The 55,351-nt window shown below is 50.6% G+C and carries 68 protein-coding genes, 1 tRNA gene and 1 riboswitch (2 of these 70 only partly in view); of the genes, 10 read left to right on the forward strand and 59 right to left on the reverse strand.

The window, feature by feature from the left end:
- The 4 genes from ACRRNK_RS15290 to ACRRNK_RS15305 all read right to left on the reverse strand — a co-directional run.
- Positions 1–694, reverse strand: the 5' portion of a protein-coding gene (locus ACRRNK_RS15290; RefSeq protein WP_433943577.1) for a carbohydrate kinase family protein. 254 nt of this gene lie to the left of the window's left edge; only the first 694 of its 948 coding nucleotides appear in the window; it begins with the start codon at positions 692–694; its stop codon lies beyond the left edge, outside the window.
- Between the two features lie 13 nt (positions 695–707).
- Positions 708–2,177: a glycoside hydrolase family 32 protein gene (locus ACRRNK_RS15295; protein WP_433946910.1), complete on the reverse strand. Its 1,470-nt coding sequence runs from the start codon at positions 2,175–2,177 to the stop codon at positions 708–710.
- A gap of 228 nt (positions 2,178–2,405) precedes the next feature.
- Entirely contained in the window at positions 2,406–3,383 is a 978-nt protein-coding gene (locus tag ACRRNK_RS15300; RefSeq protein ID WP_433943578.1) for a LacI family DNA-binding transcriptional regulator, read from the reverse strand.
- Between the two features lie 261 nt (positions 3,384–3,644).
- Positions 3,645–4,415 (reverse strand): prolipoprotein diacylglyceryl transferase, encoded by a 771-nt coding sequence (locus ACRRNK_RS15305; RefSeq protein ID WP_433943579.1) that lies wholly within the window; start codon positions 4,413–4,415, stop codon positions 3,645–3,647.
- A gap of 372 nt (positions 4,416–4,787) precedes the next feature.
- Positions 4,788–4,873, forward strand: a riboswitch (cyclic di-GMP riboswitch).
- A 163-nt stretch (positions 4,874–5,036) separates the two neighbouring features.
- On the opposite strand from ACRRNK_RS15305, the gene ACRRNK_RS15310 reads away from it, so the two are divergent.
- The 3 genes from ACRRNK_RS15310 to ACRRNK_RS15320 are packed head-to-tail and all read left to right on the forward strand — an operon-like array spanning position 5,037 to position 9,089.
- A complete protein-coding gene (locus tag ACRRNK_RS15310) occupies positions 5,037–6,764 on the forward strand; it encodes a methyl-accepting chemotaxis protein (RefSeq protein ID WP_433943580.1) in 1,728 nt (575 codons plus the stop codon).
- 19 nt (positions 6,765–6,783) lie between these two features.
- Entirely contained in the window at positions 6,784–7,536 is a 753-nt protein-coding gene (locus ACRRNK_RS15315) for an SDR family NAD(P)-dependent oxidoreductase (protein WP_433943581.1), read from the forward strand.
- A 41-nt stretch (positions 7,537–7,577) separates the two neighbouring features.
- Complete coding sequence (locus ACRRNK_RS15320) at positions 7,578–9,089, forward strand: sodium:solute symporter family protein (protein ID WP_433943582.1); 1,512 nt, start codon at positions 7,578–7,580, stop codon at positions 9,087–9,089.
- Between the two features lie 339 nt (positions 9,090–9,428).
- Here ACRRNK_RS15320 and ACRRNK_RS15325 read toward each other — a convergent pair whose 3' ends face one another.
- Entirely contained in the window at positions 9,429–12,215 is a 2,787-nt protein-coding gene (locus ACRRNK_RS15325; protein ID WP_433943583.1) for an adenosylcobalamin-dependent ribonucleoside-diphosphate reductase, read from the reverse strand.
- 336 nt (positions 12,216–12,551) lie between these two features.
- Between ACRRNK_RS15325 and ACRRNK_RS15330 the strand changes: the two genes are divergently transcribed.
- From ACRRNK_RS15330 to ACRRNK_RS15340, 3 genes are all read left to right on the forward strand, one after another.
- Positions 12,552–14,300 carry a DEAD/DEAH box helicase gene (locus tag ACRRNK_RS15330; protein ID WP_433943584.1) on the forward strand — a complete coding sequence of 583 codons (1,749 nt, stop codon included), beginning with the start codon at positions 12,552–12,554 and terminating at the stop codon, positions 14,298–14,300.
- Between the two features lie 7 nt (positions 14,301–14,307).
- Positions 14,308–15,336 carry a YqhG family protein gene (locus tag ACRRNK_RS15335; protein ID WP_433943585.1) on the forward strand — a complete coding sequence of 343 codons (1,029 nt, stop codon included), beginning with the start codon at positions 14,308–14,310 and terminating at the stop codon, positions 15,334–15,336.
- Between the two features lie 160 nt (positions 15,337–15,496).
- A complete protein-coding gene (locus ACRRNK_RS15340) occupies positions 15,497–16,447 on the forward strand; it encodes a hypothetical protein (protein WP_433943586.1) in 951 nt (316 codons plus the stop codon).
- Between the two features lie 91 nt (positions 16,448–16,538).
- Here the strand turns inward: ACRRNK_RS15340 and ACRRNK_RS15345 are convergent, their stop codons facing one another.
- Complete coding sequence (locus ACRRNK_RS15345) at positions 16,539–16,760, reverse strand: YqzE family protein (RefSeq protein WP_433943587.1); 222 nt, start codon at positions 16,758–16,760, stop codon at positions 16,539–16,541.
- Between the two features lie 169 nt (positions 16,761–16,929).
- Between ACRRNK_RS15345 and ACRRNK_RS15350 the strand changes: the two genes are divergently transcribed.
- Positions 16,930–17,625, forward strand: a complete 696-nt coding sequence (locus ACRRNK_RS15350; protein ID WP_433943588.1) for an N-acetylmuramoyl-L-alanine amidase family protein — start codon at positions 16,930–16,932, stop codon at positions 17,623–17,625.
- On the opposite strand, the gene ACRRNK_RS15355 is transcribed toward ACRRNK_RS15350, so the two are convergent.
- Both ACRRNK_RS15355 and ACRRNK_RS15360 read right to left on the reverse strand, forming a co-directional pair.
- Positions 17,612–18,502, reverse strand: a complete 891-nt coding sequence (locus ACRRNK_RS15355; RefSeq protein ID WP_433943589.1) for a divergent polysaccharide deacetylase family protein — start codon at positions 18,500–18,502, stop codon at positions 17,612–17,614. The two genes, ACRRNK_RS15350 and ACRRNK_RS15355, sit on opposite strands and share 14 nt — an antisense overlap.
- Before the next feature lie 187 nt (positions 18,503–18,689).
- A tRNA-Leu gene (locus tag ACRRNK_RS15360) sits at positions 18,690–18,774 on the reverse strand.
- A gap of 332 nt (positions 18,775–19,106) precedes the next feature.
- Between ACRRNK_RS15360 and ACRRNK_RS15365 the strand changes: the two genes are divergently transcribed.
- On the forward strand, positions 19,107–19,508 hold the full coding sequence (locus ACRRNK_RS15365; protein ID WP_433943590.1) for a hypothetical protein: 402 nt from the start codon (positions 19,107–19,109) through the stop codon (positions 19,506–19,508).
- A 34-nt stretch (positions 19,509–19,542) separates the two neighbouring features.
- Here ACRRNK_RS15365 and ACRRNK_RS15370 read toward each other — a convergent pair whose 3' ends face one another.
- The 36 genes from ACRRNK_RS15370 to ACRRNK_RS15545 all read right to left on the reverse strand — a co-directional run bounded on the left by ACRRNK_RS15370 (position 19,543) and on the right by ACRRNK_RS15545 (position 44,631).
- A complete protein-coding gene (locus ACRRNK_RS15370; protein WP_433943591.1) occupies positions 19,543–20,064 on the reverse strand; it encodes a DUF4352 domain-containing protein in 522 nt (173 codons plus the stop codon).
- A 126-nt stretch (positions 20,065–20,190) separates the two neighbouring features.
- The gene (locus tag ACRRNK_RS15375) at positions 20,191–20,343 is read right to left on the reverse strand and encodes a hypothetical protein (protein ID WP_433943592.1); all 153 of its coding nucleotides are present in this window, start codon (positions 20,341–20,343) and stop codon (positions 20,191–20,193) included.
- Positions 20,344–20,394: 51 nt separating this feature from the next.
- Positions 20,395–21,162, reverse strand: a complete 768-nt coding sequence (locus tag ACRRNK_RS15380) for a M15 family metallopeptidase (protein WP_433943593.1) — start codon at positions 21,160–21,162, stop codon at positions 20,395–20,397.
- Positions 21,163–21,573, reverse strand: a complete 411-nt coding sequence (locus ACRRNK_RS15385; RefSeq protein WP_433943594.1) for a hypothetical protein — start codon at positions 21,571–21,573, stop codon at positions 21,163–21,165. It abuts the gene before it with no gap.
- A 64-nt stretch (positions 21,574–21,637) separates the two neighbouring features.
- Positions 21,638–21,775 (reverse strand): hypothetical protein, encoded by a 138-nt coding sequence (locus ACRRNK_RS15390; protein ID WP_433943595.1) that lies wholly within the window; start codon positions 21,773–21,775, stop codon positions 21,638–21,640.
- Between the two features lie 3 nt (positions 21,776–21,778).
- Entirely contained in the window at positions 21,779–22,045 is a 267-nt protein-coding gene (locus tag ACRRNK_RS15395; RefSeq protein ID WP_433943596.1) for a hypothetical protein, read from the reverse strand.
- A 21-nt stretch (positions 22,046–22,066) separates the two neighbouring features.
- Positions 22,067–23,161, reverse strand: a complete 1,095-nt coding sequence (locus ACRRNK_RS15400; RefSeq protein ID WP_433943597.1) for a phage tail protein — start codon at positions 23,159–23,161, stop codon at positions 22,067–22,069.
- Positions 23,162–23,233: 72 nt separating this feature from the next.
- The gene (locus ACRRNK_RS15405; protein WP_433943598.1) at positions 23,234–23,806 is read right to left on the reverse strand and encodes a putative phage tail protein; all 573 of its coding nucleotides are present in this window, start codon (positions 23,804–23,806) and stop codon (positions 23,234–23,236) included.
- On the reverse strand, positions 23,803–24,885 hold the full coding sequence (locus tag ACRRNK_RS15410; RefSeq protein WP_433943599.1) for a baseplate J/gp47 family protein: 1,083 nt from the start codon (positions 24,883–24,885) through the stop codon (positions 23,803–23,805). The genes ACRRNK_RS15405 and ACRRNK_RS15410 overlap by 4 nt, the downstream gene beginning before the upstream one ends.
- Entirely contained in the window at positions 24,885–25,301 is a 417-nt protein-coding gene (locus tag ACRRNK_RS15415) for a DUF2634 domain-containing protein (RefSeq protein ID WP_433943600.1), read from the reverse strand. Before ACRRNK_RS15415 ends, ACRRNK_RS15410 begins: the two co-directional genes overlap by 1 nt.
- Positions 25,302–25,643, reverse strand: coding sequence for a DUF2577 domain-containing protein (locus tag ACRRNK_RS15420; protein ID WP_433943601.1), 342 nt, complete (start codon positions 25,641–25,643; stop codon positions 25,302–25,304).
- Positions 25,644–25,655: 12 nt separating this feature from the next.
- A complete protein-coding gene (locus ACRRNK_RS15425; protein WP_433943602.1) occupies positions 25,656–26,765 on the reverse strand; it encodes an XkdQ/YqbQ family protein in 1,110 nt (369 codons plus the stop codon).
- Positions 26,765–27,451, reverse strand: coding sequence for a LysM peptidoglycan-binding domain-containing protein (locus tag ACRRNK_RS15430; RefSeq protein ID WP_433943603.1), 687 nt, complete (start codon positions 27,449–27,451; stop codon positions 26,765–26,767). Before ACRRNK_RS15430 ends, ACRRNK_RS15425 begins: the two co-directional genes overlap by 1 nt.
- 10 nt (positions 27,452–27,461) lie before the next feature.
- Positions 27,462–29,531 carry a phage tail tape measure protein gene (locus ACRRNK_RS15435; protein WP_433943604.1) on the reverse strand — a complete coding sequence of 690 codons (2,070 nt, stop codon included), beginning with the start codon at positions 29,529–29,531 and terminating at the stop codon, positions 27,462–27,464.
- Positions 29,532–29,716: 185 nt separating this feature from the next.
- Positions 29,717–30,100, reverse strand: a complete 384-nt coding sequence (locus ACRRNK_RS15440; protein WP_433943605.1) for a phage tail assembly chaperone — start codon at positions 30,098–30,100, stop codon at positions 29,717–29,719.
- 69 nt (positions 30,101–30,169) lie between these two features.
- Entirely contained in the window at positions 30,170–30,640 is a 471-nt protein-coding gene (locus tag ACRRNK_RS15445; protein ID WP_433943606.1) for a phage tail tube protein, read from the reverse strand.
- Positions 30,641–30,669: 29 nt separating this feature from the next.
- Positions 30,670–31,716 (reverse strand): phage tail sheath subtilisin-like domain-containing protein, encoded by a 1,047-nt coding sequence (locus tag ACRRNK_RS15450; RefSeq protein ID WP_433943607.1) that lies wholly within the window; start codon positions 31,714–31,716, stop codon positions 30,670–30,672.
- Between the two features lie 52 nt (positions 31,717–31,768).
- On the reverse strand, positions 31,769–32,191 hold the full coding sequence (locus tag ACRRNK_RS15455) for a hypothetical protein (protein WP_433943608.1): 423 nt from the start codon (positions 32,189–32,191) through the stop codon (positions 31,769–31,771).
- Position 32,192: 1 nt separating this feature from the next.
- The gene (locus ACRRNK_RS15460) at positions 32,193–32,627 is read right to left on the reverse strand and encodes a hypothetical protein (protein WP_433943609.1); all 435 of its coding nucleotides are present in this window, start codon (positions 32,625–32,627) and stop codon (positions 32,193–32,195) included.
- Positions 32,627–33,268 (reverse strand): hypothetical protein, encoded by a 642-nt coding sequence (locus ACRRNK_RS15465; protein ID WP_433943610.1) that lies wholly within the window; start codon positions 33,266–33,268, stop codon positions 32,627–32,629. The genes ACRRNK_RS15460 and ACRRNK_RS15465 overlap by 1 nt, the downstream gene beginning before the upstream one ends.
- Entirely contained in the window at positions 33,268–34,116 is an 849-nt protein-coding gene (locus tag ACRRNK_RS15470; protein ID WP_433943611.1) for a hypothetical protein, read from the reverse strand. Before ACRRNK_RS15470 ends, ACRRNK_RS15465 begins: the two co-directional genes overlap by 1 nt.
- Entirely contained in the window at positions 34,113–34,505 is a 393-nt protein-coding gene (locus ACRRNK_RS15475) for a hypothetical protein (RefSeq protein WP_433943612.1), read from the reverse strand. Before ACRRNK_RS15475 ends, ACRRNK_RS15470 begins: the two co-directional genes overlap by 4 nt.
- A gap of 12 nt (positions 34,506–34,517) precedes the next feature.
- The gene (locus ACRRNK_RS15480; RefSeq protein ID WP_433943613.1) at positions 34,518–34,718 is read right to left on the reverse strand and encodes a hypothetical protein; all 201 of its coding nucleotides are present in this window, start codon (positions 34,716–34,718) and stop codon (positions 34,518–34,520) included.
- A gap of 2 nt (positions 34,719–34,720) precedes the next feature.
- Positions 34,721–35,746 carry a major capsid protein gene (locus ACRRNK_RS15485; RefSeq protein ID WP_433943614.1) on the reverse strand — a complete coding sequence of 342 codons (1,026 nt, stop codon included), beginning with the start codon at positions 35,744–35,746 and terminating at the stop codon, positions 34,721–34,723.
- Between the two features lie 76 nt (positions 35,747–35,822).
- Positions 35,823–36,200 (reverse strand): hypothetical protein, encoded by a 378-nt coding sequence (locus ACRRNK_RS15490; RefSeq protein ID WP_433943615.1) that lies wholly within the window; start codon positions 36,198–36,200, stop codon positions 35,823–35,825.
- Between the two features lie 40 nt (positions 36,201–36,240).
- On the reverse strand, positions 36,241–36,792 hold the full coding sequence (locus ACRRNK_RS15495; protein ID WP_433943616.1) for a capsid assembly scaffolding protein Gp46 family protein: 552 nt from the start codon (positions 36,790–36,792) through the stop codon (positions 36,241–36,243).
- Positions 36,793–36,863: 71 nt separating this feature from the next.
- Positions 36,864–37,559, reverse strand: coding sequence for a hypothetical protein (locus tag ACRRNK_RS15500; protein ID WP_433943617.1), 696 nt, complete (start codon positions 37,557–37,559; stop codon positions 36,864–36,866).
- 216 nt (positions 37,560–37,775) lie between these two features.
- Entirely contained in the window at positions 37,776–38,219 is a 444-nt protein-coding gene (locus ACRRNK_RS15505) for an IPT/TIG domain-containing protein (RefSeq protein ID WP_433943618.1), read from the reverse strand.
- Positions 38,220–38,235: 16 nt separating this feature from the next.
- Positions 38,236–39,729, reverse strand: coding sequence for a phage portal protein (locus ACRRNK_RS15510; protein WP_433943619.1), 1,494 nt, complete (start codon positions 39,727–39,729; stop codon positions 38,236–38,238).
- A gap of 16 nt (positions 39,730–39,745) precedes the next feature.
- Complete coding sequence (terL, locus tag ACRRNK_RS15515; RefSeq protein ID WP_433943620.1) at positions 39,746–41,440, reverse strand: phage terminase large subunit; 1,695 nt, start codon at positions 41,438–41,440, stop codon at positions 39,746–39,748.
- Complete coding sequence (locus tag ACRRNK_RS15520) at positions 41,440–41,865, reverse strand: phBC6A51 family helix-turn-helix protein (protein ID WP_433943621.1); 426 nt, start codon at positions 41,863–41,865, stop codon at positions 41,440–41,442. The genes terL and ACRRNK_RS15520 overlap by 1 nt, the downstream gene beginning before the upstream one ends.
- A 1,278-nt stretch (positions 41,866–43,143) precedes the next feature.
- Positions 43,144–43,602, reverse strand: coding sequence for a hypothetical protein (locus ACRRNK_RS15525; protein WP_433943622.1), 459 nt, complete (start codon positions 43,600–43,602; stop codon positions 43,144–43,146).
- A gap of 29 nt (positions 43,603–43,631) precedes the next feature.
- The gene (locus ACRRNK_RS15530) at positions 43,632–43,805 is read right to left on the reverse strand and encodes a hypothetical protein (protein WP_433943623.1); all 174 of its coding nucleotides are present in this window, start codon (positions 43,803–43,805) and stop codon (positions 43,632–43,634) included.
- Between the two features lie 14 nt (positions 43,806–43,819).
- Positions 43,820–43,993 carry a hypothetical protein gene (locus ACRRNK_RS15535; protein ID WP_433943624.1) on the reverse strand — a complete coding sequence of 58 codons (174 nt, stop codon included), beginning with the start codon at positions 43,991–43,993 and terminating at the stop codon, positions 43,820–43,822.
- Positions 43,994–44,146: 153 nt separating this feature from the next.
- Positions 44,147–44,338: a hypothetical protein gene (locus tag ACRRNK_RS15540; protein ID WP_433943625.1), complete on the reverse strand. Its 192-nt coding sequence runs from the start codon at positions 44,336–44,338 to the stop codon at positions 44,147–44,149.
- Positions 44,339–44,472: 134 nt separating this feature from the next.
- On the reverse strand, positions 44,473–44,631 hold the full coding sequence (locus ACRRNK_RS15545; RefSeq protein WP_433943626.1) for a hypothetical protein: 159 nt from the start codon (positions 44,629–44,631) through the stop codon (positions 44,473–44,475).
- A gap of 140 nt (positions 44,632–44,771) precedes the next feature.
- On the opposite strand from ACRRNK_RS15545, the gene ACRRNK_RS15550 reads away from it, so the two are divergent.
- Positions 44,772–44,987, forward strand: a complete 216-nt coding sequence (locus tag ACRRNK_RS15550) for a helix-turn-helix domain-containing protein (RefSeq protein ID WP_433943627.1) — start codon at positions 44,772–44,774, stop codon at positions 44,985–44,987.
- The gene (locus ACRRNK_RS15555) at positions 44,984–45,178 is read left to right on the forward strand and encodes a hypothetical protein (RefSeq protein WP_433943628.1); all 195 of its coding nucleotides are present in this window, start codon (positions 44,984–44,986) and stop codon (positions 45,176–45,178) included. Before ACRRNK_RS15550 ends, ACRRNK_RS15555 begins: the two co-directional genes overlap by 4 nt.
- Before the next feature lie 2 nt (positions 45,179–45,180).
- Here ACRRNK_RS15555 and ACRRNK_RS15560 read toward each other — a convergent pair whose 3' ends face one another.
- The 15 genes from ACRRNK_RS15560 to ACRRNK_RS15630 form a co-directional block, all read right to left on the reverse strand.
- The gene (locus tag ACRRNK_RS15560) at positions 45,181–45,906 is read right to left on the reverse strand and encodes a hypothetical protein (protein WP_433943629.1); all 726 of its coding nucleotides are present in this window, start codon (positions 45,904–45,906) and stop codon (positions 45,181–45,183) included.
- A gap of 1 nt (position 45,907) precedes the next feature.
- Positions 45,908–46,309, reverse strand: a complete 402-nt coding sequence (locus tag ACRRNK_RS15565) for a sigma factor-like helix-turn-helix DNA-binding protein (protein ID WP_433943630.1) — start codon at positions 46,307–46,309, stop codon at positions 45,908–45,910.
- A complete protein-coding gene (locus ACRRNK_RS15570; RefSeq protein ID WP_433943631.1) occupies positions 46,297–47,220 on the reverse strand; it encodes a zinc-ribbon domain-containing protein in 924 nt (307 codons plus the stop codon). The genes ACRRNK_RS15565 and ACRRNK_RS15570 overlap by 13 nt, the downstream gene beginning before the upstream one ends.
- Before the next feature lie 358 nt (positions 47,221–47,578).
- Entirely contained in the window at positions 47,579–49,096 is a 1,518-nt protein-coding gene (dcm, locus tag ACRRNK_RS15575; RefSeq protein WP_433943632.1) for a DNA (cytosine-5-)-methyltransferase, read from the reverse strand.
- Positions 49,096–50,331, reverse strand: coding sequence for an HsdM family class I SAM-dependent methyltransferase (locus tag ACRRNK_RS15580; RefSeq protein WP_433943633.1), 1,236 nt, complete (start codon positions 50,329–50,331; stop codon positions 49,096–49,098). The genes dcm and ACRRNK_RS15580 overlap by 1 nt, the downstream gene beginning before the upstream one ends.
- A 181-nt stretch (positions 50,332–50,512) precedes the next feature.
- A complete protein-coding gene (locus tag ACRRNK_RS15585; protein WP_433943634.1) occupies positions 50,513–51,106 on the reverse strand; it encodes an adenylate kinase in 594 nt (197 codons plus the stop codon).
- Complete coding sequence (locus tag ACRRNK_RS15590) at positions 51,103–51,261, reverse strand: hypothetical protein (RefSeq protein ID WP_433943635.1); 159 nt, start codon at positions 51,259–51,261, stop codon at positions 51,103–51,105. The genes ACRRNK_RS15585 and ACRRNK_RS15590 overlap by 4 nt, the downstream gene beginning before the upstream one ends.
- A 1-nt stretch (position 51,262) precedes the next feature.
- Positions 51,263–52,582: a hypothetical protein gene (locus tag ACRRNK_RS15595; protein ID WP_433943636.1), complete on the reverse strand. Its 1,320-nt coding sequence runs from the start codon at positions 52,580–52,582 to the stop codon at positions 51,263–51,265.
- A gap of 13 nt (positions 52,583–52,595) precedes the next feature.
- On the reverse strand, positions 52,596–52,976 hold the full coding sequence (locus ACRRNK_RS15600) for a 3D domain-containing protein (protein WP_433943637.1): 381 nt from the start codon (positions 52,974–52,976) through the stop codon (positions 52,596–52,598).
- 80 nt (positions 52,977–53,056) lie between these two features.
- Positions 53,057–53,698: a hypothetical protein gene (locus ACRRNK_RS15605; RefSeq protein ID WP_433943638.1), complete on the reverse strand. Its 642-nt coding sequence runs from the start codon at positions 53,696–53,698 to the stop codon at positions 53,057–53,059.
- A 12-nt stretch (positions 53,699–53,710) separates the two neighbouring features.
- Positions 53,711–53,938 carry a hypothetical protein gene (locus tag ACRRNK_RS15610; RefSeq protein ID WP_433943639.1) on the reverse strand — a complete coding sequence of 76 codons (228 nt, stop codon included), beginning with the start codon at positions 53,936–53,938 and terminating at the stop codon, positions 53,711–53,713.
- Between the two features lie 81 nt (positions 53,939–54,019).
- Positions 54,020–54,787 carry an FAD-dependent thymidylate synthase gene (thyX, locus tag ACRRNK_RS15615; protein WP_433943640.1) on the reverse strand — a complete coding sequence of 256 codons (768 nt, stop codon included), beginning with the start codon at positions 54,785–54,787 and terminating at the stop codon, positions 54,020–54,022.
- Positions 54,784–54,921, reverse strand: a complete 138-nt coding sequence (locus tag ACRRNK_RS15620; RefSeq protein WP_433943641.1) for a hypothetical protein — start codon at positions 54,919–54,921, stop codon at positions 54,784–54,786. The genes thyX and ACRRNK_RS15620 overlap by 4 nt, the downstream gene beginning before the upstream one ends.
- Position 54,922: 1 nt before the next feature.
- A complete protein-coding gene (locus tag ACRRNK_RS15625; RefSeq protein ID WP_433943642.1) occupies positions 54,923–55,069 on the reverse strand; it encodes a hypothetical protein in 147 nt (48 codons plus the stop codon).
- Positions 55,066–55,351: the 3' portion of a dUTP diphosphatase gene (locus ACRRNK_RS15630; protein ID WP_433943643.1), read on the reverse strand. It continues 230 nt past the right edge of the window; the window shows 286 of its 516 coding nt (coding positions 231–516); its start codon lies beyond the right edge, outside the window; it ends in the stop codon at positions 55,066–55,068. The genes ACRRNK_RS15625 and ACRRNK_RS15630 overlap by 4 nt, the downstream gene beginning before the upstream one ends.

Raw genomic sequence — 55,351 nt, forward strand, 5'->3', positions numbered from 1 at the left:
CCGCTCCGTTTGCCCCCCGTGTATATATAACATGCTCAACATCACCTACAAACAGTGAAGCAATTGCTTCTGCCTCATCTTGTAGACTCGTAATGAAATCCAATTCCTCATCGCTAATCTTGACAATATGACAAAGCGGAAGGAACTCATGTATGGTTTGGCGGCAATTTTCGGCATTATCCCACAGTGGCAATCTGACATTAGGGTCAAAGCTGATGAGGGCACCAGCCTCCTTGGCAAGAAAGATAGCTTTCAGGTGAGCGTATTTAACAGGAGCCTCTATTAGATCAACCGAACAGAAATGCAGTATATCCTGCTCACGAAACCAGGCTTTAATCTCATTCTTATTCAGCAGCATATCTGCACTAGGACTCCGGTAAAAGGAGAAGTCGCGGTTGCCGTCTGCCTTCAAGCTAACAAACGCCAGCGCCGTATTCGCTTCACTTGTCTGAAGCACGCGGCTGGTATCAACTCCGGCATTCTGCATAGTCTGTATGAGGAAATCCCCGAAGGCATCAGCGCCAAGCTTCCCGATGAAAGCACTGTCCCCGCCCAGACGGGAGACGGCACATGCAACATTGGCAGGCGCCCCTCCCGCTGCTTTACGAAAACTCTCTACCTCCATGAGCTCCACACCTACTTGATGGGGAATGAAATCAATGAGGGCTTCCCCCATGGTGAATACGGTCGGCATGGTTATGTCCTCCTTATAGAATATCCCATTTATATAGTGATACCAGCTTGGCTGTTCCTTTGGCGAACGCCTGAATCCCCAGCGACTGTGGTCCAGGATAGATACGTGCCGTAACTACGTGTTCACCATCGCCAATGAAGACTTCCACTGAAGATTTATCTACAAAAATCCGAAGCTTGAGATGCCCATTATCTAGCCGGACGTGAACCCGGCGCTCACCGCCAGGACCGAGACCGGATTTATCTCTATTTAAGGTGAACAATCCTTCTTCAGGTCGATAAGATAAAATCGTCTCCTCGTCGCTTCCAACCCGGAGCTTCAACCCAAATTCCTCAGCGCTGCCTGCCTCAAAATCTGTCTGAAGCTCATAACTGTCGCCAGAGCTTTGAATGTCTATAACCTGATCAAGAACAACGTCATGAATTTCATAAAGATTACTCCGATATTTCTCTATTTCTTCAACAGGACTGAACAGAATGCGATTCCCATCTAACTCTATCTTTCGAGGCAGACTCATGGCACCTGCCCATTCATGTCCCTGCTGCGTAGGCATACCGGCCTCCCACATGTCCATCCATCCGATAATGATTCTTCGCCCCTGGTCATCCAGTGTAGATTGAGGCGCATAGAAATCGAATCCGTGATCGACTTGGGCAAAAGCTTCGCTATGGAACTTACCCATCTCTGAATCGAATTCTCCCACACAATACATGGTCGAGTGAAGATTACGGAACTGTTCTCCCTGGGCTGGCATCCGCTGCGGGGAGAGCATGAAGATGTCTTTATTTCCGAGTGGGAACAAGTCCGGACACTCCCAGTTATCGCCGAAGCGTCCATCACTCGATGCAAGCACATTTACAAAAGTCCATTGCTTCAGATCATCAGACCGATATAAAAGAACAAGTCCATTTCCCTTTGCATCATTTGAACCGAGAACCACATAATATTGCCCGTTCTTCATAAATACTTTCGGGTCACGAAAGTCCTTTTGGCTTACATCAGGTGGAATCTCTTTGTATCCAATAACAGGGTTGCCCTGCCATTTCTCAAAGGTCACTCCATCGTCAGATACAGCAAGCCCTTGAGACTGTTTGTAATCCTGATCCTTGTCAGGTCCTGTGACCACATGTCCCGTATACAAAAGCATCAGTTGGCCATCTTTCTCGATAGCACTACCGGAAAAACAGCCATCCCGATCAAATTCCCCGTCCGGAGCCAGAGCTATCGGGAGATATTCCCACTTAATCAGGTCCGTACTGATTGCATGTCCCCAATGCATGGGTCCCCATATAGGCTTGTAGGGATAGTGCTGATAAAACAGATGGTACTGTCCTCTATATTGAACAAATCCATTAGGATCATTCATCCAACCGTATTCTGCCATCAAATGATAGTTCAATCTGTAGTCTGTTCGAAGCGAATGCTTGGAAGCCTTTATGAACTGGTCTGCCTTATCTTTGGTATATTCTCTCTTATGAATAATAAGTCATCCTCCTTACCATGTGCCAAGGGTTGACTAAACTTGCCCAGGCCCTAAATCAGCGAATAAAGAAGGAGATGCCGCTCCTTCCGACCAAATAAACCGTTTACATTTCGAATTATATGTCAATCCATTGACATACGTCAATTGGGAGCCATATTCATCAGTAGAACCATATGAAATGACACACCCACCCTATCAAAGAGTGAGTGTGTCATTAGTTGTTCTTATTCAAGTTGTAGACCGCTCTATCAATTCCACGGGGAGCACATGCTCTGGATTGATGACTTCGCCATCTAACTGCTTTTGAATTAATTCTACGGCCAAGCGTCCGATGGCCTCAATCGGTTGCTTGATTGTAGTAATCCCGGGGATAAACCAGGCTGCCATATCAACGTCATCATAACCAACTATACGAACGTCTTGAGGCACTTTCTTCCCTTTGCCCAGACATTCTCTTACAGCAAACGCGGCGATTATATCACTGCTGGCAAAAATACCGTCCACATCAGGATATTCCTCAAGCATCCTTTGGATGATCTGTTCGTATTGCTGTTGATCAAATACGTTCATATCCGTCTGAATTGTAATGTGCTGCACGCCATGCTTCTCTGCCGTATCCTTGAAACCGTCGTTCCGGTAATTCGAATGCATCAGAAGCTTAAGATTACCGCAAATATGTACAATTGTCCGGCATCCTTTACTAATCAGCAGTTCAGTGGCAAGCACTCCACCCTGGTAATTGTCCGAGGAAATGAACGGAATGTCGTTGTCTATCTGCCGGTCAAAGGTAACTATAGCTGAATTAAGATTTCGGTATTCCTCTATCTCAAGAGTATGACTACCCATAATAATTCCATCAACCCTATTGCGTTTTAACATGGCGATGTAATCTTTTTCTTTCATAGGGTCCATATGTGAGTTACAGAGCAGCACCTTCCAACCGTTCTGGTATGCGTAATATTCTATATGGTTCGTAAGTTCACTAAAAAAAGGGTGAGATACACTCGGAATGATAAGTCCAATTAAATTTGATTGCTTACGTAAAAGAGATCGGGCAATCTCATTAGGCTGATAATTGAGCTCTTCCATTGTCTTGAATACCTTTGACCTTGTAGCTTCACTAATGTATCCCCGATTGTTAAGAACACGGGATACCGTGGTAACAGACACACCTGCTTTTAGAGCAACATCATTAATTGTCGACATAACTACCCCTACCTCTTATTCTACCGACTTATTTCCACCAAATATACTCGATCCTTTATAGTAAAACAAGCCGCTCGATAGTTCTGTTAGTTCCTATCATAGTCAGGCTCAATAAGCAACAAAGGTGACCCTGGTAATGTCAATTATCGGCGAACTGTATTCTTTGTACTCCTGGTTGAGCATGTTCACGCAAATATAAGCCTCCTGTCCATCGCAGACAAGAGGCTTATCGTTTCGGATAAAGAAGATGACTTAATCCGTTTATACTTTTTTGCCAGTCAACCGATTCTGGTATCGGGAAAAGACTACAACGAGGCAGGTTACTAGAACAAGCATGAGTGCGATGAATTGTGAGGTCGATAGCACTCCGATTTGACCACGGATGATATCCCCTCTGTAAAACTCAATAACAAATCTGCCCAGACTATAAAGAATTAAATATGCGGCGGCAACGAGTCCGTCTTTTTGGGTTCTTTTGGACAAAAGAATTAAAACTAGGCAGAGGGCGAAGCTAAACACGCTCTCCATAATTTGCGTAGGTATCAGTTCAACACCATTTGGGGCGAGCTCGGAGTGGTGGAATGTAATCCCAAACCAGCCGTGTGTTTCTTCGCCATAACAGCAGCCTGCGAGCAGACAGCCGATTCTTCCGAACCCCTGCGCTAACGCAACCGAAGGCAAAAAAAGGTCCAGGTGCTTCAGGAAATTAATTCTCTTGATTCTGCAATACACTAGACCGGCCCCAATTCCGCCGATGATTCCGCCGTACACAACAAATCCATTCGAAAGATTCAGTAGAATGCCCGGGTCACTCTTAATATTTTGGAATTGGGTTATCCAGTACAATAATTTTGCTCCAATAAAACCGCCCGCCAGGCTCCAACCGGTCAGAGAGAAAACATGGGACAGGTTGAACTGGCGTTTTCTTCCTCGGTATTCAACGAGCTGGTAAGCTAACAAAACACCAATCGCGATCATTAATCCATACCCGTAAATGGTTACTGGCCCAATCTTGAACAGCTCGTTATACATGTTATTCTCCTCAGGAAAGATATTGTATTTATAAAAGTTTATTCATACTAGAAAGTCTAGTATGTAAGGATATTAATGTCAATTAATTCCACTGCATTCTTTGCTATCTCAGACCAACTGCTGGTGAAACTCGATAAAGCGGTTAGTGATATCGTGAAGCAGTAATTTTCAAGAAGCTGCCTATTCCATTATCCGGAAGACTGCTTTAGGCCATAGTTTTAACTTAGTGGGTGGGAATGCCTTCCATAGGAACTCCCACTCATTTTTTTGGAAAAAGGCCTTTATTTAGGAATGTAAGCCTTATTTTATGTGTCAAAATTGTAAGAATCGTAGATTATTTTGTCTGATTTTGGTACATTGGTTGTGCTTCTTTAGTTGCAAAGGCAAACTCGGGGAAACCCGAGGACGCAAAGCCACGTGCCTAATGGATCCCATCCTATGGTAGACAGGCCGCCAGTCATCATTGTTCTCAGATCGAAGAATGAATTACGAGCGCTGTCTATTTAGGCAGACGCTCTTTTTATTTTGAACAAGCAGGAGGGTTGATAACAAGCACAACGATTACCGGTTACCGAAGACACTCTATAAGTGAAGAGACACCATGTTAAAGGAGAATAAATTGTGAATAGGGTAAAAAATCTGTCTTTAAAGTATAAAGTTTCACTCATTGTTATTATCGTTGTTGTGCTTATTTTCACGGCCGTCTCCTATATCAGCCTGAGCATTCTGAAATCAAATTTGTCCAATGACTTAAAAAGAGAGCTGCTTAGCGTTGGCTCCCTGACAAGCATGCAGGTCGACTCGCAGCAGGTAAGCCGTCTGATCAGCAAGAACGGACCCGGAAATCCGGACTTCACCAGTCTGCAGAAGCAGCTGGATCAGATCCAGAAGGATCAAGGAATTATGAGCTGGAGTTATATCTGGAGTCTGAAGGACGACAAGGTTACCACTCAGGCCTACACCTCTAATTTGAATGAGATTTACAAGCCTGGCGCCCCGTTTGACGATCTTGCCCCGATTCACCTTGAAGCGGCGAAAAAGGTCTATGATACGGGGGAGTCCCAGGTGACTGATATTTTTGATGACCCTTTTGGCACGTGGAGAACTGTATTCTCTCCTATTAAGCTGGATGGGAAAGTCATTGCAGTCATCGGGATCGACTACTCCGCTGATTATATTAACAAGCTGTCGGGCGAAGCTCGCAACCAGCAGCTGATCATTACCCTAATCGGTCTCCTTATTATTGCGCTGGTGATCTACTTTATTATTAACATGATCCTCAAGCCGCTGAAATCGATTGTTCATGTATCTAATCGGATCGCTGAAGGGGATCTCAGCAGTGAACAACTTAGTTACAGGGCAAATGATGAGATTGGACAGCTTAACCTGGCGGTTGCCAAAATGCAGACCAACCTGCGTGCTCTGATTCTAAACATTCAGGAGTCCTCCGAACATGTAGCTTCATCCTCCGAGCAGCTGACCGCAAGCTCCCAGGATACCGAGACTTATTCGGTCAAAGTCAATACAGATATGGCTGAGGTTGCCGAGAAAACCCAGATTACGTCCAAAATCACAGACGAAACTGTCACTGTTCTTGAAGAGACCGCTATCGGCATTCAACGGATCGCTGAATCCACCTCGGCCGCCTCGGAGGAATCCGAGCAGATGGCTCTAAGCGCCCAGAGCGGGCAGGAGTCGGTTCAAAAGCTGCAGAATCAGATGGACAAGATTACGGATTCAGTCACCCGAATTGCAGATGTGATTCATGTGCTTAATTCTCAGATCGGTGAAATCAACGAAATGACGCGGCTGATTACTGATGTAGCCGAGCAGACCAACCTACTGTCCCTTAATGCCTCTATTGAGGCTGCACGCGCCGGAGAGCATGGACGCGGCTTTGCGGTGGTGGCATCAGAAATCCGGAAGCTTGCCGAGAGCACAGGACGCTCAGCCAGCACCATTGCCGAGCATTTGTCGAGCATTACACGCAGCACAGCGGAATCCCAGGTCATCGCCCAGGAAGGACAGCAGGACGTTCGCCACGGCGTTACCCTGATGGAGGAAGCCGCTCGTGCATTCAGAGAGATTCAAGAGTCGACTAAGAATGTGGCTATGCAGATGCAGGAAATTTCTGCTTCTTCGGAGGAAATCTCCGCTTCCTCACAAGAGGTAACTGCTTCGGTAACCGAGCTTCGTTCGGCATCCGGGGATATTGCAGTCAAATCCGATCAGGTATCCTATGCCTCAAGTCAGCAGCTGCAATTTATCAAGGAAGTGGCTAAAGCCACGGAATCTTTAAGTGAGACTTCGCAATCCCTGCAGGAATTGATCAAAACCTTTAAAGTCTAACAGACAGGAGCGATACTACATGAGTTTTACAGGATTACAAGGCAAATCAGCGCTGATTACCGGCGCAAGCAAGGGTATAGGCAGAGCTGTGGCCCTAGAGTTCGCCAAAGCAGGCACGAACGTGATGATCAACTATATCGGCGAGGATACCGAAGCGTTGGCCGTGAAGAAGGAAGCCGAGAGCTATGGAGTGAAAGCAGAAATCTTCAATGCTGACGTAAGCGACTCTACTCAGGTTCAGAGCATGTTCACTGCCTTTGATCAGCTGTTTGGCCGGCTTGACATTCTGGTCAATAATGCAGGAATTGCCCATGCCGTAACCGTTAGAGAAATGACGGACGAGCAGTGGGACCGGATGATTAAGGTTCATCTGTATGGCACATTCTACAACGCCCGTGAGGCGGCACGCCGGATGTGGGACACCAAGGCAGGCAAGATTATCAACATCTCCTCTGATCTCGCCAGTCTTGGCTGTGAAGAATTCACTCACTATTCTGCCGCCAAGGGCGGAATCAGCGCATTCACCAAAGCGCTTGCCCGTGAGCTTGCTCCTCATGTCAATGTCAATTCCGTAGCGCCAGGCGGCACCTTTACAGACATCCTCGCCGATTTCGGAGAGGGCTACGAGGAAGAAGAAGCCGCGAAATATCCGCTCAAACGGCTCGCTCAGCCTCAAGAGATTGCCAAGTCCGTTCTGTTCCTGGCATCAGATGATGCCAATTTCTATACTGGCCAGATTCTTGGACCTAACGGCGGCAGCGTAATGAACTAGATCAACCAGACAATTTACATGGCTCACACAGGAGGAACATCATGACATCCGTTATTGTATTTCTGATTTATTTGGTCTTTATTTACTACATTGGCTTCAAAGGTTATCAAAAGATTAAAACCGCCGAGGATCTGCTCGTTGCCGGCTGGAGTATGCCGCTGTATGTGGTTGCGGGCAGCCTCTTGGCCGCCATGCTGGCGGCTCCGTTCTTCTTCGCGGCCATCGGTTCCGGTTATACAACCGGCGGTTTCGAGGGGATGGCCACGATGGCGGGTCTCGGCACCTGTATGGTGCTCGGCTCCTTCATCTGGACCCGTCCGCTGCGCCGGCTCAAGGGCTGGACGATTGCAGACTACTATGGGCTTAGATACGCCAGCAAGAAGCTTGGCGCCTATTCCGGCTCCGTCATGACCATCGCGTTCGGTTTCTTCAATGCCGGCGCACTGACCGTAGGCGGTACGTATATTCTGCAGGCGATCTTCCATCTGCCGTTCATTCCGGCAGCCTTGCTGTTTGTCCTGCTGACTGCCCTGTACTCCATTATCGGGGGACTATGGGCTGTGGCCTATACCGAGGTTATTCAAGGCTTGCTCTCTATCCTGGGTATTCTCGGTATTACCATCGCAGTAATCTATTCCTATCACGATAACATCTTCCATCCGGACTGGTGGAACATAAGCACCTTATTTAACAAAGGCGGTGCCACCTTCTGGAGTCTCTACCTTGTGCTTGCACTCGGTGACATCCCTGCAGCAGACCTCGGACAGCGTGTTGCCGGGGCCAAGAACCCAAAGATCGCACAACGGGGCATGATTATTTCCGGTATTATCGTCATTGCCATCAGCTGGATTCCCGGCATGCTTGGGGAAGCCTATAAATTCATCTATCCAGGCAGTGAGAATCCTGAGAACCTGATGCTGGCCTTCGCTCAAGGTTACTTCCCGCCAGTTGTGTCGGCAATCTTCCTGACAGCGCTGGGCGCCATGGGTATGTCTACGCTGGCTGCTTGCTTTGTCGCCTCATCGGGCGTTTTCACCAAAAATATCTATCTTGATTTTATCAATACCAATCCGTCACCGGCCAAGCTGCTCCGGGTGTCCCGTATCGGTATCGCTGTCAGCGCAGTCATCGGCTTTATTCTGGCGATCAATTTCCAGCAGATTATTGATCTGGCTTATCTCGCCTGGGATATCATCTTCGTAACTGTATTCTGGCCGCTCGTGCTTGGGCCGTTCTGGAAAAGAGTGTCCACGATTGCCGTTTGGGCCAGCATAACGGCTGGGCTGCTCTACTATATCCTGACTTCATTCGTCGGTGTTCCCGGCTGGACAACCGAATCAACCGGCTTCTTCGGCCTCGTAACCGAGCTTTGGATGATGCCAGGCATCTCCGGCGTGGTCGTGTCCGGAATCACGATTGTCGTGTTCAGTCTCATCTTCCCGGCAAGCCCGGCAGTACTGGCTATGTTCGAAAAGCAGAAGGATGCTTCGCTCGATGAGGTTGATGGAAACGATGATGTGAACTCGGGCTTTAACGTGAAAGCACAAGCTTAATCACATCATGCACAATTAATTCGGACTAAGCGGAGACACATCGTTGGCGGCCAGTAATTGCTGATCTGATACAGCGCCTGTCGTCAATCAGAGGCCGTATCCATTGCCATCTCGCTGTTCTATAACTCAGTCCTCCGTAACTGCAACAGAAAGCGCCCCCAGACCATATAAATATGGCCGGGGGCGCTTTTAATATATGAATCCATATAAATCCACATGGCTGAAGAAGTTACGCTGCTCTTGCGATTCTCACCGTAGTCCAACCGGGAGGCTGCTGCAGCCCACCAACTTGTAACAGAAAGAACAGAAATGCTACAGCTCCACCCGTCTTGCAGTATTCTAAGAACATCTACTGTATCCACAATTGCTGCAGGTTCGGCAGCCCTCCATATTAATTAGTGAAGCTGATCCGCAAGAAGGGCACAGATCACGGGAACCTTCTGAAAAGCTTGACGTGTGAGCCACTGCTCCCGTCTTTTTCTCATATTCATTGAATAGTTCCTCCACCAGAGCACCCGGATCCGCCAACACCTTGCTCTCTGTCTGCTGGGTCTCCTGTTGGACATGAGTCTCTAAAGCCTTGGCTACCGCATCGGCAATGGATTCCACCCGGTTCGCACCAAAGCCAATTGCACCCGAACCGCCGATGCCTTTCAAATGTTTGATCAGCAGCTCAACTTTATGCCCATGGTCCCCGTACCGCAGAAACAAGGAGCATACACGTCCCAATGCTTCAGCCATGGCGAACACATCGGAACCCGCCTTGCCAACATTAAGGAAGATTTCCGCTGGTATTCCATCCAGATCATTGATCGTAATATAAGCCATACCGAACGGGGTATTCATCTTATAGGTGGCCCCTCTCAATATTTGAGGGCGGCTTTTATACTGCTTATCAACTACCTTATTGTCAGTCAAGGATGCGCTGTTCTTGGTTGCCAGACCCTGCTTCAATAATCCCTCAATTTCTCGCCCTTCCAGCTTAAGCAGATTATCCGCAGACTTGGAGGTCTGTTCAGCAGCCCGCTGGGCAATCATCTGTTCCAGTTCCTCCGCTACAGCCTGCGGCTCATCGGCTCGGTCCTGCCCGAGTTCGCTGCTCATCTGCTGGTCTGCATTTAATCCCATGCCTTCAGACTGGGAAAGACTCAGATTCGGCTCCCCATTACCTCCCTGCTCATCCTGTCTGTCTTCCTTCTTCTCAGTCTGCAGCACCTGAACATCCCGGCTACCATCCCTGTAGATCGTCACTCCCTTGCAGCCGAGGTCAAAGGCTAATTCATACAGGCGCTTCGTATCCTCTACTGTAAAATCAGCCGGGCAGTTCGCCGTCTTGGAGATCGAGCTGTCCACCCATCGCTGAATCGCAGCCTGGACACGAATATGATCCTCAGCAGATAAGTCCATGGCTGTAACGAAATAATCAGGCAGCTCTTGTCCCGGATGCTCATTTATCCAGTCCTGTGCGATCGGCACGAACTGCTCGTCAAAGCCCAGCCGGCTCTGTCTGTAATACTTAAAGGCAAAGTAAGGCTCAATCCCTGTAGATGTGCCTACCATAGTCCCTGTACTTCCCGTCGGTGCCTGGGTAATGATCGTGACGTTCCGAATACCTTTGGTTCGTACGGCTTCACCTACCTCAGGGAACTCCTTCACCATTTCCTTCATAAATCCGCTTTGTAAATACTTATTGGCATCAAAGGCGGGGAATGAACCCTTCTCCTCGGCAATATCCGCTGAGGCGAGATAGGATTCTCTGGCAATGAAGCCATACAACCGATCCAGGAACTCCAAGGATTCCGCACTTCCATAGCGGATCTTCAGCTTGATCATTAACTCGGCGAGACCCATGGTTCCAAGTCCCACCCGGCGCTCGTTCTTCTGATTTTGCTCATTCTCTATAAAATGGTACGGCGTCTTATTAATCACATTGTCCAGGAACCGCACCGAATAGCGGGTGGCCTGGGCTAGCTCGTCCCAAGCTACGTCCCCACTTGACTCATCATAAAATTTAGACAGATTCAGTGCGGATAGATTACATACCCCCCAACCGGGAAGCCCTTGTTCACCGCACGGGTTCGTACAAATAATCGGATTAAAGTACCAACTGTTCGACATTTGATTGTAGTATTCCATAAATACGACACCAGGCTCCGCTGATTTCCATGCGGATTCCATAATAATTTGCCAAATCTCACGGGCTTTTACCGTACGATAATGGATAACCTTTCCGCCCCCTGCCTTCCAGGTATCCAGATTTCCATCCCAGTCTTCGTTATAGCGAGTATCCGTCGTATCCGGGAAAACAAGCTCCCAGTTCAGATCCTGCTTAACCGCCTGCATGAAGGCATTGCTGATGCAAACGGATAAATTCGCATTCGTAACCTGACCCATTGTCTGCTTCACGGTGATGAAATCCAGAACATCCGGATGCCAGTCATTGATCATCAGCATAAGCGCTCCGCGGCGGCTGCCTCCCTGCTCAATCAATCCAGTAGTATAGCTGAACAAACCTCCCCAGGAGACCGCCCCGCTGGAAGATCCGTTAACCCCTTTAACTACCGCTCTTCTCGGTCTGAGGGAGCTGAGGTTAATACCCACGCCGCCGCCCCGAGCCATAATCTCTGTCATTTCAGACAGGGTCTCCATGATTCCCCCCCGGCTGTCTTTGGGAGAAGGAATAACGTAGCAGTTGAACAGGGTAAGTTCCTCGCTGGCACCGGCTCCGGCTGCGATTCTACCGCCCGGAACAAGCTTCCAATCATCAAGAATGAAGCGGAACTTGCTTTCCCATTCCTCCTGAAGCTCGGGAGTGGCTTCCACTGAAGCCATGGCTTTAGCCAGACGGTCCCACATCTCTTCAGGTGTCTTTTCTATATTTAGAGTAAGTTGCTCTACATCTGTATTCACCGTTTCGCCGCCGCGTGTCTTGACGGTTACAATGTTACCTTCTTTGACAATGATCTCGCCGACTTCCTTGGTGGGGAATTTAGGATCATCCTTGGTCAGCACAAGGACCGTATCCCCGATCTTCGCTTGTCTTGGATCGGCGTTCTTCCATGCATAACGATCCAAAAATATTTTTTCACTCAAGCCTTCAAGCCGATTGCGATTCTGCGTATTCATGAAGAATGACCCCCTAGAAACTTAATGAGAACTCATATAACTTCTCTACCCAAATATGTACATACCACAACATATTGTGCATAATCACCATCATACTATACAACATATCGAACGATTGTGATTTTCGTCATATTCCTCACTCTCGTTCTGCAGCCTGACCGCTTCTTTCTTCAATAACCTTGTGTTTATCTCTGATTGTATCCAGTTATGAACAAGCCTAATTTCGTCCATACTATCCCTACATCTGCTGTTAAATATGAATTGTTCATAGATAGAACTTATCTCTAACGTTATATGATCCAGAATCAGCATCTGAGAAAGGAAGACACGAGCCTTATGACAATACAACCCGATTCTGATCTTCTTGCAAAGATCGAGTTTGACCGAACATGGTTTGAACAGCTGGAAGCCAGACTGGACAAAGGCGGTCCATGGGATAACTGGAACTTGTTCTCTCTGGCCATCCAGTCGGAGGAAGCCGGGCTCGTAACAGAATTTGAGGAAATGCAGTGTTTGAAGCATCTGCATGGGCTCGAACCCCTTCCTCACCAGACGGACACGGCTAAGAAGGTATTATTTGAAATGCGTGGTCGTGCCATTCTGGCAGATGAGGTCGGACTCGGCAAGACCATCGAAGCAGGACTTATTCTCAAAGAATATTTAATTCGCGGACTTGTTCGCAAGGTACTTATCCTGGTCCCCGCCTCACTTGTTCTCCAGTGGGTTAGAGAGCTGAATTCCAAATTCGGAATATCGGCCACTGCCCAGAAGAAGGTTCATTCCTGGAGCTCTGACATTGTGGTCGCTTCAATGGATACCGCCAAGCGCGATCCACACCGGGAGATTCTGCTAGGACAGGAATATGACCTGGTTATTGTCGATGAAGCGCATAAGCTCAAGAACAAGAAGACGACTAACTATCAGTTCATGCTGAAGCTCCGTAAAAAATACTGTCTGCTGCTTACCGCAACACCGGTACAAAATGATTTGGACGAGCTGTTCAATCTCATCAACCTGCTTAAGCCGGGCCAGCTCGGCAGGCAGGGTGACTTCTCGGCTAATTTTGTGGTGGATAAGCGTGTGGCCAAGAATGAAGATCAGCTCAAGAATGAGCTCTCCAAGGTTATGATTCGTAATCGCCGCGGCGAGGGCCAATTGAATTTCACCAAACGAGTGGTACGCAACGTCCCTCTTGAGCTGTCTCCGGACGAGAAGGCGCTCTATGACGGAGTAACCTCTTTTGTCAAAAACCAATACCAAGCTTCCGGCGGAAATTTCAGCAGTATGCTCTCACTTGTTACCTTACAGAGAGAAGTATGCAGCAGCCGGGATGCCGTATTCGTCACCCTCGTCAATTTGTCCAAGAAGCTGGCTCCCGATTCACCGGTCAGAGATCAAATTTGGGAACTGGTGCACGCGATTAAAGCAATTAAAGAAAATACAAAGGCTGAGAAAACGATAGAGCTCATTCGGGAAATGAATGAGAAGGTGATCGTCTTCACGGAATACCGGGCTACCCAGGAGTATTTGCTTAACTACTTCCGTGACCATGGTCTGACTGCCGTTCCGTACCGTGGCGGGATGAACCGCGGCAAGAAGGACTGGATGATGGATTTGTTCCGCGGCCGCGCCCAGGTCATGATTGCTACAGAGGCTGGGGGCGAGGGTATTAATCTTCAGTTCTGTCATAACATGATTAATTTCGATCTGCCTTGGAATCCGATGCGTGTAGAGCAGCGAATTGGACGGGTTCACAGGCTGGGACAGCAGAATGATGTGAAAATCTATAATTTATCAACGAACGGGACGATTGAAGAACATATTCTGAATCTGCTGCATGAGAAGATCAATATGTTTGAGACTGTAATTGGCAGTCTGGATGTAATCCTGGAACGTTTTGAGAAGAATCATTCCCTGGAAAAGAGCCTGTACAAGATTATGCTTGAATCAGAAAGCGAAGCTGATCTGAAGAAACAGGTTGAGTCCCTAGGAAACTCTTTGGATTCCATCAAACAGGAAATCGAAATGGATGACTCTCTCATAGACAAGAACGAAGGTAACTTAGAGCAGCTCTTTGGAGGTTGATCCGAGAATGACGATGACGACAGAACAGATCCAGAAATATGTCTTAACCTACCTGGAGAGTATGGAATGTAATGTGATCGAACAGTCTCCTTATCACGTGATGGTCAAGCTGTCGCCCGGGGCCGATAAGGAGCTTACCGGCCGCCCTTATTATTGGGGGTTTATCGAACGGACAAATACGGAACCCGAGACGATGTCCTTCCTTTTCGTCTTTGATCCAGAGAAATACGACCAGGCCGAAATCGCCAAGACAGCCCAGGCGAATGAGGCACGCAGAGCCGCTCTTCACGCCCAGCTTGATAAGCCGGTGACTACATCCAATGAAGGGACTCCCAGTTCCTCTCCTTCCCAGACGGAGGACACCATTCTTGGAAGATACTTTGGAGTGGTACAACCGCTCCCGAATGTCGGGCCAGGGCGAATACACCGGGAGCATTTGCATTTTGGAAGTCCTCGTCTCCAGCAAATATTTGCGGCAGCCCGGCGCGGAGGAAGCTGTGTGTATTTATTCGAGGACCCAGGCCCGAAACAGCGTTCCACTCTATTCCCTGCGGCATACGAGCCGTGGTTAGGCGTTAGCTTTAAAGTGGAATTTGCCTGTGATATGAAGCGGGAGGAACTTCATTTCATGGGTATATCCCTGGTAAGCGGAGAGATAGATTTTCAATTTCGTGATCGGCTGAGCAGAAGATCCCTACGGCCAAGATTGCCTGAGAACATTCACATTGAACCTTCATCCATAACTCCCGCCGAGGGAAGAGAGGCCCTTGAATCCTCACTTCAGAGCAAGCTAAGTGAAGTTGATCCAAGCTGGGCAATAGAAGCATCTGAACGTCTTCAAGAGGAGCTTGAATTGATCGATGCCTATTATAGAGACCTCCTGCTCGAAGAGGACGAGGAGAAGCGAAGATCGGCCAATGAACAATATGAAGCAAGGCGCGAGGAAATTCGCTGGCAGTATGAACCGCGCATCCTCGTAACTGCCATTAACTGCGGTATATTTCATTTACGGCAGGAGTCTTCCCGAACGAAATGACCATTATCGATAAAACACCGCAAAAATAGAAAGCCGGTGACAAGCTTGTCCCGACAGGTTGTAACAGTCTTTTGCCAGTTATTTCACTACAATGGGTACACTGGTCTTCCAATCATGAATTTCGCTAGAATTAAACCAAACTAGGCAGGTGTTGTTATTCATGAAGAGTTGTCTAATTAAGCTCTTTCGTATCAGCGTATGTACGGCCCTACTCATCGGAGGGACCCAGAGCATAGCCGCCTCTTATACTGAAGCAGCCCCTGCTGTTCAAATTGGCCAAGCATCTGAGAAGCCTCAGAATCCGTCTGAACTAAATCAATTTGTTCGGGATCTCCTTGGCTGTTTATCGGATAAGGACCCATTTCAGGGGTGGAAGAAAGCTGAATTTATAGCCGAGCCACTTGGGCCAGGTACCCATGCCTGGCTTATTACACTCCGCACCCCCTCTCCGTCAGGCGGTTATCTGATTATCGGAGCCAAGCCAGGCGGCGGTTATGCGTTAATCGAATACGGACTGGGAGAAGAGCCCCTATTTGCTGCAAAATCCCTCGAACACGCGCTCGCCCTTGTTAGAGACTGGGGAGAAGAACGGGATCTCCTGATCGAGAAGCTGTATGCTGGGCCTACCTTAGCCGAATGGAAGATTAGTGCCAAGGGTTCAACAGAGGAGAGCAGATATTTTGACGCGGTAAGCGGTGAGCTTCTTCCTGAGACGGATACCAGCTGGGCGAAGCAGGCGAACATCACAGTGCCTTCTGATCCAAGCGTGGTCCATAGTGGCAGCCTAGTTACAGCCCCAATGAAGACTGTAATCACCGCGCGGGCATTTAATACTTATGAGAATATTGCGTGGATGAATCAGAAGGCACTAAATGTGAATAATCAAAATTCTTTTATCAAGCATCTTAAGCTCAAGAAAAAACTTGTCTACGCCTCCCTGGGGCAAGGCCGTACTTATTCCATTTCTCTTCCCGTTAACGGATATCAGAGTTGGACCCATTTGAGAACCGAAAGTCTATATGTAATGTCCAAACTAGATGGGTCAATCCGATGGATCTCCTTAGCATCTTTGGAAAGCATGGGGGAGTTCTACGATGCGAATGGTTCCTGATTGTTCAATATAATTCCATCATATAAATCTACACGTCAATAAAGCTGATCCCTCTTTCGGTATCAGCTTTATTAGGGTCTTGTCAAGAGATCTAAATCTCTCGGGAAGACTCCTTCCGCTGGCGTTCCTTCCAGAGAGGAACCGGGTCACTCTCCCACCACATCTCAATGGCAAATGGAATCATGCCGAACCATTTACGGACCCATGGCTCACGTTGGTGCCGTTGTTCCTGTCTGCGAACTTCCTTGGGTGTCTCCACAAAGTAGACCACCCTCTCGGTAATGATTTTCACAAGTTCATCACCGCTGGCCATAATGACGATCCCTCCTTCTAACAGACAAAGCTACCAAGCTTTCCCCTCAGTCTTATTGTGCTCCTTAGTGGTCCTTCTTATTCAAAACCTTCAACTGCCCGAATCATGCATCATTTCCCACTTGTTAGCCCAAGATAAAGGTAAAAGAAACCAAGATAAGGTGACTAACATGCAGAAACTACTGTCTATACTTGTAAGCATACAGCTTGTAACCGGCTGGCTATCCCCACAAATAACCCATGCGAAACCAGATGAGATGGAGAGACTCTCACGGCATGCTTTCCCGGAACCTGTGGTTCTTATTGATGCAGGCCATGGCGGAGTTGACGGAGGTACCTCTTTCAAAGAAATCCTGGAAAAGGACATCAATCTGGATATCTCGCGCAAATTATATCTTCTGCTGAAGAGCAAGGGATATATGGCTGCCTTAAATCGCTCTGAGGACTACGCGCTCAGCGATGAGAATCTGTGGCTTAAGAGCCGTTCCAGGCACCTCCGCGATCTTGCCCAGAGAAAAGGACTGAGTGACGAACTGACCACCTCCATCGTAGTAAGTATTCATGTGAATTGGGCTAATAGCCGTACCAAACGAGGCCCGCTTGTTCTACATCAAAATGAAGGAAAAAGCGCACTCCTGGCCTGGGCCATTCAGAATGCGCTCGATCATTTGTACGGCACTCGTTCAATGCCTGCACTAGGCAAACCGTTTTACTTACTGAATCATATCGAGTACCCTGCCGTTATTGTTGAGACTGGGTTCCTCAGTAATGCTGGGGACCGGGAGATGCTGACCAGATCAAAAGGACAGATGGATGTGGCAAAAGCCATTGCAGCCGGAATCATGGAATATTTCACGGAAATATAAAATCCGGCTTTTTCTGTTCCCTGGCCAGATCACTAACACCTACAAAATCAGCCTCCTGCCTAAGCATATCAATCGACCGCCGAAGTACGGAGGCAGTTTTCTTCCCTCGAGAGCCAACATGGCCAATGGTGACGCAATTCTCATGATTCTTTAGCCACTCGGATACTTTCATGATCTGTTTGGAAATATGATCAGTAGATGCAACATCATCCAGAAAAATATGATTGTACACCTGCGGCAGTCCCTTCTGTTCACACAGCTTGCCTACTACGGATCTGTAGTTTGTTTTGCTGTCTACGAAGAATAACCCCCGCTCTTTGCAAATATCCAGTACGATGGACATGATCCGTTCATCAGCCGTCACTTTGGATCCCATATGATTATTGATCCCAACAGCATAAGGCACATTATCTATAGCAGCTTCCACCCGCTGCCGCACCTCTTCATTAGACATTTTAGTCAAAATAGCCCCTGGGCCGAGCCATTCCGGCCTTCCACGCTTCGGCTCCATCGGTAAATGAAGAAGCACATCGTATCCCTGCTCATGAGCCCGCTTCGCATCCTGCTGCGTGGTTTGAAGGAAAGGCATAACGGCCACTGTCAATTTGACAGGCATGGACAGGATTTCATCTGTCCCTTCCATCTTGTTGCCCAGGTCATCGATAATGACAGCAAGTTTTTTCTTGGACTGAGGCTGCGGGCTTTGGAGCTCTTTGACTGGTTCAGCCATAACAACGGGTGCTCCGACCATTGTATATCCCTTATTCGGAGAGGCATAAATCGATACCGGATCAGACAAAAATCCACACAACGTTAACATGGCTATCAGCCCACGTGTAATTCCCTTCACCTTGTTCTTAACCCTATATCTGTCCATAACCTGTTCCTCCTGCCTAACACATTGTCCTTTCATTGTTTGAGCTTAAGAGTTCAAATATGTATGGCAAAAAAGGGGGTTTCAGGATTAATAAAAATCTATATTTGGTTGCGGTATTAAATAAAAAAAAGAACAGGCTCATAAATTACATATTCGTAATTTATGAGCCTGTTCTTATTAAAATTAATGCGGTCGAGAGGACTCGAACCTCCACGGGGGGTTAGCCCACACGGACCTGAACCGTGCGCGTCTGCCAATTCCGCCACGACCGCTCATATGGCGCGGGTTTTCACCGCTTTCCTATGCGTAATGTTCGAAACCTTTCGCATGGATTTTTCGTTCGGCATAACGGTAGGCTTACGGATGCTTTCCGTTAGGCACTCGCCGTTAGTGCGTCGTTTTAAATCCGTGCGCGTCTCAACCACGCAAGAAGTATCTTATCACGTGAGTGGCTAACTCGTCAACTGTATCGTAAAAATAATTTTGCGCGTGTTAATTTTCGATTATTACGCATGATAAGACGCAGTATTTCCCGCTTGCCCTACGCCCCTCTCGCGCTATATAATACGAACAGGCATTCGTATATTTAACGGAGGTGTATCGCATGGCTCCCGGCATGACTAACGAAGAAGGTGCGCTAATAAAAGACTACGTTATGCTCCCGCTGATCATCTCGGCGTTCCAGCGCGATAGCAAGATCATCGGAGGCGCGGTCAAAACTCCGGATGTATATACGGATTGGCTTACGGTAGCATCCGATCGGGTTACGAAGGACTTAGCGGAGGTTCGGCGTCAGTTTAGACAGCGCGGAATCAAAGTGTATGAAACGGAAAATGACGGCAAGTCCGTAACGGCGCGTTATCTGTGTCGGGGATATACCGGCGAGGCTTCGTATTTGTGGTCATTCCTTGCAGCGGAGGCAAGCGTGGTTATGCGGAGGTATCTCGGTCTGGATACGTCGAAGTTCGTAGATCCGACGATACCGAAGGAAATGCGGAGAACGTAAAAACGTCCGCAGGAGAGCGGACGTGGAGGATGCGTTACTTAATTGCTCCGAGGTCAACGTATTTATAGTCTGCGCCGCCAAAGTCGAACATATCGGAGCTAACCCCGAGTACGAAGCCGCTCGCATTCGTAGGAACTTCGAAAGATACGTTACCGGTCCGGGTAAGGCCGGGATTTACCGATAGATCGCTAATATTAGAGGCGAACGTGTCAGCGCTGTATTCATTACCGCGGCTATCCTTTAATTTAAACATACTAGACATAATCGAAGCTGGTTTGTTGTTACTGTTCTGCGCCTTTACTTCGACCACTACGAACTTGCTGTCGGAAGACTTTCCGTTCTTTTCTTTGACGCCAGTTACGGTAATTTCAAATGGGTTATTTTTAACGGCGCTATTTGTCGTTGCACGTTCTGCCGGCCGCTCCGTACCCCTTGTTGCGCTAAAAGCTCCGAATATAAGAACTGCGGCGATGATGATGCCGGCCGCCAGATTAAATCGATTCATGGTCGGTATGTTCGCTTTCTCCGGAGGAACCTTGTCTTCTCCGTTGCTCATTAATTACTCCCCCTTATTGCCTAAATATTACCACGCAGCTAGTCCGCTGTCACTATAAACGAAGAAAGCGCCCTCTGGCGTAATCCCTACGTATCTATACGCAAGAACCCGCTAGAGGGCTTCGTTTTATTCTTCGCTATCTTCCGTACCGCCTGCGGAGTCAGAGATCCCCTCCGCCAACATATACGCTACGCACGAACCGATCGCGCCGATAATCCCGGTAATGTGCAGGACTTCGTTCTCACCTGCGCCGGCTGCCGTTAACACTGACGTTACCAACGCGACCAATAGCGCCCAAAACTTACGCGATGCTAACTTACGCTTTAACATTTACGCGCACCCCTTTTCGTTAAAGAATCCGCGCCGATACATAACGGTAATCAACCGGTAGAAGTCGAATGATCCGTTTGCCGTCGTATCGACTGCGCCTACCTTCTTCGCCGCTACGCACGCCTCCTGCGCCCAGGACGGAATCTCCGCCATCTTTGCGCTGTCCTCAAGGGTACTAATCCGCTTTGCTTGCGCATTTACCGTTTCTTGAAGCGCCTTAAACGCTGCTTTCTCTTCCGCTGTCATTTCGCAATCCTCCTCGTTAATGATCCGCTTGACCGCCGCGTCAAGTTGCGCCTGTGTTGGACGTTTACCGGCGCGGTATTGTGCGGTAGATAATCCAAACGTCATCTCGAAATGCGGATAGTCCTTAAACGTCCGCCAATCACCGCCCCACGCCCAGCCCAACCGTTTAGCGTCCGCAACAACTTCGTCCCAGTCCGCGATACCGTCGCCATCTCCGTCGCGCTTCATGTCCCACGTAACGGACTTCCCATCCGGCATCAATAGCGCAAAGTCTATCGCTACGCCGAAGTTGTGATACGAATAGCCACCGCGCGCGTTCGTTACAATAGCGCCAGGCTTCGTCCGGCCTTGCGCGTATAAGCCGTCCTGTTCCGATATGGTCCGTAAGCCTTGCGTAATTACGATGGGCACGCCGTGTGCGTATGCGAAATCGATTAGCGCCTCGGCTGCTTTACGTTGTGTTGGCGCCAGACCCGCGAGCTTAGACGCGGACTTGGAACGTACGTATTCGAGCGTTAACATTTACACGCCTCCCTTCGCGAAGATGTATGCGACAATAGCGATAATCGTTCCGCCGAGTACGTAGCGGACGAACGCCAGCCACGCCTTTTGCGATGCCGTCCGTTCTTTAACGCTGTCAATCTGCGATTGTTGTAATAGCGTAAACAGCTTCGTTTCGAGCGAGTCGAAGCGTCCAAGTATCTGCGTATAGTGCTCTTTCATAGCGCCCGTTGCGACTTTAATCTCGCGTATGTCGTCGTCGTGCCGGCGCTGCGTTTCTTCGAGTAGTCTCATCCGCGCATCATCCGCTACTGCCGCGGCCGATAATCGTGCGAACTCTGCGCTGAATGCCGATAGTTGTTGCGTCAGCTCGTCCGTCTTAGTGCGTAGTTCCTCAATGGTCAATACGCCCCCTTCCGGTGGTTGCGTCATCTCCTCCGACCCCTATCTACGGTTATATAGAAAGCCCCCGGATCGGCTCCGAGGGCGGATTGCGTTATTCTGCGATTAGGTCCTGGCGCTCTTTATCCGTCAGGTAAGCGTCAATTCCCGTCTTATACTGCGGTTTCTTCGTAACTACCAACGTATAATCTAATGCTCCGTCTATAATGCGTTGTGCGTAATAGTCGGCCATGAGTTACACCCCCAGCGTATATTCGTCAAAAGCTTTCTGCAATAAGGAAAGTCTGGCGTTTAGTTTATCAACTTCGGTTGGCGGAATATCTTCTAAAATTACTTGATGAGGATCGCTTGAAACATCTACCCCGATTCCATTAGTTATTTTTATTCTTTTACCTTCCGGAATTTCTACTTCAAGAAATGGAATCCCATTAGGGACATGATAGTCGCCAGTGATATTAGAAACCACATAACCTCGGGCATCATATACGATTAACGTTTTCATATTGCTCATTCCTCCATTTAATTATTTAATGGCAATCCATGAATAAGTATTTGTTGTATCTTGTGTACTGGTATTACCACTCACCAATACTCTAAAACCATCTGCGTATAATGTAGGTGATGAAGTTGCGGGTCTTTCACCATTTCCCGAGGATTGCGTAGCCACTCCATTAATTTGTTTACCTGAACAAATAAATCCAAAAGATAAATCTGATCCGATTAGACAGTAAGCAAAGACAACAGACGGCGCGAATGAAAGTCCTGTAATTGTTATCGCATTATAATTCCCACCGTTTGAATAATATAGCCCGGAAGATTTGGCTGATCCACTAGCGGAGTATTTAGCCTGTAAATTCCCCAGTACCCCAAAAATATTTATTCCTGATAGGATATTCCCCGCGATCAAATCCGGGTCACCCTGGACAGTAATCGCACCGTCATAAATCCCAGCAGCCTTCACGATATCCGTAGTCCCTGGCGTAATGGTTTGCGCCGTTGCCGATTGTGTAACTAGCGTACCGGTTACTAGCCCCGTGTCCGTACCGATGTTCTTCGTGGATCTTACGTCCCCAGCTCCGGCGGTTCCGTATTCACCCCCTTCACCCTGTAAGATAAAAAAACCCGTTGTTGCGTTATATCTTACGGTGTAGATACTGCCCGCTTTGAGGTAACCAGATGTTATGTCGTTACCGTTTGCTTTTTTGATCGTCTTAGCACCTAGCCCGTTGACATTGAGGCTTGTTGCTCCGGTGCTAGTATTGGCGATTTTAATTGCTAGCGCCATACCATCAACATAAGCTGTAGGTGCCGGGTTTAACGTTACGGTTAATCCCGTTGTTCCGGATGCGCCCGCGAAGCCCGGATGTTTCACGTAATCCGCAGCGTGCGTCGTAACCGCGTCATTCACCTGCTTTACCGCATTAGCCGTCGCAGCCTGCGTTGTTGACGTGCTATTGGTTGCGTCATTAAGCTGAACGATACCTTTCGTTGTTGTCGACGCATCCGCCGGAGCCGCTACGTTGAGCTGTCCCGCAGGTACTTTCCCGTCCGCTCCGAGCGTTGCTATGCCGTTAGCTGCGCCCGCCTTTCCGTCAACCGCCTGCGCCAACGCATTCATATCGCGCGGTACGTCCGCCGTCATACTCCCGTCTATTAACGGGAGATTTAAATTCGTCGTATTCGCCATCTATTACGTCAACCCCCGATTATATAATTGCGCGTAAGTCTTGCCGGCCGCCGCTACCTGCGCATACGTCTTTCCGCTAGTCGCGAGCTCTCCGTACGTATAAAAGCGGAATACGTAATTAATCGCAAGGTGAGCCGGAGTAATATCGCGTACCGCCGCCTTGAGCTCGTTAATCTGATCCGGTATCCCCGTCTCGCTCACGAACGTAATGATGATCGTATACGCCGGCACATTCGCAGTTACCGAAACGGCTCCGTTTGAATACGCCGAGGCCACGTTCTCAATGAGTTCCGCAGTGACCGCGCCTACCCCGCGCTTACGTGCGAGTAATATCTCACGCCGCTGTCCGTATGTTTTCGTTGGGTCCGTCGCGAGTCCGAATATACGCTCCCATCGCGCAAGTCCCCACGTAGCGGTCTCGATCGAGAACTGCGCGAGGACATCATAAATATCCGCGTTAAGCTTTGCGAACTCCTCCGCCTCACGGTCGAGTATGTTCGTAGCGACTTCGGATTCCGCGTAATACTTAGGTACATAGTCGCGCATATCACGCTGAATTTCGCTTAGCGTTCTCATGTCGTAACTGTCACCGTCCCGAGTACCGCAACTTGTCCGTCCGCTATGGCTACGTTAGATCCCCCGCCGTTAACCGTGAGAGACTCGTAATCGATAACCGGAGGAATGTCGAGAATCACGTTAGCGATCCGCGTTACCCTTACGAGTGGATCAACGAAGGCGAGCGATTTCAGATACGCCCGTACGCCCGACTCTATCTGCGCCTGTACTTCCGCTGTTGTTGCGCCCGGTGCGAGCGTAACTTTAAGCGCAATGTTAATCGGCACCTCTACCGCTCCCGCTACCGTTACAACTGCGCCGATAGGAGCCGCTCCTTGACCACGCCCGTCTTGCGTAGGATCGATGTACGCTTGCGTTGCGCTGACTACCGAAGCGTCCGGCGCTGTTTTGTCATCGTCCAGGAGCACGACCTTAACCGTTCCTGGTCCGTTCCATATCGGATATACTTTCGCGTCAGACACGCCCGGTATCTCAAGCGCCCATTGCCGATATTGATTCGCGTTACCAGACGTAGCCGGACGCGCTGCTCTCTCGAAGTACCTAGCGCGCAAGGAATCGTCAGACTCCGCGTCGACTCCGCCCTCAAAATTAACCGCGTTCGTTACCGTTACGATGCCGACGAGATCACCGATAAGCAGCGCAACCGTACCGACACCAACGTTGCCCTCTGATCCCGCTACTTGCGCAATAGCTGGCGTAGTTACGGAACCTCCGCTAATCGTCGCATCCGCTAAGGTAACGATGTATACCGGTGCCTCGCCGCCTGTGCTTGCGACTGTTCCCGCAGGAATAACCGTCCCGTCCGGACCCGAGAACGTCAGCGACCCCGTTGCTTTAACCGCAGGCTTCCGTGTGAGTCCGTATTCGCGCGCGGCCCTATCGAGCCATTCTCCGTAGGCTGTATCCGCAAAGGCTAATCCGAGCACAACGTCCATCTCGGTATAAGCGCGCATGAACTCGATAGCAGCCGGCGAAAGTAAATCGTGTGTAACGGAGCCTTGCCGCTTATCTATGTCCGAAGGTGACTCGGCGAGCATCCGATCAAGAACCGCCGCCGCCGTTTGGTCTTCGTATGCCATTAAATCGTCACCTCCATCGGTATTGTTGAAATTGTTGTATCAACGTAAAAAGAGACGAACAAATTGTCCGCCTCCTGCTCTATTTCAAATCCGTATACGTCGAGAATGCGATCATCATAAATTATCGCTTCTTCTATAACACGCGGTATCTCCGTCGCAAGTACGTCGACTGATGCGTTTTGCCCGATAAGGTCATCGAGCTCGCTTCCGTAATCATCGTCGTATATAGCGAACCGAAACCGCGCGGTTCTAATCGCCTTGATAACGAATTGTTTGATCGCTTCGATACCGACCACAGTTCCGCCCATTTCGCCGGTCTGTACATCAAGCGCGTATGTCTTAAGCGGTTGCTCATCGGTAGTCGTTGCGGATTCATCGGTTAATGCGTCAATAGAAGCGAGAGGACTTAACGCCATCTAATCGCCTCCTATTCGGTCTAATATTACGTATATCTGGCCGCGATTAACTGACGCGACAATAACGCGGTCGCCCGCCTTAAGCGCGTTGTCGATAACGAGGTCAACCTCGGAACCGCCGCTAATCGTTGCCTTGCGTGTGTACTTCGTAAGTGACTCGGGAATGACGAGGTCGTCCGCTTCGAGTTCGAACTTCATACCGTTAACCTGCACGCGAATAGAGGGCGGAGGTGCCGTAACCGTGCCGAACTCGATATCGACGTCCTTGTTGTATCCGAGCTGTTTTATTACGGATCTGAGCTGACTTCCGCCCGCTCCTTCGATAATCTCGATGCCTGCCACGTTACACCTCCGTTATTTTTTCGTAGTCGACGGCTTCTTTTTCGTCGTCGTCTTCTTCGCCTTTTCCTTCGTCTTCTTAGCCTTTTTCTTAGCGGCCACTTTCGCTTTCTTAGCTGCCTCAAAAGCATCCGGATCTTCGTACTCAAGCTTCGGTAAATCGTCTGTCTTACTAAGCGTTACGCTCATCCGATGGACTCCGTTCTCGAACGTATGAGTATCCGCGTTTACGTAGAATCCGCCGACCAGCTCCGTCATTGACTCAAAGGCATAAACCGCTGCTCCTGCGATAACGTTCGTATTGCCTAACGCCTCGACCGTAACTTCTTCCGTAACCTTGCCAAGTTCCTTTAAGCGTTGCTTTGCGAGCTGCTGAATCTGCGATTGATTCAAACGGGAATCTGCGCGCTCTACGTGCTGCATGAGTCCGTATTTACTCGTCAAGGCAACGTCCTTTGCCGAAGCGCTGAGCGGTTTCTTCTCCTCGTCGCCGCCGAGAACTTTAACGGAAGTCCGCATCTCCTCGATCGAGCGCGACCGATTCGCCGTAATAATGTTAACGCCATCCTCAAGTAACCATCGGACCGTGCCGTCCTTCTTCTCGCGGAGATTAAGCTTGCCTTCGCTCGCGTACAGAAAGAACTTGCGTCCATTCTGCTTGCGCGTTTCCGTTAACGCGGTTACCGCCATATCCCAAAGCGTCATGTCCCGCAGAATAAGCTTCGGAATAACGTACCCTGTGCCCGCGATCGTGCCGACCGGAATAGCGTGAGCCTTCGCGATCTCCTTAATGATGCCGGCCGCAGTCATACCGACGAACCTACGCGAGTCCTCGTTCTTCGTGAGGTACACGTTCTCGTCATACGCAGTTACCGTTGCGTTACCGTCCTGGGCAACGCTGTAACTAAATATAACTCCGCGAAATAGACCACCGTTCTCTACGTAAAAGCGGAGTTCCTTGCCGAGCTCGAAACGCATCGCCTGGTCCGTTCCGTTAATCGTATTCGATAGCGCGAGGGTAAGCGTCCGATGAGGTTGCGCGACGTCGCCGGACCATTGCGCTGACTTAACGATGTCCTCAACGAAATACTTGCCGTCGTATAAAACGCGAAAGTTGACCGCCATTACGGAATCACCAACTTAAGACCGGGCTTGATGAGGTTTGGATTCGGACCGATTGCGGACTTGTTTTTATCGTATATCTTCCGCCAACTATTTCCGTCACCGTAAACTTTCGCCGCGATCTTATATAGCGAGTCGCCGGACTTAACCGTGTAGGACTTCGGTGTAACGCGCGTGTTCGGTCGGGGCGCGCTTGATGCGAGCTTCGGCGTAGTAACCGTTACGCTGCCGGAAGTCGACGCCTTGCCTGACGATCTCTTTTCGATATCGACGAACGTGTACTCTTTAAGAGTGAGCGTGTAATAAACGTCGCCCGGCTCGCCTCCGCGTTCTTGGTACTCGAACGAGCGAATCGTTACGGCGATGTTAACTGGCGTTCCAGAAACGATATAACGAACGGGCTTGCCTGACGCCTGCCACCGCTCAATCGTACTAACGAGCTCCCACGGATCTTTTAAATCCGGATACTCGCAATAAGACGGATGATAGTCGCGTGGAAAGAAAGAGGACAACGTAATTTCCTTCTGACGCTTGTTACCGATTACGGTATACTCGCCTAATCCGGAAACTTCGATGTCCTCAAATCCGTGCGAAGAGGAGGCGGATATGGTATCGGGGTTAACCGGTAGCCAAAGCGTCTCCGCTCCGTTATTAAACTTAAGTTGAAACTGCGGTCTGTTCGTCGCCATAATCCGCCTCCTATCCTGCTAAGTGATACGCGAGTCGTCGCGCGATTGCGTCGATGTCCGATTCCTGGCGCACATGGAACGTGTTGCCCGTTATGGTAACGGTAGGCGCTCCGCCAGCTCCTGCGCGATATCGCTTCGCTTCTTCGCGTGTGAGAACCGCTTCCCCTGCGTGAAGACTCGCCGGATATTGATTATAGGGAACACGGTCGATTCCGCCGGCTTTAGGCTTGGCTCGGTCTTTCCATGCTTGAGCAGCTTTAGCGCGGTCTTTTTCGTCTACGCCGGTTATCCAAGACGGCATATTTTCAGTCCACCACGCCTCAGCATTATTAAACCAGCTAGAGGACTGTGTAGCGTTGACCGCTTGATATCCGAGTGATCCGGCAGCGCCAGCCCCTGCACCTACCGCAGCGCCCGGTAAGCCTCCGACACTTAAGCCGGCGCCTCCGAGGATAACAGCACTTGCTACAGGATCGTTCTTAATTGCGCTAATAACCCCGTTCACAAGCGCGCCTCCTAGTTTTAAACCAACGCTTACAATCTCGGGTATTGATTTTTCTAAGCCGGAAGTTATAGTTTGAATAACGTTTGTGGTTAATGTTTCGAATGTGCTTCTCCCGGTTGAGTCCCACCATGCATACACAGTTTCCTTAAGCTTAGTCAGCACGTACTCGACTTTGGATTTTATATCGGGCAAATTAATAAACTCTGGATTCTTAAAGAAATTGGTGTTTAAGTAGTTCATTACGGAGTCAGACATAGACTGAACTGCTGCCGTAATCTGCGGAGTATACTTCGCTACCATATCCGAAGCCGCATTCGCAAATTTCGTAATCAATGGCATCGTCGGCAGTAACGCGGAAATCTGCAGCGTTTCGATTGCGCCTTTAAACTGCTCAACCGCACCCGCCGCGTTGTTCATCTTCTCTTTCGCCACGCTGAGCGCTGTTACGTTCGACATCTCCTGGTAAAACTTCTTCGCACCCGCCGCTCCTTCTTTAAAGAGGATGTTAGCGGCACGGATACCGTCCGATCCGAACATCTCACGGAGTGCGTCTTGGCGATCTTTCGCCGTCAGCTTACTCAACGTGTTACGGAGGATGCCCGCTATCTTATCCAACGACTTCAACTCACCGTGCGCATCGTAAAACGCATTGGCGCCCTTCTTCGTCATAATGCCGAGTTCTATCATTTGAGCCGTAGCTTTATTCGTACTCGGCGATAGATTCATCAGCATCGACTTAAGCGACGTACCTGCGTCTGAACCCTTCAACCCGTTATTCGCGAAAAGTCCTAGCGCAATATTGACGTCCTTAAACGACATCCCCGCGCCATCAGCAACGGCACCAACCGCAGCTAACGAATAGCGCAAGTCGTGTACGTCCGTTGCGGAAGCGTTCGCCGTTCCTGCGAGAATATTCGCCGCATCCGCTGCTTTGAGTCCGTCTTTCTTAAACGAGTTAAGCGCGGTACTCATGATTTCGGAGGCTTCCGCGAGATCGAGTCCGCCCGCAGTTGCGAGTGTGAGCGCAGCTTCAAGTCCGCCCGCCTGAACGGTAGCTGGCGACAAGCCCGCTTTAAGGAGCTCTTCGATACCTTTCGCTGCATCCATAGCGCTATATTTTGTTGCGGCGCCCATCTCTAGCGCTAACGTCTGCATCTTCGCCATCTCCGCGGACGATGCACCGGTTAACGCCTTAATCGTGGACATCTGCGCTTCAAAGTCCATCGCTTTCTTAACGCTATCTCCGAGGAAGTCTCCGGCTGCTCCGACTACGTTACCGACTCCACGAACGAGTGACGTGCCGAGCCCGAATCCGATACCGCCGGCGAACGCTTTTTTGAGAATGCCGAACGAGGAGCTTGCGCCGTCTAGCGCCTTCTTCGTTTTGTTGAGTTCGCGGTTCATATTCGAGGAGCCACGTGATAAGCGTTCCTGTGCGTCATTCATCCGCTTATTGGCGTCCGCGTAGGCGTCGGAGGCTTTGCGTGCGCCTTCGGTAGCCTTGCGTATCTTGTCGAACGCCTTTGAGGCTCCGTCATCTTTGACGCGTATCTTACCTTCGAGGTTAAAGCTCAATTACTTTCGACCTCCGTTCTGCGCTTGGCTCCGTTTAGCTGCTTTCTCTTCCTCTTCTAGCGCGAGAAGCATGGAAGCGTACATAAAGCACTGGTGAGGCTTTTCTTTCGCGTATACTTCATCCGGCGGAATATGATGTCGTTGGAAAATGACATGTAAAAGGTAAGGAACTCCGCCGGACTTAATCAGTTTTTTGCGTCGTCAATCAGTTCGTCTTCGTTACCAAATCCAGACAGATTAAGCACGGCCTGCAGCACTTTCGCCATCTCGCCGGGCAGTAGCGCCTTAGTCACGCAATCCGCTTCATCGGATGCTCCATAATGCGCCTTAAGCGCCTTATCGTTAAAGTCCGGCTCAACGGTTCCCTTCGCGATAAACAGCGCGTTAAGAAGTTGATCGTCCGTTTTCTTTTCGCCCTTTGCGCCAGGTAGCGTTGCCCGTTCGTTAACTCTGCGCAGCTCCTCGTTACTCAGCGCCTTAATCGTGAAATGCGTTTTCAGTCGCGGAATGTAAACCGTATCTTGTACCTCAAGCGTTGCGCCGAGTAGCGCGTCTAAACCTTGTCCCATCTATGTCATCCTCCGTTATTTGCGAAATTAAAAACGGACTCCCTGGAGGAAGCCCGCTAGACTTGCATATTAAGGTGTAGGTGTTGGAGTGGTAGGTGCGGTCGGGGTAGTCGCCCGAATCTTATCCAACACCTCATAGCCGGAAAATACGAATGTAAACTCCTGCTCTACTATACTGCCAACCTCAAACCCGACAACCGGAATGTTATCGAATGTTACGTTCTTGAGACGAACGCGGTATGCACCGAATGACTCCGGATCTTCAAGTTTAACGACGAGCTCCGTAACAAACGGGGAACTCTCATCGTCTGTGACTTGCGCCATTTTCTCGATCCACTCGGATGTAACCATATACCCGCCAAGTGAGCCGGAGCCTTTTAGCGTTGTTGTTTTATTACCGAGCCAACGCGTACCGGCCAGTTTGATCTCTTCCATGCCGATCTCGATATTCGCGTCGACCTTAGTCACGTTCGTGAGCCAATGTCCGTCGACATCGTATACGAAACCGTAGTTACCGCTTATGACTTTCTTAGCGTCCATTGCGCCTGCTGCCATCTATTTCACCGTCCTTATATGTTAATTGTTAAGAAGATGCGCTCAATGCTGTCCACTTCGAGGTAGCTAACCGCAAGGAATACGGAGTCGCCTACGCTTGGCTTTTGCGGATCAAGCGCAACGACTGGCGCTACGAGTACGCCGGACGCTTCCAACGTTTCGAGATACGCCTTAATCGCTACGATAAGCGTTGCCTGCCCGTCCGCGTTGTTATTGAGGCGTCCGATATAGTTATCCGCTGCGGTACGTGCAACATCGGTCGCGATCGCTTGGCGTGCGCGAATCGAACGAATCTTCTTACCGGAGGTAACGATTCCTTGTTCGACTTTAACTTTCTCGCCGTCATGCGTAAGCACGAGTGAACCGGACGCAAGTGCCGCCGTTATCTGCGAGTTACTCAAGCGCTTCGTTACGTCCTCAAGCGGAGTCACGCGATAAGTAACGGACTCATTAATCGGAGTGCCTGCGATCAGGCCCGCGATATAAGGCGCATACTCCGAAGACGTGTATGTCTCCGTTCCGATTACGCCGCCTTCGATGAGATTGACGATATAGTCGTCCTTGTTCAGCGTTGACCGTGCATTACCGGCCGTTGGATCAGCGTCCGTAGCTGCGTCTCCGCCGATTACTACGATGAAGTGTTTACCTTCTTCGCGGTTGTCGATAACCCACGTTTTAGTTTTCGCCTGCTCTGCCGCGTCAAACTCTCCGTCGAATACGAATACGTTGAATTGGCGTGTATCAAACGCAGCGCGCATGTCTACATAATCGGCGTCGACCGGCGTAGTCGGCATCGTATAAACGAGAACCTCCTTTGCTCCGCCTTGCAACGCGAGCAGGATCGAGTCGATGTTAGCCGCACCGAATAGTTCCGTCGCTTCCGCCTCGGTTGTAACCGTATAAAACGCCTTTGCCGCTGCGGTCCCACTATGCGTAAGAAGCGGAATAGCTACGGTGCCTCGTGCGCCTCCGCTAATTGCCACTGCTGCCGCTTGTTTAAAGTTGATGTAGATTCCCGGACGCGTTGGTAGCGCGGTTGGGTCCCATTGTGCTCCTGGCATTTGCGTACCTCCTTCGTTATATAAAAAGAGCGCCCCATTTCGGAGGCGCCCGTTAAACCTTACGTAATCCTACGTTATTAATTTTCGGCCAAACCGGCTGATCTCGCGATTCCCGTACAGACGTGTCCAGGACTCCGATAATCACGTATAGCGCGTTATCTGTCTCCGCCGGTTGCGATACACTAAACGAATTAATGCGGATACTCCCGATTAACTCCGTCTGATATAGCGCACGTCCTAACGCATCCATATTCGCCAGCACCGTATCCGGACGAGACGCTACGTGCACGATCTGATAAGCGCGGTCGACACGGTAATGATAGCGCGTCTCCGTCTCGCGATCCTCGTCCAACATACGGACATAAAACGAATTGGCCGGAGGCTGTTTCGGAACGACCTGCTTGCCTGTGGTCGCCGCAGGAAACTGCGTTTTGATGAACGCTTCAATGGCGCCCATATCTGTAACCACGCTCATGTTACGTCATCCCCTTCCGGCTCAATTCCGCTTTGATTGCGTCCTCAATTAAACGCTGCATACGTGACTCGCCGTCCTTCTTCGATTTCTCCAAGAAGTCGAGAACGGTGCCTGGCGTTCTTGCCTCCGCTCCCTTGGCGCTAGCGACGTTGTGCAGATAGTAGGCGTAATTAAATCCGTTGTTAAACGCATTGGCTACGACGCTACCGGTAACAACACCGTCGCCGACCTTCGGCGTAGTGTGATCGATGCGAGCCCGCAAGTTGCCGCCGCGACGATTTTTATAGCGACCAATCGGCGCTAGATTCGTAGCGGTAAGTTGCCAGTATTCAAGCGCATCCTCAACGCCTTTAACGGTTCCTTCGATGACGGCGGACGCCGCCTGCTCGATACTCCGCTCAAAGTCACGAAGATTGAACGTAAACTCAATCGACATTAGACGAACACCTCCGTTACGAGCGGCGTGCCATCTACGCGACGTTTGACCGCGATGTTCTGAGGCGTTCTTTCTACGACGTTGCCAAGTTCGTTAACATAGCGTACCTTGTCGCGGTACGAGATCGGCGCCAATCCTTCGAGTATAATCCGAAGCTGTGTAACCGCCTCTTCTCCGTACTGGTTCCGCACGGTGCGAGTCTCCTCGGTTACAAACGCGGGGAACGGTACAGACACCGCCTCCGCCGGTATTCCCCATCCGTCATCTGCTCCGCTCTTGATTACGCTTATAGACTGACCGTCAGTGACCGCAAGCATTGCGCGGCATTCATAGCGATTTAACCCGCCAAGCCCGCGCTCATCAACGTCCGTCAAAACATAGCGTCTTCCTCTGCGGTGAATCCGGACGACCGAGTTAATATCGACGGTATCATCAAACGTAACGTTATAGTCGTTCTCATCAACGGAATAATCGCCGACGTTCCTTACGTATGTTCCGCTAGGAGACGGGGGTTCTTTCCATATCGCCAGGGCCTCACGCATTGATCCGTCTTTATGTTCCGTTGTTACCGACTCGGTGCGGTGCTGCTTAATCTCCGCACGATTAGCGCGTATCCAAGCTACGTCTTCGTCCGTTAACATTACCGCACCTCCTCGGATAGAATGTACTGCGTGTATGCCGTGCAATTCGGATGGATATTGTAGATGTCCGCGTCAGTCGGAAGGAAAATACCTACGCCGAGACCGTGACGGTCCTGGCCCGCTACGGATACGCATTTTTCACTATGATGGAATCCGGGAATTAAACGGAGAGCGCTAACGAACTTCGACTTTTCGGCCGTATAACCTATCGCGGTCCTGTATGCCGTATTCGATTCCGTTATCGCCAATCTCCGCGCCTTCCACGATTCCGTGTCATATACGCCCTTAATCTCGCGCACCATTTTCGACGTAGTGTCTCCGCGGATAATTCCCCGGCGAAGTACGTTCCCCATCTCCGCACGCTGATCGCCCGCAAGCTGCCATACGCGACTGGATAACGTTAGGCCATCCGGCCCTGTACGTTGCGCCAAGTACGTCGCGAGGTTCTTCGGAGTCGGCCTCTCACCGGACATTCCCGGTAAAATAACGCTCTCCGCAACCTTCGCATTAAGTACGAAGTCTAACGAAAGACCCAGCGTCTTATGAAACACCTCGCTTACGTCAGACTGCGCCGTATCTACGCTCTCCTCAATTACGCCGGTAAGCGCCGATTCCGCAACGTCACGGATCTCGCGTTCGATTTGTTCCAAGTCCCGAAGTAGAGTGTTAACCCGCGCTCGACTAATCGTGTCATTTTTATTCGCGTACTCCCCTATCAAATCGATAACCTGGGTCCTCGTCTTAGCGACTTCCTTCGCTACTCTATCGGCCATGCCTGCGGTTGTATCGAGGTAATCGTTGTGAAGCTGCGTACTCATTTCGTTAAGCTTACGCTCATTCTCCGTCATGGTCGGTCAAGCCTCCGCATAGTACGGAATGAAGACGTCTTTTTACGTATGCCGTCGATAATCTCGCGCTCGGAGTTATATTGTGCGGTGAGATCCGTCGCAAGCTTGCGATACTGTTCGCTGACCATCGTTTTATCAACGGTTTCCTCTGCGTCGGTATACTTGAAATAATGCGCAACAGAGAACGCGATCGCTCTCACTCCCTGTATTTGCGCAAGTAAGAGTACGAGCGGCGTTTCTGTATCCGGAATGTCAGCGGCAGTAAGCGGCGAATACCCGTACGTATATAACGCCTCGGTTAACCACGCATCGATATCCGCGTCTTCCACACCGGGAACATTGCGGAAACGTGCTTTTAGCCGATCCGTTAGTTCGTTTAAAAACGCCACGCTGCCGCCTCCTTATTTGGTAGTCCGTTTAGTTGTCGCTTTAGCTGGCGCCTTGGGCTCAGAGTCTTCCGCGCCTTTTTCGTCCACGATACGAACATAGCCGATTTTAGCGAGGTATTGCGCAGACTCCGCTTCCACTGCGAAGACTGCGCCCTTTCCTTGCCCGTCGACTATTGCGTCGAGGACTTCGATCTTAACGTGCTTATCCGCCATGATTATGGAGTGTAAACGTCAGCGTGGAAGATAAGTCCCGGAGCTTCTACCGCAGGGAAGCCGGCTGCTACCGTACGAAGAACGGATTCGATCGGCTCTTTCTTGTCGTATGCGTCAAGCACTACGCCTGGTTGGAAGTCGTTCTCTACGGTCGGACCGTACAAGAAGTTACCAACGCCTTCGGACACGAGGACAACGCGGTTAATTGGCATGAACTCGATAACCTCGTCCTGACCCGTGTAGATGTCCTTAACGGTGATCTTACGGTTAACTACGACTTGAACCGGAGGTAGACCGTATCCGCCAAGTACGCTGTTCAGTTCGTCAACACTAACGCGATTTGTTCCGCTGTTTGCGCCGCGAGCTTCGTTAACGATTGTTGCGTTCTTAAGCAACAACGCTTGTACTTCGCGAGACAAGAGGATGGCGTCTGGTGCTTTACCGTTAGCCGCGGTGTATGCGTCTACCCACGTCAACAGGTTTCCGATTACGTCAGACGTCGGGTCGGACCAAGCGCTTGTACCGGTAAGAGCCACTTTGTTCTCCGCAGGAATACCGAAGTCTACGTTAACCTTTACGCCATTTTTGTTGTATGAGAACGTGCCCTTCGTGATGGCTTCCATTTTGATAACGTCTACACGACGCAATAGAGCGTTAACCAGGTCGACACCTTTAACGGTCAGGCGGTCGATAATGGCGTTCTTCTCTCCGTCGTTACGCGCCTGGTTCAACGCAAGAAGTTCTTCTTCTGTTGCGACGTACTTAAGACCCATCTTAGCGATTTCGCCCATTTTGGATGCTACCGCGTCACGGTCAACGATTGGAGGCTCGGCGCCGTACCCGATCATTGCTCCGATGTGTTGCGACTTTTTAATGATGTCGTACGCGAAGGTATTAGAGAAGATTCGGTCGTCCGGTAAGAAACGGTCTGCCAGTGTAGGCACTTTGTTCTTATCTGCGACTACCGCCTCCACCAGTCCCATTAGTGCGGGTTTTTGAAAATCTTTAAGGTGAGTAATTCCAGCCATTTATATATTCCTCCTAGATTGTTTTTGCGCACAAAAAAAGACGCCTCCGAAATCGGGGCGTCTGTTAAGATGCGTATTAGATGTGTTTAACGAATCGAATTGAAGAACCAACGGCCGTTTTGAAAGCGCCAAGCGCTGCGTTTGTTGGCAGTTTCGCTTCATATACGGAACCGCGAACGATTACCTCGCCGACTACAAGGTCGGACACACCGTCGGAAGTAGCATCGATGTTAAGAATACCGAAATTGTCATACCCTGTAGCGGTCGAGAACGTTTCGTATTTACCGGAAGTTGTGTTACGTGCGATCAACGTTCCTACTGCGATAGTACCTGCGGCAAACTTAGTGCCGTCTAGCGTCGCGCCACCTTCGATAAATTGGACGTGCTCACTAGCGAGAATATTCTTTCCGCCTTTGAACGCTGTTTGCGTTGGTTTTAGGCTGTATGCTGGCATTTGTTTTCCTCCTTGATTTTTGTTATGTCAACGAATCTTATTAACGACGAAACTTACCGAGAGCCTTCAAACGTTCATACTGCGCTTTACCTGCGTCCGTTAGACCGCCGGGCTTCGGTTGTTGTCTCGGACCGTTATTCGGATTCGGATCGACACCGCTAACTTTTGGCGGCATGTCCGCTTTCACTTCGTCAATGCTCGCCTTAATTGCGTCTTCATCTTCTCCGGTTACGTACTTGCTTACGCGATCCAGTTGATCAGCTCCGTATCCTGCCGCGAGAATAAGGCGCGTCTTAATTGCGTTTAGTTCCGCTGTCTTCGCTTCGTTGCGAACACGGTCGAGTTCCGTTTGCGCTGATTCATATAGCGTCTTGTATTCCTCGTTTTGTTCGCGTTGCTTGCGCTCAGCTTCCGCCTGTGCTGCCGTCTTCTCGTCTTCGAACTTCTTGCGTTCTCGTGCGAGGCGTTCTGTCACAATGCGGTCGAGATCCGCCTGAGTAAACGTCTTATCCGGTTCGGGATTCGGAGTAGGGTCCGGGTCGCCCTCCGCGAATAACTGTAAATTGAGCGGCAATCTAAAACGTTGTTCCATCGTCATACCTCCGTTTAAAGGCCGTCGCCTATTAAGTGTTTCAGTCCGCCAGTTTAATGACATAACGTAGGTCAGCGTACTTTATTCAAGGACCGTACAGGTGCTTTCGGTCCAACCGCTGCGATGAACGGCTCCCATTGCCGGAAAGCGTGGACTGCGACGCCTTTATATCCAGGTTGCGACTTTAACATGCCGTGAACGGCGGCCATGCTCGCCTCCATTGCAAAGAAACCTTCTTCCATAAAGGTGACGTTCGTAGGCGTCTGCGCCGTCGATTCGAATGCGACGATAACTTTCGGAGTCTTAGCGTAAGAAACCTCGTCAATGTCTAGGTCGTAAACGGCTTGCGCTGTGTCGCGGTATCCCATAACTACGACGTAATCGTGTATGTCCGTTACGATGTCGCTGACACGCGATCCGGCCGATGCGTACTCCGGAGGAACCGGATAGTTGGTCGTATTGTCGAGGAACGCAAGCATGGCGGCGCCAAAACGCAAACCTAACCGTCTTGCCTGCGCCGTCCATATACGCGCGTTATCCAGCCACGTTTTGATCGTCCCAACGCGGTCAGTGTTCCACCTGTCGGGGTATCCGTTATTCCCGTTGAGTCCGTGAGGCTCTACGTCAAATTGAACGCCAACAAACCGCTCGATGGGAGCGGTCACTTTTGCGTTATAATCCGCGGCCTTTTGTATCGCGGTAGTTCCTCTGTCTTGATAATCGGGAAGAGCCCACATCGGGTCACCTGATAGCGCTTGTACCGTCATTCCATACCGCCAACACTCACGGATAAAGTACCGGTACTGTGCATCCGTAGCATTGGCGGTATTGTAAGGAACGTATATCTCAGTTATGTGATTAGCAGCCGCACGACTTATAACAACGTCCGGGTCCGAAGCTACCCGGGCCGATTCCCACAAGTACAGCCCTTTTAGTGGGAATTTCTCGCCCGTAAACCCGGTCTTCCTTGTAGGTACCGCCATTTAAATGTAAGGAGCCACGTACGCCGTGACTGCGACGCTACCGGTTGTTGGCGCTGTTGCGGCTGTAGCTTTTAGCGCCAGGAGTCCGGCGATAGGCTGTTCGAGCACGTTCCATTCCTTCGACGTGACCAATACGTTACTCTGCGAAGCCGGAATCGTAATAGAAACGGTCGCACCTGTCGGATCTTTGTAATCCCCGACGCCTTGTAGCTGTAGAGTCAGCGTGATCGGTTGGTTGAGCGTATTATCTACCCGGAGCATGATATTTTTATAGCTGCTCCAATCTAGGTTAGTTCCTATGAAGTTCGCAGACGTGTTTCTTACGCTGACTGATCCTATAGTGACGGATGTCGCTTTCAAAGCGCTACCCTGTACGTCTACGGCGAGTTGGAAGTTTTGTCCTAATACAGTAACGTTACCTGTGTTATTGGAAAACGATGGCAACAACGCCGCCCCCTATCTATATTTGTTTATATGGATCGCTTGCAGCACGCCTTTCATTCGCTTCACTAGCGATCTCCTGCTTCTTCGCCGCTACGTTCTCAACGCCCAATCTACGCATCGCACCCGCAACGGACTCGAAACCTGATGCGGTTTCCTCCGTTAAGAGGTCAACGAGAGATTTGCGGTTATCCGGCAACGGTAAGACGAATTTAACTTCGTTGTCGTACTTCGTAATTGCGCGAACAACAGATTTGTCGTACGCAAAAGAAGCCCGATCAAGCCGCGCCTGTAAGTAGCGTATAGATTTTTCGTGTAGCTCCTGAAGTCCGTCCTGCCACTCAAGCCAGTGTTCCTCGGTCTCCTGGATAATGGCCTGGAATAGTACATGAAGCGTATCCCCGTTAAGGCCGCCGAAGTTTAGTTCTTGCGGAACGATATTCGGTAGCGACGTTACCTCGTGAAGCGCCGATTTTAAACGGTTAGCATGCGCTTCGAAAGCGGCTGACCATCCGAATGATCCTTCTACGCGTTTAATATCCGGCTTAGCTTCTCCCTGCATCGATGTATTAGCGATCTCGATAACGGCTCCCGGTGCGATATCTACCTTATCCGCTGTTCCGGCCGGTACGTTAAGTAGCGCGGTCATAGCGAACATTTCGAACTTCAACGCATCCGACGCGTCCTCGAACATCGAATTAATCCGGTCCGTAATCGAGCGCATAGCTTCGATTTCTGACGTGTCCATTTCCTCGCCAGACAATCCTGGTACCGCGAACGAAACTAGCGGTAGAAAGTTAAGGTCCATCGTATACCGCTCCGTAAGCGTTCGATATACTTGGAGATCCTCCGTATATTCGGCGTCTTCGTAGTAACACGTTCCGCCGGACATCTCGAATGATTCCTTCCGGATAATCGTACGCCCATCTTCCTCGCGCTGAGATACGAAATGTCCTCCGATAAGTTGCGTCATTTCATCGTCGGAGTAAACCGGTACGAACTCCGTATCCGGACGCCATACCCAGCGGAGTTTACCTGTAGCGTTATCGAATACGATCTTAACGACTACTCTACGCGCAATTAAATAGTCACGCGCCGCCTTCGTAAGAGACGTCCGCATTCTATTCTCGCGCCATAATTGGTACAGGAGCGCTTCGTAATCCGCTGCGACCTTCGCTTCCTCTGCGGAAGGTTCCGCCGATGTCGGTACGTTAATGCCGTGCTGTCCGCCCATGAGCCAGCGCGCTTTCTTATCGATAAACGATTTGAAATAGTTCGTCGTTGAGCGCGTAGGATCGTAGTCCAGACCGGCCGGCCTCGGTAGCTCGTCCGCTGATACGAGATGGCCCGTATCCGGGTTAACGTGCTGCTTACCGCCGTAGTATTCGTAATCACGTAACTGCCGGTCGATGCGCTGCCAGGTCCGCGGCCCTAACGCCTGCTGTAGCGGTGAGAAAATTAGCTCCGTGTAAGTGTCTGCGCTAATGGTTGCGTATGGAACTGAGAATTTCACATGCGCCCTCCTTTCGTTATCGTGTACGTTTATTTGCGGTTCTTATGGATACGTTTGACGATGCGCCGGCCCTTACCGCCATTTCTAGCGCATCGGGTCCGTCATCGTGGTTATGATTCGGATAGAGCTCGAACATTTCGAGAAGCAAGCGCTGTTCTCGCTTAAACCGTATGCGGCCCGCTTGGATGTCCGGCAGTAACGCCTCAATCCGTAGGGACTTGCGCGTCCTCTGCTTGATTTGTTTCATACGTGTTTGCGCCGGGTAGCCGCGTTTCTCTAGCGCTTCGCCGAGCTTTTGCGCGAACCACTCCTGCGCCTGCTGTGCCTCGACCGCTAACGCTTCGTACTGGTACGACATCGTCTTTTCGAGTACGCGGTCTAGTAAAATGTCCGGCTTAATACGTTCAAGGAATACGTCCAGGACGTAAAAAATACCGTTAGGACTTTTCCCAACGGTAATAATGCTACTGTAGTCTCCGCGCTCTTTACCCATCGCAAAGTCTACGCCGGCGAACGTCTGCAGCGTTACATGTTCGATATCGGAGTCCGTGTAATAAACGAAATCTTCCGGCTTGAATACCTGCGTTTCCTCATCGATCGGATTACCGAGATACTCCTGGTTGAACGCCTTGGTTCCGATAGCCTCGCGCTTCTCCATAAAGTAGCGATACGTATAGGCTTGCGGCCACAATACGGATGTCCCTCGAAGCATTTCCGCTTCATTCTCCGCGTAGAAAGCGTCAGCGCGTTCCTTTGCGTCATCTCTGTCCGCGTTGTAGAGCGTCCGCCATTCTTGCCACAAATCCTCACGTTCAGACCACGAAAGGATCGCCGGGAACTTACGAGAGATGAAGTCTTTACGCTTTGTGAGTACGTGATTGAGCAGCGAGTCATAGTGTACGATCGTTCCCATGTATACGCAGATGCCGCCGAAGCCGAGCGCCTCAAGCATCTCCGTACGGAACCAGTTAAGATTCTTCGCGCGGAGCTCTTTCGTGTTCGTATTGTCGCCGGATTCGAGATCGTCAAGCAGGAACAAGTCGGGCCGCTGCGAACCGTGCCGCAATCCCCGCATCTGCGTTCCCATACCCTTCGCCTCGACCTTCGTCCCGGTCAGCGTGATAAATTCGTACTTGTTATCCGTTTCGTTCATCGACTTCCGCGCGTGTAGGAGTTCGCCAAAATCGCGCCGGAGCTTCTCGTTAAATACGAGCTGATTACGCGCCCACTGGATAAAGTCGCCGGCTACGTCCGTCGTCTCCGATACCTCAACGATATAGCGCTTAAGCCTGTACGCTACCTGGTGAACGAGGTAAGCGTTAGATAAGTAAGCTGTCTTTGCGTGGCGCCGTCCTACCGACCAACCTACGTTCGAGTCGACTTCCCCGCGTGAGATATCGTCAAGCAGCGAGCACAGCGTTCGGTGAAAGTCCGCTGCATCCTCGAACGACTGGCCCGCAGGTATCAAGTTATCGGGATTGCCCGGATTGCGATCCTCCGAAAAGTATTCGTACGTGAAGTAAAGCAAATCGTATTCTCCGCGGTGTATCGACTCAATCCGCTTTAGATCGTCGACCGCCGCTTCCCACTGATCTACGTCATGCGCCGTTAACTCCGGCATGCTTGCGTACATATCGTCGAGTTCCGTTAGTAGCGCCAGGTGCTTCGTACGTTCCGGTCGCGGCAACCATTCGCCGCCTACAAACGCCATTACTCTGCGCCTTCCTTACGCTGCCTTAAGCGGGCGAGACGTTCTTCAAGTGCTGCGCGATCCTGACCGTTATCCTCCGTCTTAACTTCCGTCTTATCTACGAGGAGTCCGTTAAACTTGTAGAAGAGTTCGATACCCTTCATCGAGCCTTGACCCTTGAGCGACATTTCAATGTGCTTCTCCATGAAGTCCGGCAGATGCGCTTCGAACGCTTGGCTCGCGCGGTAGTTGACGTACTGGATGAATTCCGTGTTACTCGTCCGCCAGTTATAGAATTGGCGATCGGAGATATTCGCTTGCTCCGCAATCTGTGCGAAGGTCAAGCGCTCCTCTTTCGGTAGGAACTTGTTTACCGCGAGCAAGTCCGCCGCTTTCAGTTGGTCACCCGTTAAGTTAGCGGATAGTTTTTCGAGCTTAGACGCCATGTGTGCGTCCTCCTTTCGTATGGCTTAAAATCAACGTGAAATAAGCGCCTTTCTACCGTTAGGCACCGAATACACTCGGCCGGATAGAAACGCGCTTATTTCACGGAAATTTTACGGGAGATTTATGCGTAGGGGCTTCCGTTAGACCCGGACATTTAAAATTTTGCGAGAAAGGTTCGGAGGTCAGGTCCGCAGGCCCCCGTAACAGGCCCCCGGGGGGTCACACACTTCATCGCATTAACGCGTAGTACATGTTCACAAAACGCGCATTTTGCGTATATCTCTAGCGCTGCCACTAACCGCCCGCAAACCCGCGCCACGCCTACGTTTTTACCGCCTACCCTGCGCATTAACCCGCCTACTATGACCGCTAAATCTCCGTACATACAGCGTTATTCACCGTTTATTCAGCGTTTATACAACCGTTACGGATCCGGTTAGGGTCGATGTTTCCGAGGCGTGTCTGTCCGGGAGGCGCTGGCGGATGTAATACCGGAGCGCTAACCGTATGCTCCCTACGTATTAAGCGGTACCCCTAACGGAGTCCCTAACGTTATCCCCTACGCTACGGAAACCCTACGCACCCACTCCGTTAACAATCGCTTCATATATGGCGCTTAATCTGTACGCTTATTTAGCGTTGCCGATCGTATATAAAAGAAGCGCTACTCATCCGCTCAAGCAAGGCGGACAAACAGCGCTATATCCAACCGCCAGGATAACGCCTGCATACGTACACTATCGCTAAGTACAGCGCAGGAAACGCAATGATAAACGCTATGCTACGCCAATCCTTCTCTACCTCAAAGATGTAAAGAGAACGCATGTACACGGTTAATGCGGTTATTACTAACGCAATGTATCCGCACAACAATACGTACATAAACGTAACCATTAGCGCATATCCCTCCGTTTAATATAACGTAAACAAGCGCAATCCCTTACGTATGTTACCGTAGGAGACTGCGCTTTAAGACCCGCGTTATTCTTTGGGTTTGCCTACATGAGATACTTCTGAGAATATGCTTCATGTATCTATCAAACAAAGGTTGTGTTCTTAAAAGAATAGCTTCGGGCTTTCGCCCTTGCACTCACATCCTTTCGGATGTTCGTACGCGTATAAAAATATGATATATCTATTCCTTTAATTGGTCCGCGAGGTTCAATGAGCGTTAGCGAATTTAACCGAAGCGGTATATTTTGTTTGTTATTATTATGTTCGTTATTATTACGTTTGTTCTTATTACCGTCACTCTCCGGTGATTTAGGTAATTCACTCTACAGTGCATTAGGTAAATCACTCAGGAGTGAATGACCGTATAGTTCCGTTAGATTCCGCCTAATCTCCTCGTCAGTCAGCTCGCTATAATACTGCGGATAGTACAGCTTATCCCGCTTGTTACCCGCATAGTCATACGCAGACTTAACGAGTCCTACCGCTTCCAGAACGCCACATAGCGGCTTGATACGGTTACGTCCGATGCCCGTCTCGTCAGCAATCCGCGCTACGGATGGGAACGCGCTCATATATCGATCGTTGTCCGGCTGTCCGTTAACCATCGATAGAAGGTACGTGTATAGCGCCACGATATGGACGTTACTCTTATCGTACTCGCGTGCGATAGGTACGATCCTGCGGAACAAGTCGTGCGGAACCGGAGCATAAAAGCCCCGATCCAGCGACTCCGTTTTCTTGCGTGCTGATTCGCTTGCTAACCGCTGAAATTGCTCGCTCATACTCCAACACACTCCACTCCACGTATTTATTATTTACTCGCGTCATACTCGTCTAAAGCGCGTTTAACGGCGTCATCCTTGGCGAAGAGCCAGAAACGGCCGCTAGTCTTTTCGTTGATTCCTACGCAAATATATCGGATGCCTTTCGTCCGCAAGAAGTGAAACATCGCGGGCGAGTAGCAGTATAGGTAAGCGTTGTTCATACTTAAGTCCTCCCTTAGTTAAACTCGACAACTGCGCTAGTGACGCCGTCCTCCAACGATTGTTCAAATTCGTAATTGAAATCGTCAGCGTCTTCGAAAGAGTCAAACGTTTGATAGCCTTCTTTTCCTTCTTCAAGAAGCAGGAACTCATTTCCGTTTTCATCAGTTAGTTGAATTGCGTATTGCATACTAACACTCTCCTCTTCAGTTTGTTCCTGGACGGGAAAAAGACCGCGCGATGGCGGTCCTTCAATTAATTTCCACCGGGTATATACCCGTATGTAACTAAACGCAACAAATGTAACCCTTTACCGCAAAGAAAAAGACGCCAGCATCGGCGCCTATACTCGTATTTCCTCGCTATCTACGTAAAACTTAAAGTAGTCCGCGTTATAATTTCGCTCGGACAACTCACGTACCGCCCTGATCGCGGCTTCCCTATTCGGGTGCTCCTCGCGCCAAACTACCGTATTTTTGGCGATGTCCACTACGCTAACAGTCATAGCGCAGCCGCCAGTCTCACGTCGATCCAATTACCGCCAGCCGTCCGCACATACAGCCGCTGGCCTATCCGTTTACCGCATGTAAACCGTTGTTTCTGTGTATTCATCGCCGCAGGCCTCCCGTTTGTTCCGTAATTTTACGTGGGGCCGAAGCCCCGCGTTTTCTAAATCTCGTTTCTCGAATGTTTCTGCGCTACTTCGATGCGCTTTCTCGCGTCCCGTGCGGAAATCCCCAAGACTTTGGAGACGATACATGCCGCTTCCTCAAGTCCGTGCAAAGCTACAAATTCGTTTATTCCGTCTGTGTAATATGTTTTTGCCATCGTTATTACCTCCATTTTGTCGACTCTTTTAACGTGTCGTTGTTATGTATCTACTATACCACGACTCACTTAACGTGTCAACACCGGATTGACACTTTTCCCGAGCCACTGTATATTTAACATAACCGGAGGTGATTACGATGACAGTCCGATCAAATTTGCGGACCCTAGCGGACGCTCGCGGCCTATCTATACGAGAAATCGCGCGTGATATCGACTACCGCTTCGAAAGTGTACGATCAATGTACAATGACGATACGGAGCGCTATCCGCGCGACCTATTAACGAAGCTTTGCGTTTATTTTGACGTGGAGATTGGCGAGTTGCTTACGCTGCAGAAAGGAGATACGCTATGACACGCTTTATGAAGTCGCTAACCTCGAACGTTCACTTTTATACCGCGCAGCTTGAGCGGGCACCTATCGTTATATTTATCGAGGACGAGCTTATGGGTAGCGGAGTAATCGAAGATATAACGGAGACTTCCGTTAAGATCCGCGGTGAATATTACATGCGCGATGCTTGCACGTTTAAGTACGCGAGCTGAATCTACGCAGCTTCCGGAAGAGTAAGCGGAACCTCCTCCGCCTGCTCAAGCGTTACCTCGTTCATCGCGCACATTCCTTCCGCCCACCTGCGTCCGAGTCCGATTCTCTCCGTAAATGGTTCCGTAAGCTCGCCGCCATTCTCGCGCAGGTTATACGACTTCATGCGTCCGGGCGATGAATCACGCTTATACTGCGCCTTACGTTCGCGGTTCTTCTCCTGCGCTGTCTTCTCTACGAATCGGTGTTCACGCGCCGTCCTTACGCGGCGGATCGGCTTAGCGCGGTCATTTCCGTCCGCACCGTAGGTTTCCGCTAATACGTCGCTATATTCGTTGTCTCGACGCCGATCCTCTTGGTATAGCGACATGATCGGATACTCCTCGATCGTCATCTTATCCGGACGCGTGTCCGTCAGTTCCTCGTAAAGCACCGCGTTAGTCAACCGGTCCATTAACGCCGAATCTACTTTTACCGGTGACGGCCGCTCTCCTTTCGCGCCTCTTTCGTACCACGCGTCGAGTACCCGCTGATTAAACTCGCCGTGCTCCCGGTAATATCCGTCCTGGATCGCGGCTACTAAGAGCATGCGCGTCTCTCGGTCGCGAATATCGTAAGTGGCTCCGTTATATGGGAACGGAATAGGCGGTGCGCCGTCCGCTTTGAAATACGTTCGTAGTGCGTTCTCTAGCGCTTCGACTGCGCTGCGAGTACGTTCGATATACGTCAAATTAAGCCGCCTCCTCTTCCGTATCTTCAAGCGGATATTCCGCGATAACCTCCCCGTATTCCCAACGCTTGTACACTTCCGCAATCTTAACCGCTGCCTCTTCGTACAATTTTGCGACGGCTTCCCGCGAGTTTCCCATAACAGCGGCCGCTTCCTTCTGCGTGAGGTCGAATCCGGATACTAGCGCAACGGCTTCCGTCTGGCGTTCGGATAAGCCTGCGGAACTAATCGCGCCCGCCAAATCGATGAGAATATCGCTGGCTGCCGTATCGCCCGAAAATCTAGCGGCAGAAATCGCGTGGCGGTCGCGTAGTAGTTTCTTAACGCCGGCTGAATCATCCAAACAATAACGTTGCGTGTATGTCCGTCCCTTACTCTCTATGTCAACCTTCACTTTCCCCACACATATCCCGCCTCTCGCTTAATAAAGTCTAAAATTATTGATTCCATCTCCGAGAAATCTTCGTAGCAAATACGAAGCAGTGGAATGTTCTTAGAATTGCACCACTCGTTCTTTCTCCCGTCGTGCTCTTGCCTAATTTGAAAATCTCGAATCGATTCAGGATTTTCTTTTTGAATCGGCCTATAATGATGGATTCCGTCATACTCAATTAAGGAGACGACCTTTCCCTGATGAACTATCCCAAAATCAAACAATGAGTGTCCGCCTCCCAGACCTAGCAGTCCATTGAAAGACACCTGCTCAATAAAAGGGATCCGCATTGCCTCCAACAATCTCCGCACTTCTTTCTCCCCTTTTGAGCCACAGCATATTGGACACCACGTGTTAGAGAATGTCCTTTGCGCGATTGTGGCGCTCCATTCGTGCGCACATACCCCACACATCCACCAAGCTCGTCGCCCGCTTTTTGGTGCGAAATCACATGGACTAAGCGCTCCGTTTAGACTGGGATGCCATTCAGAGGCGATGTCCGGGCATACTGCCGCAAGATTGTGGTCTTTAGTTGCCGCAGCTCTACGCTTTGTTTCTCCCGACTTTTTACCGGATAGCCGGGCTGACTCTCGCCGCGCACAATCTTGACACCTATCCAATCCGTCCCGTCTGGCGTAGAGAATAGCTCCGTACTTTTGCTTCGACACTTCTTTACCGCAGATATCGCAAACCTTAGTTACTCTGACATCGCTTGCTCTCGAAATATGTTCAACTGCTACGAGCATCTTCTCCCGAGGAAGGACGTTGCCTCTCCAAGGCAGAGCATACCCACACATCTCATAATGCTCGGCACTTTTTGGGTGAAGTGTAACCTCGACGAATCGTTCTTTTATGGACAGCCTAAACACTTCCTTGGTCAATTTATCGTATAAGTCCGCATACAACCGGCCGCCTTACGCTATGTGAATAAGTCCGCACGGAATGACGCCGATAGCTGCGGTTTCTATTGTGAATTTTTCATGCGTTGAACTTTGCGAATCAGTTACGCCAGGTCTCCGTCCGAATCGATAACGCCGCGCTCTTTGATAACGCTGCTCTCGATCCATGCGTATTCACATTCGGAGTGAACAACATAATTGTGCGCGTAGACGCTCGTTACCGTATCACCTACGTAGATGTCACCGCCGCACCATGCGCAGATACGGATAGTTCGCGGTTCATCGCGTGGGCCTGGCGGTTGGAAACGGTACTCGGGCGTGCTATCGCTGAAGGCGGACATTATGCGGCCTCCGGTAACTCGTATTCCTGCAGTAAACGTGCGACTAAGCGCTCGCCGATCGCTCGGATAACGTTAACCGTAACGGCGTTGCCCGCTTGTTTGTAGCGTTGGGAATCCGATATGCCTGCGTTCATAACTGCGTCGTGCTGATCGTCGGTGAAGCCCTGCAAGCGCCAGCATTCACGCGGAGTTAACTTGCGGATTCGGTAGCGTTCCATTACGTGAGTCCTACGACCTTTACCGCTGTCACCTGGCGATGTTCCTTTCGCATAGTTGGCGTCCACAGCGTACGCCAAGCTGGAACCGTCCGAGTATTGGTCCAGCTGCGGTTCTGAAAGTGGCTTACCTAGTTCGAGTATCATATCCGGCTCTTTATAACACGTAGCCGTCAGCGTGGGTCCTACGCTGTTTACGTTGTACTCATTTAACTTTCCGAATGTTCCGTTCTTCCCTTGTAATAGGCTCTGAGGCTCTATAATCTTAGGCTCTCGATGACCTCCGCCCATTGTCGTTAATGTCGGCGCAACGCCTGTCGGCGCAACGCCTGTCGGCGAGTAAACGCGCCTAATCGTATCGTTACCGCGCAAATCTACCATTCCGACCATTACGCAGCCGTCCGAGTCTTTTTCGTAATGTTCGAGTGATCCGACGACTTCGGGCGTAGGTTCATTCAGCCAAATACCTGGCGCATCTCCACCGCCACCAACGCGCAGAGGAGGCGTGATATCTTTCCGTGCAACGATCTCACGTGAAAGCCCGGCATCAGTCAGCATCGTGTCCTCTTCCGTAGACTTGGCGAGCGTCTCGTCTGTCAACCGTTTAAGAAGCGTAGCTGTCTTGTCCTCACTCAGGTAATATTTCTCGTCAACCAGCCCCTCCAATACGTCTCTTAACCTCGTCGTCACTTCGCCATTATCCGGCCAATCGAAGTTAAACGTCCGTACACCCAACGCCTGCGCTCTCCGCTTAGCCTTAGCGCCTACATCGTTTCCGGTTACGCTCCATTCCTCATGCTCAGCGTCACGATCCGCGACAACGAAGATACGTTCCCGATTCTGCGGCACTCCGTAGTGTTTCGAGTTGAGTATGCGGAAGTCCACTGCGTAGCCGATATCGTTAAGAACGGCGCACATGGTATCGAATGTCTTACCGCCGTCATGGGATAACAAGCCCTTCACGTTTTCCAGCAGCATTAGGCGCGGTTGCTTCTCTTTCGCAATCCGGGCAATCTCGAAGAACAGCGTTCCGCGTGCTTCCTCGAATCCTTTACGTTGGCCTGCGACTGAGAACGCCTGACACGGAAACCCACCGACCAATACGTCATGATCCGGTATATCCTGTGCGTCAATCTTCGTTATGTCTCCGTGAAGCTCGTCCGCTCCGTTGTACAGCGTTTTGTATGCCTGCGCTGCGTACTTATCAATTTCCGAAGCGAATACGCACTCGCCGCCTAACGTATCTAGCGCTGAGCGGAATCCTCCGATACCCGCGAACAACTCGATATATTTAAACGCCATTAAGCCGCCTCCTTTTCGGGAGTCAGACCGTTGCCTGTTCGGTCCAACTCCGCATAATAATCCGTTATTATCCGATCCTGCCAAGCAAAGTCGAAAGAGCTGACCAATTCACCTCGCCATTCTATCTCATCGCCAGAACCGAGCGTCAATTCGTTCCAGCGGTAGGGCCCGTCAGAAAGTCCGTAACTTGCGTCCTTATAACCATCGCCAGTATTGTTCGCGTGCTGAAACATAAACGCGCTGACGTCTTTAACGCTATGCCACGATGGTATATGTGGATACAAATTTGACCGCACCAGGTAATCGTCCGTAAAGTCCTCCAACAGCTCGTCCAATTGCGTGAGCCCGTCGCCCCACTTATCCGTCGACTTCCCGTCCTTGTCGTAGCCAATGTCGGTAATCTGCGCGAAGTAAGCCGGCGCCTGTCCCGCAAGGAATCTCGCATTGAAGTCCGTAATATCCTCGTAACCACCGCGTCGGAAATTCGAGCCCCACCGTTTTGTTGCTGGCTCGAGCAACGGAGTGCCGGGCGGCGATTTCCGTACGATGAGGATCTGCGTAGCAATCGTTGTGCCGGTTAGTGCGAATGTTTCGCCGGGAAGTCCGATTGTTGCAACGTGCCAACACGTTTGGTATAAGATTTGGCGTATCTTCTCCGCATAGTTAGCGTAGTTTAGTCCAAACGGAAGCACAAACGCAATGTATCCGCCGGGCCTAACCGCCTTGATTGCGAGCTCAATAAACGCAACTTCCGACTTCCCTTTCGCACGTCCCTTCGTAACTCTCAGCGTTTCGAACGAGTCGGGGAGATCCGCAGCATCAACGTCTATGCTTACACCATACGGAGGGTTCCCGATCACATAGTCGTAGTAATCACGGCGGCCGTGCGTAAATGCGTCGCCCTGGATGACGTTAGCATTCGGATATATCAGCGACGTTACCTTTGCGCTAGTTTCATCGAGTTCGAGCGCTGTTATCTCCGCATCTTCCGGCAAGTGTTCGATAAATACTCCGCTGCCGGCCGACGGTTCGAGAAAGCGCGAGCCAGGCGCGAACTTTCCGCCACTTAGACCGCTCAATGCTTCGATAATGAAGCGCGCTACGTGCGTCGGTGTATAAAAGGCTCCGCCGGCGTAAGCGTTAGGTAGTAAACCGCCTGTTGACGTGTAATTCTCGCGGAGAAACGCGATGTCTTCCGCTGTTATTTCGCTGCGTGGCTTTGCGACGATTGCCATAGAGCGGACGTTTCCGTCCCATCTTGCGCGACTTGCCTTTCCGATATCTCAACGCCTCCTTTATACGCCTTCCCTAACGTTGCATCAACGAATCCCTCACGGTAACCGTTGCGCAATCCCATCGCATAAGCGTGATCGTACGCTTTGCCGACACGTTCGTTTAACTCCGCAGAAGTGAAAATCACGATGCGTCACGCCCCGCGGAGCGTAGTGTAGCGATTATCCCGTCAATCTGCGCATACAACTCGTCGAGGCTACCGTCATTCGTAACGGTAAAGTCCGCAGCGTATCCGTCGAGCGCCGTTTCCGTTCCGTGCATGAGATCCGTATAGTTAAACGTATCGCCCGATTCGATGGCGCGTTGGATTCGGATGCCGTCTTGCGCTTGTACGCGGATAAGGACGTAGCCCTCTGCGTTGAGGCGTCCGTATTCGTTTGGCTGGCGAACGTCGGTGATTACGGCGCGGAACGCTGCGTCAGGCCCATACATGTAGTAATCTGCGACATGATACGACTCCGCTTCCGTAATAGCCTCGAGGCAAGCGTCAATCCAAACGTTCTCGCCGCGATGTTCGCGCATGAACTGTCCGTGAAATTGATAGCCAGCGCGCGGCTTCGGTTCGCGTGGGATTTCCGGATAACGGCGGTGAAAATCGTCTTTCAACGGGTCACCAAACGCAAAGCGTGTGTATCCGTAGTTGGACGCTAGATAAGCGGCGACAACGTCCTTGCCTGCGCGGAGCTTTCCGATGAGACCGATGTTAGATAACGTCATTCTGCGGTCACCTCCTCGTCAGATAACGTAGTTACGTCCCATTCGCACGCGTAATCTTCGTTAAATAACCAATCACTCACGCGGTCGGCCGGACTCCATCCCGCAGCCTCATCGTCGTCATACATTAACTCAACCGTGAATACGATGCGTTTCATTTTACGCGGCCACCTCCTTTCGTGATCCGGCGTTGTCTTCACGGGAGTCGTCGATGATAGTAACGTCGCTCCTGTACGCCCAAGTATTTCCGTCCGTACGCCCTCCGTGGTTGTGCGCATATAAGAGTCCGCTGTCATCGAAGCCGACACAGACACCGCAGGTTCCCGGAAGGAACGCGCTCAGCCCCGTAGCTTTTACGACGTCCCCAACGCGGACCTCCGTCGGACCCGGCACGCTCAGATATTCCGCAGGCACTTCGAGGCCAAGCGCACGGCGCAGCGCGATCGCACGTCCGATGTTAACGTTGAATACGTCGTTCGGTGCGCATTTGGCGGTACCGCGGCCAATAATCCGCTTCTGAGCGGATTCAATATCCCGAACAAGCGCAACAACCGTTCTCCTTTCGCGGTTAACAACGAACTCGCACTCGTCCGTAATACAACTTCCATCGTGATCGGAGAACCAAACTCCCCATTGTACGCAAGCGTTCGGATGGTTCGTACTTAGCAACGTCTTAACGTCAGCCTTCGCACGCTCAACGATCTCGTCACGGACTTGCTGCGGAGGCTTCTTACGCGCTCTAGCCCGCTCTTGATACACGTGTAATGCTTCGTTTACTTCCGCCACAGTTGCGGTCCGCGGTATCCGTCCCTCCAACTTCGCGATACGCTCTTTCAACTCCGCCAGCTCGTCCGCTACGCCTTCGTTAATTAGGTCGATGTCCAGTCGTGCGATACGGAGCTTATCCGCTTGCTCGCGGACCGTTTCCTCAAGCGTCCGCACCTTCGTAGCGAGCTCCGTATATTGCGTTGTTAACGTTGCGATATTATCCGAAGCTTGTTCCGTGGCCGGGCGTGAGGAGAGCGGTGAGGTTAGCGGTTCGAGTACGCGATACTCATGGGGATCAAGAAAGACCTCGGAATCCTCTGTACCGTCCGGCCGAATATCCGGCTCGTCTCCACACATGCTCACGACTTCGTAAATCTGTCCGTTATCATATCCGTACTCGACCAGCGCTTCGTCCACCGCGTTGACGATAACAACACGCTCGCCTACCGCGGCCTTACGATTGACGAGGCGGAAGCGTTCTCCGTCGATGCGGACGATATCGGATGGTTCTAGGACACGCATGTCCGCCTCACTGTTTGCGGTCGCCGTCCACGTCTCATTCGGCGTGACAACTCGTCGGCTATAGCACCTTGCTACGCGGCCGTTTTTCGTATAGATAACGAGGTCACCGTCAATCGCCTTCCGCTTAACCTCGCGATATTCACGCTGCAGGCCGAGTTCATCCGTTAGTACCGTAATTTGTTCGCTCATATAATCCGCTCCCTTATTCGTCAATGTGTACGGCCACTTTCTGCCGCCCGAACTTGCGCGCTTCCTTATTCGACGCTACGAGCACGTCGATCTTCTTCCGCTTAATGGCGCCGCCCGTATCCTCGGCGATCGCCTTAATGCGTGTGCCGTCCGCAAGCTTAACGGTCAGCTTCGTACCTAGCTTTATAACGCGCGGATCTACTGCCACGACCGTTCTCCCTTCGTGTTTAACCGTGCGTCTTACGTCAACTCCTGACGCGGTGATTCCCGTACATCCATCCGAACATCGCGCGGTATAGGCCGTCGCGGTGAACGTTGTCCATTCGCTCGCTTCGTCCTTTGGCGCGGACTTAGCGGCTGTGGAACGGGGAGGGCCAGTGATTGCCTGTTTCACTGGAACTCCTTTAACGTCCTTATTCGGAGGGATTCCGTTAATCCCGGACAGTGCGATAAGTAGCGATATGATGGCGCCTATTACTCCGCTGCTGATGCAACCGCCTCCTCCGTAAACAACTCGTCAATCTCCGCAAGTAGAGCGGTGCGCGCTTCGGCTGGCGTAAGCTTTTCGAGAGCGATCGAACGCGCCCAATCACGAACGCCGCCCGGCGCCTCAACGTAATAAGGAATCGATGAGTCATCCGTTTTAATCACGCGGACAATCGCACCGAAGCGGATATCTTCGTTATGCGTCGGTCGGATAACGCGAGCCCAGTCGCCAACTTTTAGCGCTGATTCTTCGGCAAGGCGTGCTTCAAGTTCCGCGAGTTCGGAGCGTTTTCTTTCGATGAGAAAGCATAGTTCACCCAACGATTGAAACGTGTGCTGCGCGGATTCTACTCGTCTGAATACGGTAAATTTCGTAGGGCTAGCGTCATAATCGTAACCGGTGTCCTCTCCCAGCCCGCGCTCGTCACTATCGTCGTCAACAAATCCGACAACTCCGTATTTAACCATGCTTACAAGATAGAACGCGCCTTCTTCCACGTCGCCCACGGTATCGTCATCACAGCGCAAAAGGTCGCAAAATTGTACCGGTCCCTCCGTCTTCTCATACCGCTTACCTTCGTACTCAATCACGCTATCGCTAACCGTCTTTACTCCACTCAATTGCGCCACTCTAACGCCTCCCTATTCGATATTTAAGTCGATAAAATCGAGCGTACGACTATCGTTCATATCCGTTATAAGATCACCGCGCTCACGGAAGTCAACGCCACTATGCGTGGTTAGCGTGGTGCCGTCCGATAACATTGCGCCGATCACTACGCCGGTGATTTCACCGCGACGCGCTTGGGCCGCTGCTTCTTCGAGTAACTCCGCTACTGCGTTTGGGAACGGAATAATTTTAACGGGCATGTTACGCCTCCTTCCCGTTAAATACGAAAGCGGCGATTACATTCGTTACGAGGCCGCAAACAACGCCTGCGAACGCTTGCTTCATACGGTTTCCTCCTTCGCATCAAAGTACGGAGCCAGCCACGGATCGACCTTAACGATTTCATCGCGTAGGTGAACCGCTAAGTTCGCAATCTCCCACTGCGCTCCGTTACCCGGCCGTCTCTTCGCGTAGAAATCGAGGAACGTGCGCAGGTTACCGGTCATAACGAGGTTACACGTTGCGGCGTTCGGAAGGACCATACGGGCATCTTCGGTAGGGACTCCGGCAGCTCTTAGCTCGTCGTATACCGATTGCAATTCGTTCATAGCTACGTCATATACCCGATACGCTTCTGCGTTTTCATTGATACTCACCGGCGTAACGTAATCGAACCCGCCACTCTTATCGGCGCTCCCCATCCGCACATAGCGCTGACTCTGCACGCTGAACGATAGATGGCGGTGACGCGTGAGTTGTGCCAGGAGCGCCCGGCTTACGCCTTCGACCGCGAATGTGTACGTGATATGTTCGAGAGTTGAAGTGTGACCGCTGCGTGTTATGTGACGGAACAACCGGTCCGCGTCCGTCCCTCCTTCGCCGTCTGACGCGGAGTTACCGAAGTATTTAGCGCCTTCCTTTGCGACGATCTCCGTCGGCTTAAGCGGAGAGTAGCACGTTCGGATAGCGGTAAGAGCTACGGCGGCTCGTTCGTTGTATCTCTCCTGGTCAAACGGATTTAGTATGACGGAGCCGTAATCGTCCAAGTAATCGAAGCTATCATAGAACTCCTCGGATAGCGCAGTGTGTGCGATTAGCTTAACGTTCAATTTGCGTCCTCCTTTTTACCGTGATAGTGCTTGTGAATCGTTACGAAATGGAATCCGTGTATCGGCAGTGCAAAAAGAAAACCCATTCCAACAAATACCGTAGCCAGCCCGATACATTTTAGAAAAACGTCCATCCTACTCGTCCTCCTTCCGAATACTCTTGTTAAGATGCTTCACAAAACGTGCCTGTGCGAAGTTATTTGCGACATTGCTTACCGCCATGATTGCGAAGATAGCGATCATTGACGTTAACAGCGGATGTTCAAGCGCCCATTGCGTCATTCTCCGTTCACCCCCGTATGTCCAAATCCGCCGGCCCCGCGCTCCGTCTCCGATAACTCCGCGACTACTACGAACGTGGCGCGCTCGACCGGTGCGATTACCGCCTGTGCGATTCGGTCACCTTTTCGGATGATGTACGTACGCATCACGCTAGGTCCTTCGCCTACATCAGTAAGACACTGCCCATCGACCGTGTACCAAACGTAATCTGCGTAGTCATAATCCGGCTCGTGGATGTTATCGACGATCACCGCAACCTCTCCGCGATAGCCCGAGTCTATC

Origin of the sequence: Paenibacillus sp. SN-8-1, from assembly GCF_050995535.1 — a bacterium.
Taxonomy (GTDB): domain Bacteria; phylum Bacillota; class Bacilli; order Paenibacillales; family Paenibacillaceae; genus Fontibacillus.

Coding starts and splice junctions, on each gene's coding strand:
- ACRRNK_RS15580 (WP_433943633.1), bottom strand. CDS start 50,331: ATGGCAATCGTCGCAAAGCCACGCAGCGAAATAACAGCGGAAGACATC.
- ACRRNK_RS15325 (WP_433943583.1), bottom strand. CDS start 12,215: ATGAATACGCAGAATCGCAATCGGCTTGAAGGCTTGAGTGAAAAAATA.
- ACRRNK_RS15335 (WP_433943585.1), top strand. CDS start 14,308: ATGACGATGACGACAGAACAGATCCAGAAATATGTCTTAACCTACCTG.
- ACRRNK_RS15480 (WP_433943613.1), bottom strand. CDS start 34,718: ATGGCGGATAAGCACGTTAAGATCGAAGTCCTCGACGCAATAGTCGAC.
- ACRRNK_RS15470 (WP_433943611.1), bottom strand. CDS start 34,116: ATGACGGAGAATGAGCGTAAGCTTAACGAAATGAGTACGCAGCTTCAC.
- ACRRNK_RS15490 (WP_433943615.1), bottom strand. CDS start 36,200: ATGCCAGCATACAGCCTAAAACCAACGCAAACAGCGTTCAAAGGCGGA.
- ACRRNK_RS15405 (WP_433943598.1), bottom strand. CDS start 23,806: ATGAGAACGCTAAGCGAAATTCAGCGTGATATGCGCGACTATGTACCT.
- ACRRNK_RS15520 (WP_433943621.1), bottom strand. CDS start 41,865: ATGGCGTCTAAGCTCGAAAAACTATCCGCTAACTTAACGGGTGACCAA.
- ACRRNK_RS15425 (WP_433943602.1), bottom strand. CDS start 26,765: ATGGCGGTCAACTTTCGCGTTTTATACGACGGCAAGTATTTCGTTGAG.
- ACRRNK_RS15350 (WP_433943588.1), top strand. CDS start 16,930: ATGCAGAAACTACTGTCTATACTTGTAAGCATACAGCTTGTAACCGGC.
- ACRRNK_RS15415 (WP_433943600.1), bottom strand. CDS start 25,301: ATGGCGTTAAGTCCTCTCGCTTCTATTGACGCATTAACCGATGAATCC.
- ACRRNK_RS15380 (WP_433943593.1), bottom strand. CDS start 21,162: ATGTTAACGCTCGAATACGTACGTTCCAAGTCCGCGTCTAAGCTCGCG.
- ACRRNK_RS15550 (WP_433943627.1), top strand. CDS start 44,772: ATGACAGTCCGATCAAATTTGCGGACCCTAGCGGACGCTCGCGGCCTA.
- ACRRNK_RS15365 (WP_433943590.1), top strand. CDS start 19,107: ATGGCTCCCGGCATGACTAACGAAGAAGGTGCGCTAATAAAAGACTAC.
- ACRRNK_RS15545 (WP_433943626.1), bottom strand. CDS start 44,631: ATGGCAAAAACATATTACACAGACGGAATAAACGAATTTGTAGCTTTG.
- ACRRNK_RS15430 (WP_433943603.1), bottom strand. CDS start 27,451: ATGGCGACGAACAGACCGCAGTTTCAACTTAAGTTTAATAACGGAGCG.
- ACRRNK_RS15555 (WP_433943628.1), top strand. CDS start 44,984: ATGACACGCTTTATGAAGTCGCTAACCTCGAACGTTCACTTTTATACC.
- ACRRNK_RS15620 (WP_433943641.1), bottom strand. CDS start 54,921: ATGGACGTTTTTCTAAAATGTATCGGGCTGGCTACGGTATTTGTTGGA.
- ACRRNK_RS15450 (WP_433943607.1), bottom strand. CDS start 31,716: ATGCCAGGAGCACAATGGGACCCAACCGCGCTACCAACGCGTCCGGGA.
- ACRRNK_RS15445 (WP_433943606.1), bottom strand. CDS start 30,640: ATGGACGCTAAGAAAGTCATAAGCGGTAACTACGGTTTCGTATACGAT.
- ACRRNK_RS15460 (WP_433943609.1), bottom strand. CDS start 32,627: ATGTCGATTGAGTTTACGTTCAATCTTCGTGACTTTGAGCGGAGTATC.
- ACRRNK_RS15610 (WP_433943639.1), bottom strand. CDS start 53,938: ATGCCCGTTAAAATTATTCCGTTCCCAAACGCAGTAGCGGAGTTACTC.
- ACRRNK_RS15315 (WP_433943581.1), top strand. CDS start 6,784: ATGAGTTTTACAGGATTACAAGGCAAATCAGCGCTGATTACCGGCGCA.
- dcm (WP_433943632.1), bottom strand. CDS start 49,096: ATGGCGTTTAAATATATCGAGTTGTTCGCGGGTATCGGAGGATTCCGC.
- ACRRNK_RS15495 (WP_433943616.1), bottom strand. CDS start 36,792: ATGGAACAACGTTTTAGATTGCCGCTCAATTTACAGTTATTCGCGGAG.
- ACRRNK_RS15535 (WP_433943624.1), bottom strand. CDS start 43,993: ATGCAATACGCAATTCAACTAACTGATGAAAACGGAAATGAGTTCCTG.
- terL (WP_433943620.1), bottom strand. CDS start 41,440: ATGGCGTTTGTAGGCGGCGAATGGTTGCCGCGACCGGAACGTACGAAG.
- ACRRNK_RS15410 (WP_433943599.1), bottom strand. CDS start 24,885: ATGGCATACGAAGACCAAACGGCGGCGGCGGTTCTTGATCGGATGCTC.
- ACRRNK_RS15485 (WP_433943614.1), bottom strand. CDS start 35,746: ATGGCTGGAATTACTCACCTTAAAGATTTTCAAAAACCCGCACTAATG.
- ACRRNK_RS15595 (WP_433943636.1), bottom strand. CDS start 52,582: ATGAGCGAACAAATTACGGTACTAACGGATGAACTCGGCCTGCAGCGT.
- ACRRNK_RS15525 (WP_433943622.1), bottom strand. CDS start 43,602: ATGAGCGAGCAATTTCAGCGGTTAGCAAGCGAATCAGCACGCAAGAAA.
- ACRRNK_RS15340 (WP_433943586.1), top strand. CDS start 15,497: ATGAAGAGTTGTCTAATTAAGCTCTTTCGTATCAGCGTATGTACGGCC.
- ACRRNK_RS15500 (WP_433943617.1), bottom strand. CDS start 37,559: ATGACGGTACAAGCGCTATCAGGTGACCCGATGTGGGCTCTTCCCGAT.
- ACRRNK_RS15465 (WP_433943610.1), bottom strand. CDS start 33,268: ATGTTAACGGACGAAGACGTAGCTTGGATACGCGCTAATCGTGCGGAG.
- ACRRNK_RS15625 (WP_433943642.1), bottom strand. CDS start 55,069: ATGACGCAATGGGCGCTTGAACATCCGCTGTTAACGTCAATGATCGCT.
- ACRRNK_RS15530 (WP_433943623.1), bottom strand. CDS start 43,805: ATGAACAACGCTTACCTATACTGCTACTCGCCCGCGATGTTTCACTTC.
- ACRRNK_RS15400 (WP_433943597.1), bottom strand. CDS start 23,161: ATGAATGCGTTGGCGCAGGCGGTTGACGGAAAGGCGGGCGCAGCTAAC.
- ACRRNK_RS15455 (WP_433943608.1), bottom strand. CDS start 32,191: ATGAGCGTGGTTACAGATATGGGCGCCATTGAAGCGTTCATCAAAACG.
- ACRRNK_RS15300 (WP_433943578.1), bottom strand. CDS start 3,383: ATGTCGACAATTAATGATGTTGCTCTAAAAGCAGGTGTGTCTGTTACC.
- ACRRNK_RS15585 (WP_433943634.1), bottom strand. CDS start 51,106: ATGACGTTATCTAACATCGGTCTCATCGGAAAGCTCCGCGCAGGCAAG.
- ACRRNK_RS15370 (WP_433943591.1), bottom strand. CDS start 20,064: ATGAGCAACGGAGAAGACAAGGTTCCTCCGGAGAAAGCGAACATACCG.
- ACRRNK_RS15590 (WP_433943635.1), bottom strand. CDS start 51,261: ATGAAACGCATCGTATTCACGGTTGAGTTAATGTATGACGACGATGAG.
- ACRRNK_RS15390 (WP_433943595.1), bottom strand. CDS start 21,775: ATGGCCGACTATTACGCACAACGCATTATAGACGGAGCATTAGATTAT.
- ACRRNK_RS15330 (WP_433943584.1), top strand. CDS start 12,552: ATGACAATACAACCCGATTCTGATCTTCTTGCAAAGATCGAGTTTGAC.
- ACRRNK_RS15305 (WP_433943579.1), bottom strand. CDS start 4,415: ATGTATAACGAGCTGTTCAAGATTGGGCCAGTAACCATTTACGGGTAT.
- ACRRNK_RS15395 (WP_433943596.1), bottom strand. CDS start 22,045: ATGAAAACGTTAATCGTATATGATGCCCGAGGTTATGTGGTTTCTAAT.
- ACRRNK_RS15320 (WP_433943582.1), top strand. CDS start 7,578: ATGACATCCGTTATTGTATTTCTGATTTATTTGGTCTTTATTTACTAC.
- ACRRNK_RS15385 (WP_433943594.1), bottom strand. CDS start 21,573: ATGACGCAACCACCGGAAGGGGGCGTATTGACCATTGAGGAACTACGC.
- ACRRNK_RS15440 (WP_433943605.1), bottom strand. CDS start 30,100: ATGGGACAAGGTTTAGACGCGCTACTCGGCGCAACGCTTGAGGTACAA.
- ACRRNK_RS15345 (WP_433943587.1), bottom strand. CDS start 16,760: ATGGCCAGCGGTGATGAACTTGTGAAAATCATTACCGAGAGGGTGGTC.
- ACRRNK_RS15355 (WP_433943589.1), bottom strand. CDS start 18,502: ATGGACAGATATAGGGTTAAGAACAAGGTGAAGGGAATTACACGTGGG.